55 protein-coding genes, 1 tRNA gene and 1 rRNA gene (1 of these 57 cut by a window edge) are annotated in these 53494 nt (G+C 70.9%); 25 read left to right on the forward strand and 32 right to left on the reverse strand.

What is annotated here, in order from left to right; all coding sequences use genetic code 11:
- Positions 1–18 precede the first annotated feature (18 nt).
- From rrf to BM140_RS20870, 5 genes are all read left to right on the forward strand, one after another.
- Positions 19–134, forward strand: a 5S ribosomal RNA gene (gene rrf / locus BM140_RS20850).
- A gap of 84 nt (positions 135–218) precedes the next feature.
- Positions 219–295, forward strand: a tRNA-Met gene (locus BM140_RS20855).
- A 427-nt stretch (positions 296–722) separates the two neighbouring features.
- Positions 723–1331: a hypothetical protein gene (locus BM140_RS20860; protein WP_091950713.1), complete on the forward strand. Its 609-nt coding sequence runs from the start codon at positions 723–725 to the stop codon at positions 1329–1331.
- A 102-nt stretch (positions 1332–1433) separates the two neighbouring features.
- Positions 1434–1670, forward strand: coding sequence for a hypothetical protein (locus BM140_RS20865; protein WP_091950715.1), 237 nt, complete (start codon positions 1434–1436; stop codon positions 1668–1670).
- 80 nt (positions 1671–1750) lie between these two features.
- Positions 1751–2383: a L,D-transpeptidase gene (locus BM140_RS20870; protein ID WP_091950717.1), complete on the forward strand. Its 633-nt coding sequence runs from the start codon at positions 1751–1753 to the stop codon at positions 2381–2383.
- A gap of 115 nt (positions 2384–2498) precedes the next feature.
- Here the strand turns inward: BM140_RS20870 and BM140_RS20875 are convergent, their stop codons facing one another.
- The gene (locus tag BM140_RS20875; RefSeq protein WP_091950719.1) at positions 2499–3845 is read right to left on the reverse strand and encodes a PQQ-dependent sugar dehydrogenase; all 1347 of its coding nucleotides are present in this window, start codon (positions 3843–3845) and stop codon (positions 2499–2501) included.
- Positions 3846–3852: 7 nt separating this feature from the next.
- Positions 3853–4083 (reverse strand): hypothetical protein, encoded by a 231-nt coding sequence (locus tag BM140_RS20880; RefSeq protein WP_091950721.1) that lies wholly within the window; start codon positions 4081–4083, stop codon positions 3853–3855.
- 227 nt (positions 4084–4310) lie between these two features.
- Between BM140_RS20880 and BM140_RS20885 the strand changes: the two genes are divergently transcribed.
- The 4 genes from BM140_RS20885 (at position 4311) to putA (ending at position 9948) form a co-directional block, all read left to right on the forward strand.
- Complete coding sequence (locus tag BM140_RS20885; protein ID WP_091950723.1) at positions 4311–5033, forward strand: cell wall hydrolase; 723 nt, start codon at positions 4311–4313, stop codon at positions 5031–5033.
- 235 nt (positions 5034–5268) lie between these two features.
- A complete protein-coding gene (lipA, locus tag BM140_RS20890) occupies positions 5269–6267 on the forward strand; it encodes a lipoyl synthase (protein ID WP_091950725.1) in 999 nt (332 codons plus the stop codon).
- Between the two features lie 6 nt (positions 6268–6273).
- Positions 6274–6732, forward strand: coding sequence for a type II toxin-antitoxin system RatA family toxin (locus BM140_RS20895; protein WP_091950728.1), 459 nt, complete (start codon positions 6274–6276; stop codon positions 6730–6732).
- Positions 6733–6870: 138 nt separating this feature from the next.
- Positions 6871–9948 carry a bifunctional proline dehydrogenase/L-glutamate gamma-semialdehyde dehydrogenase PutA gene (gene putA, locus BM140_RS20900; RefSeq protein WP_091950730.1) on the forward strand — a complete coding sequence of 1026 codons (3078 nt, stop codon included), beginning with the start codon at positions 6871–6873 and terminating at the stop codon, positions 9946–9948.
- Positions 9949–9960: 12 nt separating this feature from the next.
- Here putA and BM140_RS20905 read toward each other — a convergent pair whose 3' ends face one another.
- Both BM140_RS20905 and BM140_RS20910 read right to left on the reverse strand, forming a co-directional pair.
- On the reverse strand, positions 9961–10203 hold the full coding sequence (locus BM140_RS20905) for a DUF2188 domain-containing protein (RefSeq protein WP_091950732.1): 243 nt from the start codon (positions 10201–10203) through the stop codon (positions 9961–9963).
- A 103-nt stretch (positions 10204–10306) separates the two neighbouring features.
- Positions 10307–10534 carry a hypothetical protein gene (locus tag BM140_RS20910; RefSeq protein ID WP_091950734.1) on the reverse strand — a complete coding sequence of 76 codons (228 nt, stop codon included), beginning with the start codon at positions 10532–10534 and terminating at the stop codon, positions 10307–10309.
- 165 nt (positions 10535–10699) lie between these two features.
- Between BM140_RS20910 and BM140_RS20915 the strand changes: the two genes are divergently transcribed.
- Entirely contained in the window at positions 10700–10918 is a 219-nt protein-coding gene (locus tag BM140_RS20915) for a hypothetical protein (RefSeq protein ID WP_091950736.1), read from the forward strand.
- Here the strand turns inward: BM140_RS20915 and BM140_RS20920 are convergent, their stop codons facing one another.
- Together BM140_RS20920 and BM140_RS20925 are read right to left on the reverse strand one after the other, a co-directional pair.
- Positions 10919–11470: a glutathione peroxidase gene (locus BM140_RS20920; protein ID WP_091950738.1), complete on the reverse strand. Its 552-nt coding sequence runs from the start codon at positions 11468–11470 to the stop codon at positions 10919–10921.
- 83 nt (positions 11471–11553) lie between these two features.
- Positions 11554–12021: a response regulator gene (locus BM140_RS20925; RefSeq protein WP_244535550.1), complete on the reverse strand. Its 468-nt coding sequence runs from the start codon at positions 12019–12021 to the stop codon at positions 11554–11556.
- Between the two features lie 256 nt (positions 12022–12277).
- Between BM140_RS20925 and argJ the strand changes: the two genes are divergently transcribed.
- From argJ to BM140_RS20945, 4 genes are read left to right on the forward strand one after another with little or no spacing between them, the layout of a single operon-like run.
- Positions 12278–13522 (forward strand): bifunctional glutamate N-acetyltransferase/amino-acid acetyltransferase ArgJ, encoded by a 1245-nt coding sequence (gene argJ, locus BM140_RS20930; RefSeq protein ID WP_091950740.1) that lies wholly within the window; start codon positions 12278–12280, stop codon positions 13520–13522.
- Complete coding sequence (locus BM140_RS20935; RefSeq protein ID WP_091950743.1) at positions 13519–14229, forward strand: SIMPL domain-containing protein; 711 nt, start codon at positions 13519–13521, stop codon at positions 14227–14229. The genes argJ and BM140_RS20935 overlap by 4 nt, the downstream gene beginning before the upstream one ends.
- A complete protein-coding gene (locus tag BM140_RS20940) occupies positions 14226–14645 on the forward strand; it encodes a (deoxy)nucleoside triphosphate pyrophosphohydrolase (RefSeq protein WP_091950747.1) in 420 nt (139 codons plus the stop codon). The genes BM140_RS20935 and BM140_RS20940 overlap by 4 nt, the downstream gene beginning before the upstream one ends.
- A gap of 22 nt (positions 14646–14667) precedes the next feature.
- Positions 14668–16224 (forward strand): DUF6880 family protein, encoded by a 1557-nt coding sequence (locus BM140_RS20945; RefSeq protein ID WP_091950749.1) that lies wholly within the window; start codon positions 14668–14670, stop codon positions 16222–16224.
- 132 nt (positions 16225–16356) lie between these two features.
- Here the strand turns inward: BM140_RS20945 and BM140_RS20950 are convergent, their stop codons facing one another.
- Together BM140_RS20950 and BM140_RS20955 are read right to left on the reverse strand one after the other, a co-directional pair.
- The gene (locus BM140_RS20950) at positions 16357–16701 is read right to left on the reverse strand and encodes a DUF427 domain-containing protein (protein ID WP_091950751.1); all 345 of its coding nucleotides are present in this window, start codon (positions 16699–16701) and stop codon (positions 16357–16359) included.
- Positions 16698–17594 (reverse strand): methyltransferase domain-containing protein, encoded by an 897-nt coding sequence (locus BM140_RS20955; protein WP_091950753.1) that lies wholly within the window; start codon positions 17592–17594, stop codon positions 16698–16700. The genes BM140_RS20950 and BM140_RS20955 overlap by 4 nt, the downstream gene beginning before the upstream one ends.
- Positions 17595–17810: 216 nt before the next feature.
- Here BM140_RS20955 and BM140_RS20960 point away from each other — a divergent pair, with 216 nt between their 5' ends.
- Together BM140_RS20960 and BM140_RS20965 are read left to right on the forward strand one after the other, a co-directional pair.
- On the forward strand, positions 17811–18041 hold the full coding sequence (locus BM140_RS20960) for a hypothetical protein (protein ID WP_091950756.1): 231 nt from the start codon (positions 17811–17813) through the stop codon (positions 18039–18041).
- A 22-nt stretch (positions 18042–18063) separates the two neighbouring features.
- Positions 18064–18828 carry a ComF family protein gene (locus BM140_RS20965; RefSeq protein ID WP_091950757.1) on the forward strand — a complete coding sequence of 255 codons (765 nt, stop codon included), beginning with the start codon at positions 18064–18066 and terminating at the stop codon, positions 18826–18828.
- Positions 18829–18883: 55 nt separating this feature from the next.
- Here BM140_RS20965 and BM140_RS20970 read toward each other — a convergent pair whose 3' ends face one another.
- The 4 genes from BM140_RS20970 to BM140_RS20985 form a co-directional block, all read right to left on the reverse strand.
- Complete coding sequence (locus tag BM140_RS20970; protein WP_091950759.1) at positions 18884–20143, reverse strand: MFS transporter; 1260 nt, start codon at positions 20141–20143, stop codon at positions 18884–18886.
- Positions 20144–20407: 264 nt separating this feature from the next.
- On the reverse strand, positions 20408–24154 hold the full coding sequence (locus tag BM140_RS20975; RefSeq protein ID WP_091950761.1) for an AAA family ATPase: 3747 nt from the start codon (positions 24152–24154) through the stop codon (positions 20408–20410).
- Positions 24155–24163: 9 nt separating this feature from the next.
- Positions 24164–25408 (reverse strand): exonuclease SbcCD subunit D, encoded by a 1245-nt coding sequence (locus BM140_RS20980; protein ID WP_091950763.1) that lies wholly within the window; start codon positions 25406–25408, stop codon positions 24164–24166.
- Between the two features lie 296 nt (positions 25409–25704).
- Entirely contained in the window at positions 25705–25998 is a 294-nt protein-coding gene (locus tag BM140_RS20985; RefSeq protein WP_244535551.1) for a hypothetical protein, read from the reverse strand.
- A gap of 311 nt (positions 25999–26309) precedes the next feature.
- On the opposite strand from BM140_RS20985, the gene BM140_RS20990 reads away from it, so the two are divergent.
- Both BM140_RS20990 and BM140_RS20995 read left to right on the forward strand, forming a co-directional pair.
- A complete protein-coding gene (locus tag BM140_RS20990; RefSeq protein ID WP_091950765.1) occupies positions 26310–27263 on the forward strand; it encodes a L,D-transpeptidase in 954 nt (317 codons plus the stop codon).
- Between the two features lie 50 nt (positions 27264–27313).
- The gene (locus tag BM140_RS20995; RefSeq protein WP_091950768.1) at positions 27314–29194 is read left to right on the forward strand and encodes a S9 family peptidase; all 1881 of its coding nucleotides are present in this window, start codon (positions 27314–27316) and stop codon (positions 29192–29194) included.
- Here the strand turns inward: BM140_RS20995 and moaD are convergent.
- The 4 genes from moaD to BM140_RS21015 all read right to left on the reverse strand — a co-directional run bounded on the left by moaD (position 29191) and on the right by BM140_RS21015 (position 33144).
- Positions 29191–29442, reverse strand: coding sequence for a molybdopterin converting factor subunit 1 (moaD, locus tag BM140_RS21000; RefSeq protein ID WP_091950770.1), 252 nt, complete (start codon positions 29440–29442; stop codon positions 29191–29193). The two genes, BM140_RS20995 and moaD, sit on opposite strands and share 4 nt — an antisense overlap.
- A 59-nt stretch (positions 29443–29501) precedes the next feature.
- Positions 29502–30101: a CDP-diacylglycerol--glycerol-3-phosphate 3-phosphatidyltransferase gene (pgsA, locus tag BM140_RS21005; RefSeq protein WP_244535552.1), complete on the reverse strand. Its 600-nt coding sequence runs from the start codon at positions 30099–30101 to the stop codon at positions 29502–29504.
- An 82-nt stretch (positions 30102–30183) separates the two neighbouring features.
- A complete protein-coding gene (gene uvrC / locus BM140_RS21010; RefSeq protein ID WP_091950843.1) occupies positions 30184–32223 on the reverse strand; it encodes an excinuclease ABC subunit UvrC in 2040 nt (679 codons plus the stop codon).
- Between the two features lie 192 nt (positions 32224–32415).
- Entirely contained in the window at positions 32416–33144 is a 729-nt protein-coding gene (locus BM140_RS21015; protein WP_091950775.1) for a chemotaxis protein, read from the reverse strand.
- Between the two features lie 217 nt (positions 33145–33361).
- On the opposite strand from BM140_RS21015, the gene BM140_RS21020 reads away from it, so the two are divergent.
- On the forward strand, positions 33362–34090 hold the full coding sequence (locus BM140_RS21020) for a L,D-transpeptidase (RefSeq protein ID WP_091950777.1): 729 nt from the start codon (positions 33362–33364) through the stop codon (positions 34088–34090).
- A 128-nt stretch (positions 34091–34218) separates the two neighbouring features.
- Here BM140_RS21020 and BM140_RS21025 read toward each other — a convergent pair whose 3' ends face one another.
- Both BM140_RS21025 and BM140_RS21030 read right to left on the reverse strand, forming a co-directional pair.
- Positions 34219–34989: a DUF2076 domain-containing protein gene (locus BM140_RS21025; protein WP_091950779.1), complete on the reverse strand. Its 771-nt coding sequence runs from the start codon at positions 34987–34989 to the stop codon at positions 34219–34221.
- Between the two features lie 271 nt (positions 34990–35260).
- Complete coding sequence (locus BM140_RS21030) at positions 35261–36157, reverse strand: outer membrane protein (RefSeq protein ID WP_091950781.1); 897 nt, start codon at positions 36155–36157, stop codon at positions 35261–35263.
- A gap of 89 nt (positions 36158–36246) precedes the next feature.
- On the opposite strand from BM140_RS21030, the gene BM140_RS25980 reads away from it, so the two are divergent.
- Positions 36247–36423: a hypothetical protein gene (locus BM140_RS25980; RefSeq protein WP_165616513.1), complete on the forward strand. Its 177-nt coding sequence runs from the start codon at positions 36247–36249 to the stop codon at positions 36421–36423.
- A 432-nt stretch (positions 36424–36855) separates the two neighbouring features.
- Here the strand turns inward: BM140_RS25980 and pgeF are convergent, their stop codons facing one another.
- Genes pgeF through lgt form a run of 3 tightly spaced genes read right to left on the reverse strand, consistent with a single transcriptional unit; the run spans position 36856 to position 39586 of the window.
- Positions 36856–37617 carry a peptidoglycan editing factor PgeF gene (pgeF, locus tag BM140_RS21035; RefSeq protein ID WP_091950783.1) on the reverse strand — a complete coding sequence of 254 codons (762 nt, stop codon included), beginning with the start codon at positions 37615–37617 and terminating at the stop codon, positions 36856–36858.
- 8 nt (positions 37618–37625) lie between these two features.
- Positions 37626–38660: a class I SAM-dependent methyltransferase gene (locus tag BM140_RS21040; protein ID WP_425287077.1), complete on the reverse strand. Its 1035-nt coding sequence runs from the start codon at positions 38658–38660 to the stop codon at positions 37626–37628.
- 35 nt (positions 38661–38695) lie between these two features.
- Positions 38696–39586 carry a prolipoprotein diacylglyceryl transferase gene (gene lgt / locus BM140_RS21045; RefSeq protein WP_091950846.1) on the reverse strand — a complete coding sequence of 297 codons (891 nt, stop codon included), beginning with the start codon at positions 39584–39586 and terminating at the stop codon, positions 38696–38698.
- A 334-nt stretch (positions 39587–39920) separates the two neighbouring features.
- On the opposite strand from lgt, the gene BM140_RS21050 reads away from it, so the two are divergent.
- On the forward strand, positions 39921–40601 hold the full coding sequence (locus BM140_RS21050; RefSeq protein ID WP_091950785.1) for an MgtC/SapB family protein: 681 nt from the start codon (positions 39921–39923) through the stop codon (positions 40599–40601).
- 92 nt (positions 40602–40693) lie between these two features.
- Positions 40694–42325 carry an alpha-D-glucose phosphate-specific phosphoglucomutase gene (locus tag BM140_RS21055; RefSeq protein WP_091950787.1) on the forward strand — a complete coding sequence of 544 codons (1632 nt, stop codon included), beginning with the start codon at positions 40694–40696 and terminating at the stop codon, positions 42323–42325.
- Between the two features lie 56 nt (positions 42326–42381).
- Here BM140_RS21055 and BM140_RS21060 read toward each other — a convergent pair whose 3' ends face one another.
- The 5 genes from BM140_RS21060 to BM140_RS21080 form a co-directional block, all read right to left on the reverse strand.
- Complete coding sequence (locus BM140_RS21060; RefSeq protein ID WP_425287076.1) at positions 42382–43299, reverse strand: cell wall hydrolase; 918 nt, start codon at positions 43297–43299, stop codon at positions 42382–42384.
- 124 nt (positions 43300–43423) lie between these two features.
- On the reverse strand, positions 43424–43681 hold the full coding sequence (locus BM140_RS21065; RefSeq protein ID WP_091950791.1) for a hypothetical protein: 258 nt from the start codon (positions 43679–43681) through the stop codon (positions 43424–43426).
- 231 nt (positions 43682–43912) lie between these two features.
- Positions 43913–46579 (reverse strand): pyruvate, phosphate dikinase, encoded by a 2667-nt coding sequence (ppdK, locus tag BM140_RS21070; RefSeq protein ID WP_091950793.1) that lies wholly within the window; start codon positions 46577–46579, stop codon positions 43913–43915.
- 223 nt (positions 46580–46802) lie between these two features.
- Entirely contained in the window at positions 46803–46955 is a 153-nt protein-coding gene (locus BM140_RS21075) for a DUF3096 domain-containing protein (protein WP_091950851.1), read from the reverse strand.
- A gap of 146 nt (positions 46956–47101) precedes the next feature.
- The gene (locus BM140_RS21080; RefSeq protein WP_091950795.1) at positions 47102–47770 is read right to left on the reverse strand and encodes a L,D-transpeptidase; all 669 of its coding nucleotides are present in this window, start codon (positions 47768–47770) and stop codon (positions 47102–47104) included.
- Positions 47771–47948: 178 nt separating this feature from the next.
- Here BM140_RS21080 and BM140_RS21085 point away from each other — a divergent pair, with 178 nt between their 5' ends.
- Positions 47949–48392: a VOC family protein gene (locus BM140_RS21085; protein ID WP_091950797.1), complete on the forward strand. Its 444-nt coding sequence runs from the start codon at positions 47949–47951 to the stop codon at positions 48390–48392.
- A gap of 98 nt (positions 48393–48490) precedes the next feature.
- On the opposite strand, the gene BM140_RS21090 is transcribed toward BM140_RS21085, so the two are convergent.
- Positions 48491–48937 (reverse strand): Crp/Fnr family transcriptional regulator, encoded by a 447-nt coding sequence (locus BM140_RS21090; RefSeq protein WP_091950799.1) that lies wholly within the window; start codon positions 48935–48937, stop codon positions 48491–48493.
- An 88-nt stretch (positions 48938–49025) separates the two neighbouring features.
- A complete protein-coding gene (locus BM140_RS21095) occupies positions 49026–49235 on the reverse strand; it encodes a hypothetical protein (protein WP_091950800.1) in 210 nt (69 codons plus the stop codon).
- A gap of 193 nt (positions 49236–49428) precedes the next feature.
- On the opposite strand from BM140_RS21095, the gene BM140_RS21100 reads away from it, so the two are divergent.
- Entirely contained in the window at positions 49429–49617 is a 189-nt protein-coding gene (locus tag BM140_RS21100) for a con-10 family general stress protein (protein ID WP_091950803.1), read from the forward strand.
- 66 nt (positions 49618–49683) lie between these two features.
- Here the strand turns inward: BM140_RS21100 and BM140_RS21105 are convergent, their stop codons facing one another.
- Positions 49684–50196 carry a MarR family winged helix-turn-helix transcriptional regulator gene (locus BM140_RS21105; protein WP_091950805.1) on the reverse strand — a complete coding sequence of 171 codons (513 nt, stop codon included), beginning with the start codon at positions 50194–50196 and terminating at the stop codon, positions 49684–49686.
- A gap of 104 nt (positions 50197–50300) precedes the next feature.
- Between BM140_RS21105 and BM140_RS21110 the strand changes: the two genes are divergently transcribed.
- On the forward strand, positions 50301–51080 hold the full coding sequence (locus BM140_RS21110; RefSeq protein ID WP_091950807.1) for a DUF1499 domain-containing protein: 780 nt from the start codon (positions 50301–50303) through the stop codon (positions 51078–51080).
- 1 nt (position 51081) lies between these two features.
- Here BM140_RS21110 and BM140_RS21115 read toward each other — a convergent pair whose 3' ends face one another.
- From BM140_RS21115 to BM140_RS25985, 3 genes are all read right to left on the reverse strand, one after another.
- Positions 51082–51942, reverse strand: a complete 861-nt coding sequence (locus BM140_RS21115) for an MBL fold metallo-hydrolase (RefSeq protein WP_244535558.1) — start codon at positions 51940–51942, stop codon at positions 51082–51084.
- Between the two features lie 174 nt (positions 51943–52116).
- Positions 52117–53112: a DUF2865 domain-containing protein gene (locus tag BM140_RS21120; RefSeq protein ID WP_244535553.1), complete on the reverse strand. Its 996-nt coding sequence runs from the start codon at positions 53110–53112 to the stop codon at positions 52117–52119.
- A gap of 343 nt (positions 53113–53455) precedes the next feature.
- Positions 53456–53494 carry the final stretch of a hypothetical protein gene (locus BM140_RS25985; RefSeq protein WP_165616514.1) on the reverse strand. Its footprint extends 105 nt past the window's final position, so the window shows 39 of its 144 coding nt (coding positions 106–144); the start codon falls outside the window, past its right edge; it ends in the stop codon at positions 53456–53458.

Below are 53494 nucleotides of genomic sequence, written 5' to 3' on the forward strand. Positions count from 1 at the left end.
AAACTTGTGCTGCGCCGGCCTGGTGGCCTGAGCGGTGTGCCCAGGACCCGATCCCATCTCGAACTCGGCCGTCAAACGCACCAGCGCCCATGGTACTGTGTCTCAAGACACGGGAGAGTCGGTCGCCGCCAGGCCTGCCCAGCACAAGATCTCACTGACCTCACCCCATTCCCTCGACACCAGCCGATCCGACCGACCCACACGGTCCCACATCTCGGCGCGGGGTGGAGCAGCCCGGTAGCTCGTCAGGCTCATAACCTGAAGGTCGCTGGTTCAAATCCAGCCCCCGCAACCAAACACAACACACAACACAGCAAACCCCATCACACCGAGCCCCGTGCCCCCGCACGGGGCGTTCCGTCGTTCCCAAACCCAACACCACCCGACAGGCGCGCCTCCGGGAGCGCGCCTGAACCCGAAAGCGGGGGAGGGGAGGGGGCTCGACGCCCGTCTCGCTCGGATCGGTCGGTCGCCTTGAGAATCCGCGCCTCGACCATCGCGGCGTCGGCGTTCATCGTCTCAGCCCGGCCCAGACCGGCCTTCGTCAGCGCACCGAACTGTGCCCAGAAACCGACGGCTCCGGCGTTGACGGCAACGCGCGATGCTCCGCCCGGCTGGATGGGCCTCGCAGGCCTGCTCGCGTCCCTCGGTCGCGACGGCTTGCGAAACCGCCCGCAAGTCCCTCGCGTTGTGCCGCCGAATCTCGAATCAGGGAGGTGGTCATGATCCGCATTCGTGGAACGCTCCGCGGCGCCCTCGTGGTGGCCCTCGGCCTCGCCGCACCATCGATTCAGGCGCAGACGCTGGCGACTTCGGCCGTGCCGAGTCTGCCCTTTCCCGGCACGACAATACCGGCCGGAACCCTCGGCATCGCCGATGCCGGCGGACTGGGCTTCTCCGGCATTCTGCCTCCGGGCGGCATCGCCGCCTTCAGTGGAGCGATCCGGACCGGCGGCCTGACCAATCCGGGTGGGCTCAGCTTCGGTGGGGGAGGGGGCCTGCGCGGGTTCTCCGCGCTTCCCGGCACCGGGCTCACATCCGACATCGGCGCCGGGATAAGCTCCGGCTCCGTCGGCGGCACGGGCGCAGGGATCGGAGCGGGAATATCCGGCGCCGGCCTCGCATCGAGCCTCGATACGGGCTTGACCACCGGCTCCATCGGCGGGGCGGGCACGGGCCTCGGGGCCAGCGCCCGGAGCGGCATCCTCGATCCGAACCGCCTGACGCCGGGTGTCGGCGGGGGCGGCGCGCCGGCCGGCGCCGGTACGGCGGGGGCATCGAGCGCGGTCGATGCCTATACCGACTCATTCGACGGGCGCGGTCTTCCGTGATCGACCGGCGCGTCGTCCACAAGCTTGAGGCATTGCGGTAAGGTCTCGTTAACCGTCCTCGGTTGTTCTATCTTCGTTCTCGTTTCGAGTCGGAGAGAGACCATGCCCCAGCGCCAGCCCGCCGCGCCTCGCCCCATCGATCGCGGCGCCGCCGATCCCGCTTGCCCCGTCGAGGACATCGCTCAGGCCTATCTCGTCACCGCTCACGGCGATGCCGGACTGGCGCTCCGCTGCGCCATCACCGACGCCCTGTCGGATCTGATGGAAGCGGAGCGCCGCGCCCGCGAGAACAGCCGGCTGATCTCCCGCGGCTATGTCCGCAACGCCGCCCGGGGGTGAGATTGCGCAGAGGCGGTTGAAGCGGAGCCGCGTCGACGCATCTAACCGCAAAGCCTTCCGAGTTCGGAGTTTTCCAAGCGATGCGCCTGCGCCCGGCCGTATTTCTGGCAAGTGCCGTCCTGCTGGCCTCCGCCCCCGCGGCGCGGGCCGAACTGCTCATCAGCGTCGACAAGGACGCCCAGCGGATGAGCGTCGCGGTCGATGGCCAGACTCGCTACACGTGGCCGGTTTCGACCGGCGTCGCGGGCCACGACACGCCGAACGGCGGCTACAAGCCGTTCCGGATGGAGGCGACCCACTTCTCGCGGGAATGGGACAACGCGCCGATGCCGCACGCGATCTTCTTCACCCAGGTCGGCCACGCCATCCACGGCACCACCCACACCCGCCGCCTCGGCACTGCGGCTTCTCATGGATGCGTGCGCCTTTCGCAGCGCAACGCCGCGACCCTGTTCGCCTTGGTGAAGCAGCAGAAGATGGCCAACACCCGCGTGGTGATCGAGGGCAGCGTCGGCGACGCCCCGGTCGCCGACGTGCATCGACCCGCACCGGAGCGGACTGCGCGCCGCTATGGCGGCGAGGAGGGCGTAGTCGTGCGCTCCCGCGGCGCGGCGTGGGACGACGACCTCTACGCGCCGGCCCCGCGGCGGGGGCGGGACCCGTTCGACGATCCCTACGCGAGGGCCCCTGTAGGATACGGCGACGTTTACTAGAGGATCGTCCTGGATATCGGATCCAGGACGATCCTCTACGCCCTGGTGCCGCATAGGCTTTTTCTGAAAGCCGGTTCCCATCGTTCGTGCCGATGCTCTCATCGAGCGGCACGCCTCAGTTCGAGGCCGCCGCCCCGCTCACCCGCCACACCGCGTTCCCGACATCGTCCGTCACCAGCAGCGCCCCGGTCTTGTCGAGCGCCACGCCCACCGGACGGCCCTGAGCCTTCTCGTCGACGTCGAGGAAGCCAGTCAGGACATCGACCGGCGCGCCCGCAGGTTTGCCGTCCTTGAATGGAATGTAGATCACCTTGTAGCCGCTCTTCGGCCGGCGGTTCCACGAGCCGTGCTGGGCGACGAACAGGCCGGTTTTCCATGCCTCCGGCAGGCTGGAGCCCGCCGAGAAGGCGATGCCGAGGGAGGCCGTGTGCGTGCCGACGGCGTAGTCGGGCGCGATCGCCTTGGCCACGAGGTCGGGCTGCGGCGGCTGGACCCGTGCGTCGGCGTGCCGGCCCCAATAGCTCCAGGGCCAGCCGTAGAATCCGCCTTCCTGGACGTGGGTGACGTAGTCCGGCACGAGGTCGCTGCCGATCTCGTCGCGCTCGTTGACGGCGGTCCAGAGCGCACCGCTCGTCGGCTCGAAGGCGAGCCCGTTGGGGTTGCGCAGGCCCGTCGCATATTCCCGCATCGCCTTCGTGGCGACCGTGTATTCCCAGATCGCCGCGCGGCCCTTCTCGATGTCGAGGCCGTTCTCGCCGACATTGCTGTTCGAGCCGACGGTGACGAACAGCTTTTGTCCGTCGGGACTCGCGATGACGTTCTTCGTCCAATGGTGATTGATGCCCGAGGGCAAGTCGGCGACCTTTTCCGGGCGCGCCGTGATCTCGGTCTGCCCGTCCGTGTAGGGCACACGCACCAACGCGTCGGCATTGGCGACGTAGAGGTCGGAGCCGACCAGCGCCATGCCGAAGGGCGAGGTGAGATCTTTGAGGAGGACGTGGCGCTCCTCCGCGACGCCGTCGCCGTCCCGGTCGCGGAGGAGTACGATGCGGTCGGGGCTGTCGACGCCCGCGCCCGCGAGGCCCTTCACCTTGTCGGCGACCCAGTCGGCGAGGCCGGTGCTCTTGTCGCCGGATTTCGGGGCGTTGCTCTCGGCCACCAGCACGTCGCCGTTCGGCAGACGATAAGGCCAGCGCGGATGGTTGAGGCCGGTGGCGAAGGCCGCGACCGTGAGTCCCGGCGCGGCCTTCGGCGTCGCGCCCTCCGCCCAGGGGGCGATGCGGGCGATGTTGACGGTGGGCATCAGCGTCGGGTTCGGGGCCGGCAGGGTCGGGTTCGGACCGGTGCCGGCGGCGAAATCGAGCGTCGCGCGCTCCGGATACATCACGAAGCGCGTGAAGGCGGCCCCGCCCGCCAGCGCGAGGACGAGGGCGGCGAGTCCGACTTTGGCGGCTGTGCGCATGGGACCCTCAGAGCGCGGGCGTGGCGGCGGCTTCGTTCGCGCCGGGATGGCGGCGGGTCGAGTAGTAGAGGCCGATGGCGTTCCAGAACGCGTCGCGCTGCTCGGTGGTGAAGCGCTGGAGCGCGGCGTCGAGGGCGGCACGGCCGGCGGTGGCGGCCTCCTCGCGCAGACGCTCGTCGAACGCTTCGAGCGGGGGAGACGCCGTGTCCGAGACGGCCGATCCGGTTGCCGTTGCCATGGCTCATCCTTCCCGCGAGCGAAGTCCAAGACTCCTCAACGCCTAAGCTCGCCGACCGTTCATTGTCGGATGCGATCCTGCCGCGGTCGGGCCCGTGTGCGAAAAGACACACCACCCCGGATTCGGCATCCAGGCTTAACCATACCTTTGCACCTGGCGGGCAATGGGTTCAGCTTAAGCGTACGAGCCGTCCTTCCATGCCCTCTGCCCAGCTCCGGGGAGCCTGAATGCGCAACGACCGTCACCTCCGCCTCGCCTGCCTCGCCGCCCTCGCGGCCGCCGGTTCGAGCCTTGGGGGGTGCGGTGTGTTCCGTCCGCAGCAGGAGCTGACCACCGGCTCGATCGCGGCGAACGCCAAGGTCGTCCAGACGCCGACCGCCGCCGACAAGGAGTGCCTCGCCCGGGCGATGTATTTCGAATCGAACCGCTCCGACGAGGACGGGCTGCTGGCCGTCGGCACGGTGGTGATGAACCGCCTCGACGCGCCGGCCTATCCGGGCCGGATCTGCGAGGTGGTCGGCCAGAAGCGGCAATTCGCCAACGGCGTGCTGACGAAGCCGGTGCGCGAGCAGGATCGGCCGCGGCTCGAGAAGGTCGCCGACCTGCTCCTGTCCGGCAAGCGTCACGATGGCGTCGGTCAGGCGCTGCACTTCCACACCGCCGGCTACAGCTTCCCCTACACCAACATGCACTACGTCGTCGCCGCGGGCGGCAACGTGTTCTACGAGAAGAGCGACCGCGAGGGCTATCTTCCGGCGATCCGTCCCCGCGCCGTGGTGCAGGTCGCCTCCGGCCGCGTGCTGCCGCTCCAGGTCGCCGCCGCGCAATCGGGCATGATCGGCCTGCCGCTGACCGGCCGCGTCCAGCCGACGCTGACCGCCGACTACACCGTGCCGGATCTGCGCCTCGCCGGCCCGGCCCGCTACGCTTCGGTTCCGGGCCGAAACTGAGTCTTGGATCTGCGTCGCCCCCGACCTGCGGTCGGGTTCGATGCGCCCGCCGGACGGCCGAAGCCCCGCCGTCGCGTGGGCGGACGGCGGCTCCGCCACCGTCCGAGGCTAACGCCAGCCGGAGTTACGCATAGGGCAGGTTGTCGCCCCGCCCCTTTGCGACAGGCTCCCCGAGGCCTTAGATCGAGGTGGCGCCCGGGCCGTCCGCCGGGATCACGAGCGCTCGTCCCCCATCATGGCCGTCGTCCTCGATCTCCTCACCAACGACACGCGTCCGAAGCAGGCCGCGCGTCCGCGCCACCCTGAGAAGGCGCATCGGCCCGACACGGCGATCCAGCGCAAGCCCGACTGGATCCGGGTGAAGGCGCCGGGCTCGAAGCTCTGGGCCGAGACCAAGGACATCGTCCGCGCCAACGGCCTCGTCACCGTCTGCGAGGAGGCAGGCTGCCCCAATATCGGCGAGTGCTGGGAGAAGCGCCACGCCACCTTCATGATCATGGGCGACACCTGCACCCGCGCGTGTTCGTTCTGCAACGTGCGCACGGGCCTGCCGGAAGGGCTGGATGCGGCCGAGCCGCAGAAGGTGGCCGATGCCGTGGCCAAGCTCGGGCTGCACCATGTCGTTGTCACCTCGGTCGATCGCGACGACCTCAAGGACGGCGGCGCCGCGCATTTCGCGCAGACCATCGCGGCGATCCGGCAGGCGAGCCCCGGCACCACCATCGAGATCCTGACGCCGGACTTCCTGCGCAAACCCGGTGCGCTCGAAACCGTGGTTGCGGCCCGGCCCGACGTGTTCAACCACAATCTCGAAACCGTGCCCGGCAAGTACGTCACCGTGCGGCCCGGCGCCCGCTACTTCCATTCCGTTCGGCTGCTGCAGCGGGTGAAGGAGTTGGACCCGACCATCTTCACCAAGTCCGGCATCATGGTGGGCCTGGGCGAGGAGCGGAACGAGGTCGTGCAGCTGATGGATGACCTGCGCTCGGCGGACGTCGATTTCCTCACCATCGGCCAGTACCTGCAGCCGACGCGCAAGCATCACGAAGTCGTGCGCTTCGTGCCGCCGGACGAGTTCAAGGCCTATGAAACCACGGCCTATGCCAAGGGTTTCCTGCTCGTCTCGGCCACCCCGCTGACGCGCTCCTCCCACCATGCGGGCGAGGACTTCGCCCGGTTGAAGGCAGCCCGCCTCGCCAAGCTCGGGCCGGTCCCGCACACCGCCACCGCCTGAGCCGCCATGCCGTCTTTCCGTATCACGAGGAACGTGCGCCACACGGCCACGCAGATGTACGACCTCGTGGCCGATATCGAGCGCTATCCCGAGTTTCTGCCGCTGTGCGAATCGCTGCGGGTGCTGCGCGATGCGGAGGGACCGAACGGCACCACCGTGCGCGTCGCCGAGATGGGGGTCGGCTACAAGGCGATCCGCGAGCGCTTCACCACCCGGGTCTCCCTCGACCCGCAGAACCGGAAGATCACGGCCGAGTACATCGACGGTCCGTTCCGCCACCTCGAGAACCGCTGGAGTTTTCGCGACGACGGCCGGGGCGGCTGCGACGTCGATTTCTTCATCACCTACGAGTTCAAGAGCCGCACGCTGGGGCTCCTGATGGGCACGATGTTCGACCGCGCCTTCCGCAAGTTTACCGACGCCTTCGAGAGCCGGGCCCGCACGATCTACGGCGCGCCGGCCTGATTCTTTCTGAGTGAATCGCGGGTGCTCTCCTCCCCACAAGGGGGAGGTGACAGGCCCGCTCGACGCGACGGCGCGTCTCCTGCCTGTGCGGTGAAGTTGCGGTAGGCTCACCCGCCCATCCGTGAAAAGGCTCTGCCGATGGATTCCGCGCCCGGTCCGCGCTTCCAGGCCGCTTACGCCCCGGACGACGCCGCGCTCGCCGAGACGCTGCTGCGCGAGGCGGTGCTGCCGCCGGAAGCCGAGCCGGGCGTCGATGCGCTGGCCGCCGACCTGATCGCCGCGATCCGCAGCGAGGCCGGGCACGGCGCCGTCGAGACGCTGCTGCAGGAATACGCCCTCACCACCCGCGAGGGGCTGGCGTTGATGAGCCTCGCCGAGGCGCTGCTGCGCGTGCCCGACGCGGCCACCGCCGACCGTCTCATCGCCGACAAGCTGCGCGAGGGCGATTTCGCCCATCACGAAGTCCGCTCCGAGACTGGGCTCGCCCACGCCGCCGCCTGGGCACTGGGGCTCGGCGCCCGACTCGTCGGCGTCGGGGACACGCCGGAGGCGACGCTCGCCGGGCTGGTCGGACGCCTCGGCCGTCCGGCGGTGCGGGCCGCGGCGCATCGCGCCATGCGGATCATGGGCGGCCAGTTCGTGCTGGCCGAAGACATCGGCGCGGCGTTGCGCCGGGCCAAGGCCGGACCGACAGACCTCAGATATTCCTTCGACATGCTGGGAGAGGGGGCCCGCACGGCGGACGACGCCGAGGCCTACCGCCTGTCCTACGCCCGTGCGATCGAGCGGATCGGCCGCGAGGCAGGCGACGCCGCGCTACCGGCGCGACCGGGCATCTCCGTGAAGCTCTCGGCGCTCCATCCGCGCTACGCGCCGACGCAGAGGCCGCGGGTGATGGCCGAGCTGGTGCCGGTGGTGCTGGATCTGGCCCGCGCGGCGCGCGCGCACGACCTCAACTTCACCGTGGATGCCGAGGAGGCCGAGCGGCTCGAATTGTCCCTCGACGTGTTCACCGTCGTGCTGGCCGACCCGTCGCTCGCCGGCTGGGACGGGTTCGGGCTGGCGGTGCAGGCCTATTCCAAGCGCTGCCTGCCGGTCATCGAGCATGTCGCGGCCTTGGCCCGGCATCACGACCGGCGGCTGATGGTGCGCCTCGTCAAGGGCGCCTATTGGGACGGCGAGGTGAAGGCGGCGCAAGGCCAGGGCCTGCCCGACTTCCCCGTCTTCACCCGCAAGCCGATGACGGATCTGAGCTATCTCGCCGCCGCCCGGCGGCTGCTGGCACAGAGGCCGCGGCTTTTCCCGCAATTCGCCACCCACAATGCGCTCACCGTGGCGAGCGTGCTGGCGCTGGCCGGCGACGCGGCGGGGTTCGAGTTCCAGCGCCTGCACGGCATGGGCGAGGCCCTTTACGCGCGGCTGGCCGCGGTGAGGCCCGGCCTCGGCTGCCGCGTCTATGCGCCGGTCGGCGGGCATCGCGAGTTGCTGGCCTATCTGGTGCGTCGGCTGTTGGAGAACGGCGCCAACGCCTCCTTCGTCGCCCGCGCCGCGGATCCGACGGTACCGGTCGCGCGCCTGCTCGCCCGCCCGCAGGCGCTGATCGAGACGCCCGCGCTCGCCCGCCACCCGAAGATCCCGCGTCCCCGCGACCTGTTCGGACCGGAGCGGCGCAACAGCGAGGGGCTCGCCTTCGGCGACCGGGCCGCGGTGGAGGCGCTTCGCACCGGGGTCGCCCGCGTCACCGGGCCGTTCGCGGCGGCGCCGATCCTCGATGGCCGGGAGGTGGAGGGCCGGACGCGGACGGTGGCGAGCCCCATCGACGGCGCGAGCCTCGGCACCGTGACGGAGGCCGACGCCGCCATGGCGGCACGCGCGATGGACGCTGCCGCCCACGGATTTTCGGATTGGGCCGCCACCCCCGCCGAGACCCGCGCCGCCTGCCTGGAGCGGGCCGCGAACGCCTTCGAGGCCGACCGCGACACACTCCTCCATCTGCTTCAGGCCGAGGCGGGCAAGACGCTGGACGACGCCATCGCCGAGTGGCGCGAAGCCATCGACTTCCTGCGCTACTACGCGGCGGAAGGCCGAAAGCTGTTTGCCGCGCCTGTCGCCCTGCCGGGGCCGGCGGGTGAAGCGAACACGCTGGCCCTGCACGGACGCGGCGTCTTCGCAGCGATCTCGCCGTGGAATTTTCCGCTCGCGATCTTCTCCGGTCAGATCGCCGCCGCCCTGATGGCCGGCAACGCGGTCGTGGCTAAGCCGGCGCCGCAGACGCCGCTCGTCGCCGACCGCGCGTTGCGCCTGCTGCACGGCGCCGGCATCCCGGCCGGCGCGCTGCACCTCGTCCCCGGCGGTCCCGAAGCGGGGGCGGCGCTGATCGGACATCCGGCGCTTGCCGGCGTGGTCTTCACCGGCTCGACCGCGACGGCGCGGGCGATCAACCGGGCGCTGGCCGAACGCGACGGCGCGATCCTGCCGCTGATCGCCGAAACCGGCGGCATCAACGCGATGATCGTCGACGCCACGGCGCTCCCCGAGCAGGTCGCCGACGATGTCGTCGCCTCCGCCTTCCGCTCCGCCGGGCAGCGCTGCTCGGCCCTGCGCCTGCTCCTCGTCCAGGAGGATGTGGCAGAAGGGATGATCGCGACCCTCGTCGGTGCCGCTCGCGGGTTGCGCTTGGGCGACCCACGCGACCTTGCCACCGATCTCGGCCCCGTCATCGATGGGCAGGCCAAGGCCCGGCTCGACGCGCACATCGCCCGGATGGGCCGGGAGGCTCGCACGCACCTCGCCGGGACCGCGCCGTCGGGCCTCTTCGTCGCGCCCCACATCTTCGAGATCGGATCGGTCGCCGATCTGCGCGAAGAGGTGTTCGGGCCGATCCTCCACATCGTCCGTTATCCCGTCGATGGGCTGGAGCGGGTGATCGAAGAGATTCGTGCCGCCGGCTACGGGCTGACGCTCGGCATCCATTCACGGATCGAGCGCACGTGGACGCGCATCGCGGCGGCGCTGCCCCACGGCAACGTCTACGTGAACCGCAACATGATCGGCGCGGTGGTCGGCAGCCAGCCCTTCGGCGGCACCGGTCTGTCCGGCACCGGCCCGAAGGCCGGCGGCCCGCATTACCTCACCCGCTTCGCCACCGAGCGGACGCTCACGGTCAACATGTCGGCCGCTGGCGGGAGCGTCGGGCTGCTCACCCTGGAGGGATGACGGCCGGCGGCCTCAATCCTCGACGACCTTCGCGACCGGCCGGTCGCTGCCGTCGGCGGTCTCGTCGTGCCATTGGCCGCGACCGTCCTGATAGCGGATGCCCTCGGTCGAGCCCGGCACCTGCTGCTCGGCCGCCGCCGCCTGGGCGGCTTCCAGGGCCTCCTGCCGGCTCGGGAAGGTCTCGGAGAAGACGTCGCCGACCTTGTAGGCGAAGCCGCCATCATGCTCGACGATGTGGTAGGTGACCTCGGTCATCGGTTCGAAATCTCGCTGGATCCGCAAAATGTGTCGGATCGCGAACCGATGGCGGTGGCGGTGGTTCCGCCGCCGCGCGCTCCGGCACCGGGATGGTGAACGGTCAATGCCGGGTCGGCGGACGCTGCGGCAGGCGTTCCACCGCGGCGCGACAGCCGGCGATGAGCGAGCCGCGCACATCCTCCGGGTCGAAGCCTGGCCCCTCGGGAAAGGCCAGGAGGTGGGCTTCCGCTGCCCCCTCGGGTCGGATGCGGGCGAGCCAGCCCTCGGGCGTGCGCTCGAAGCGGACCTCGTAGAGGATGCCGTCGTGCTCGAAGCTGTGCGGGTCCATTCATCGCGCCTTTGCGTCACGCCGACGGCGGCGCCGGCTGTCGCCATGTAGGAAGCCGCCCTATCCTGGCGCGAGAGTTGGCGGCATGTCCGCATCGTCTTTCTCGAAAAAGCCGGCGGTCACCTTTCGGGACGATGCTCCGGCCGTCACGGAACACGGATCGTCATGCGCCCCACGCTTCTCCTGCTCGTGCTCAGTGCCGGCCTGTCCGCCTCGCCCTGCGTCGGCCAGGGCGCGCCGCCCAATCCCTTCGCCTCGAACTACCCGTCGGCGCCGCCCAGCCTGGAACAGGCGGAGCGCGCCCGCGTGCGACAGGCGCGGCCCCGAACGCCGCGGCACGGCGAGCGGGGGCCGATCCCGCCCGCGCCGATCCCCAATCGCTGATCACGCCGAGCCGAGTTCGGCCACGATGGCGCTGACGATGCGGGGGTCGTTCGGCTCGATCTGCGTCGCGAAGGCGGCACGCAGGTCGCCGTCGCGGCCGACCAGATACTTGTGGAAGTTCCATTGCGGGGTCTGGCCCGGCTTCCGCTCCGCCGCCCAGCGGTAGAACGGATGGGCCGTGGGGCCGCGCACATGGGTCTTTTCGACCACCGGGAAGGTCACGCCGTGGTTCTTCTTGGCCGCCTCGGCGATGGCCACGCCGTCGAGGGGTTCCTGATTGCCGAAATCCGGCGAGGGGACCGCGATCACCGTGAGCCCACGGGGCCCGAAGCGGGTCCACAGCCCCTCCAGCCCGGAAAACTGCCCGGCATAGCCGCAGGCGGTGGCGGTGTTGACCACGAGGATCGGTTTGCCGGCATAGTCGGCGAGCGGCAGGGTGCCGCCGCCGGGTTTCTCGAAGGAGAAGGTCTCCGCCTTCACCTCCGAGGCGCGGGCGGCGCCGACCGCGGTGACGGCCAGCATCGCGAGACAATCGCGACGACGAATCAGCATCGAAAGCCTCCGGAACAGGGATTTGTCTCGGAGGCTGCCACAATTCGGGCCGTCCGCCCTACGGTTCGGATCGTCGCGGGGCGTCAGTTCGTCCGGGCCGCCAGAGCCTCGCGCACGGAGCGGGCCAGCGCGGTCTCGTCGCCGCCGACCGGCAGGGCGACGACATGCGGTGGAACCGCATCGAAGCCGTCGAAGGCCGCCGAATCGCCCGAGAACACGATGCCGAGATTGGGGCGCAGCGCCCGAGCCTCTTCGGCGAGGCGGGAGCAGCAGAGCGACCCGCGCAGATCCGCATCGGTGACGAGGACGTCGACGGGCAGGCCGAGCACGAGGACGGTGAGGGCATCGACCGCCGAATCGACCGTGGTGGCGTTGAAGCCGGCGCGGCGGACCTGCGCACCGATCTCGTCCCGCCATTGCTTGCGCCGGCCGGCGACGAGAACCTGGATGCCGTAGCAGCTTCGCTGCGCAGCCGCATCGCCGAGCGGGCGTGCGGCGCCGGCCGCAGCCTGAAAAGTTCCTTTTGCAGCAATGTCCTGATTGCTTCGCATGCCCTCAGATTAACAGATGAACCCCGAGGTTCAAGCGGTTCCAGAGTGCATTGCAAAAACCCATCGACAGGAGAGTTCGTTTCCCGGGCCGCAGCGTGGCGCCGTGTTGACGCCGGGCGCCGGCGGCGCAACAGAACGCGGCCCCCCGACACCGTCTTTCGGGGCTCCACAGCGGGGTTCATGGCGCTGTCGCGTTCGCATGCGACGGCGCCGCCTTTCGTATCCCCGCCGTGGCCAGACCGGAGCCGCTCGAACGATGTCCTCCACGCAAATCTCGCCGCTTGCGCCCGCGACCCAGCCGTCGCTGCCGGAGATCGCGGGCGTGCGCCTCGCCACGGCGCAGGCCGGCATCCGCTACAAGGGCCGCACCGACGTGCTCTACGTCGCGCTCGACGAGGGAACTCAGGTGGCCGGCGTGTTCACCCGCTCGCGCTGCCCCTCGGCGCCGGTGGATTGGTGCCGCGCCGCGCTGGAGGCCAAGGCCGGCGCCCGCGCTCTGGTGGTCAATTCCGGCAACGCCAACGCCTTCACCGGGCTCAAAGGCCGCGAGGCGGTGACGCTGACGGCGCAGATCGCCGGCCGGGCCGCCGATTGCGCACCGGAAGCCGTGATGATCGCCTCGACCGGCGTGATCGGCGAGCCCCTGGACGCCACCAAGTTCGAGGGCGTGCTGGCCGATTGCGCCGCCCGCGCCGTGCCGGGCGCCGCAGCCTGGAGCGAGGCCGCCCAAGCGATCATGACGACGGACACCTTCCCGAAGCTCGCGACCCGCAAAGCCGAGATCGCGGGGCAGACGGTGACGATCAACGGCATCGCCAAGGGGGCGGGCATGATCGCCCCCGACATGGCGACGATGCTGTCCTTCGTCTTCACCGACGCCGCGCTGCCGCAGGCGGTCTTGCAGGAGCTGCTGAGCGCGGGCACCAAGACCTCGTTCAACTGCGTCACCGTCGACGGCGACACCTCGACCTCGGACACGCTGCTGCTGTTCGCCACCGGTGCCGCGGACACCGAGGCGGTCGAGCGCGCCGACGATCCGCGCCTGGAAAACTTCCGGGCGGCGCTCGACGATCTGTTGATCGAGCTGGCCCAGCTCGTCGCCCGCGACGGCGAGGGCGCGCGCAAGCTCGTCACCGTACGGGTCGAGGGCGCGGAGAGCGACGCCTCCGCCCACCGGATCGCGATGTCGATCGCCAACTCGCCGCTGGTGAAGACCGCGGTGGCGGGCGAGGACGCCAATTGGGGCCGCGTCGTCATGGCGGTGGGCAAGGCCGGCGAGCCCGCCGACCGCGACCGCCTCGCGATCTGGTTCGGCGACGTGCGCGTGGCGGTCCAGGGCGCGCGCGATCCGGCCTATAGCGAGGAGGCGGCCAGCGCCGTGATGCGCGAGGCCGAGATCACCGTGCGGGTCGATCTCGGCCTCGGCCAGGGTACGGCGCGGGTCTGGACCTGCGACCTCACCAAGGCCTACGTCGAGATCAACGGAGATTACCGCTCGTGAAATACGCCCTCGCCGCCGCGCTGCTGCTCGTTCTCGCCGTCCCGGCCGCCGCCGACGACGAGGGCCGCATCCGCGTCATCGGCCGGGCCTCCTCCGAGCGGGCGCCGGACTTCGCCTCCATCGAGGTCGGGGTCGAGAGCCGGGGTGCCACCCCGGCCGCGGCGCTCGACGCCGCGAGCCGGGCCGCGAAGGGCGTGATGGCGACCGCCAAGGAAATGGGCGTGCCGGAGGCCGATATCGGCACGACCTCGCTCACGCTCCAGGCCCGCACCAAGCAGGTCGGTCAGCCCGACGGCAATGTGCGCGAGGTGCCCGACGGCTACACCGCAGGCAACCTCGTGCGGGTGCGCCTGGCCGAGATGGGCAAGCTCGGCGAGCTCCTGCGCCAGGCGCTCGATTCGGGCGCCAACCGGATCAACGGCATCGCCTTCGGCCTGCGCGATCCGGCGGCGGCCGAGGCCGACGTGCAGAGCGCGGCGATGAAGGATGCCCGCGCCCAGGCCGAGCGTCTCGCGGAGGCCGCGGGCGTGCGGCTCGGGGCCGCCATCGCCATTACGTCGCCGCCGCGGAGCGAAGGCGCCCGGCCCATGCCCTACGCGATGGCGGCGAGGGCCGCCGCGCCGAAGGGGCGGACCGCGGTGCCGATCGAGGCCGGCAGCATCGAGACGGCGGCGGAAGTCGAAGCCGTGTTCGCGATTGCCCGATGAGCGCCGCCCCGATGAGGCTCGTGCTCGTCGTCGCGGCGGCGCTCGTCGATGCCGACGGGCGCGTGCTGATGGCGCAACGGCCGGAGGGCAAGGCGCTCGCCGGCCTGTGGGAGTTTCCCGGCGGCAAGGTCGAGCCGGGGGAGCGGCCGGAAGAGACGCTGATCCGCGAACTGGCGGAAGAACTCGGCATCGAGGTGCGCGAGCCCTGCCTCGCGCCCCTCACCTTCGCCAGCCATGCCTACCCGGATTTCCACCTCCTGATGCCGCTCTACATCTGTCGGCGCTGGGAAGGGATTCCGCAGTCGCGCGAGGGGCAGGCCCTGCGCTGGCAACGTCCGGGGGCCTTGCGCGACCTGCCGATGCCGCCGGCCGACCTGCCGCTGATCCCCTTCCTGATCGATCTGCTCGGCCCCTGACGGGCCGATAGGGAACGGGATCATGGCGAGACGGGTGAAGGCAGCCGCGGATTCCGAAAAGACGCCCGCCGGCAAGAAGCCGGCTGCCGAGAAATCCGTGGCGAAGCCGCGCAAGTCGCGCAGCACCGTCCCCTCGCCCGAGACGCTTTCGGCCCTGAGTTCCGAGCGGCTGATCGCCCTGATCCTCGAAGAGGTCGGCCAAAGCCCGGCGTTCAAGAAGCGGGTCACCGCAGCGCTCGCCGCCCTGCAGGGGCCGGACACGGTGGCGGCGGTGATCGATCGGCGCCTCGCGGCGCTGGAAAAGGCCCGCGGCTTCATCGACTGGCAGAAGCGCAAGGCTTTTGCGGCCGACCTCGACGCCACGGTCACGACCATGCTGTCCGACCTGAAGCCGCTCGATGCCGGCATGGCGCTCGACCGGCTGATGCGCTTCCTCGGGACCGCCGACACCACCCTGGAGCGGGTCGACGATTCGAGCGGGCAGGTCCACGCCGTCTACGAGACCGCCGCGGAGGCCGCCGTGGGCGTCGCCGTGACGCTGCCGCCGGACACCGTCGAAGCCTTCGCGACGCGTCTCGTCGGCGGGCTTGCCGGGGACGGTTACGGTTTCCTCGGGGGCGTCCTCGACGCCCTCGTGCCGCAATTGCCGAAATCCGCCCTCTCTCGCTTCGATGCGGTGCTGGCCGAGGCCTTGGACGCCCTGCCCAAAACGACGGCGAAAGCCGGACGCGACCCCTTCGGGGGCGGCGAGGCCGAGTGGGAGCGCCGCTATCACCGCCTGCGCCTCGGCAAGCTGCGCCAGGCGGTGGCCGATGCCCGCGGCGACGTCGATGCCTTCATCGCCCTCGAGACCAGGAACGCGCCCGACCGACCGGACGTCGCGGCGGTGGCCGAGCGCCTCCTGGAGGCGGGCCGCCCCGAGGAGGCACTCGACTGGGTGCGCCGCACGCCGAAGCAGGATGCCCGCACCGTCACCATCGAGACGCTGCTCGAAGGCGCGATCGCGCTCGGCGGTCCCGCGCGCGACCGAACCGCGCTGGAAACCCGTATCCTCGACGCCCTCGGACGCAAGGACGAGGCGCAGGCGCTTCGCTGGGCCCGGTTCGAGCAGACCCTCGATCCGCAGAGCTTACGCGACTACCTCGCCAAGCTCCCGGATTTCGAGGACGAGGAGGCTTTGGAGCGCGCCTTCGAACTGGCGGAGCAGCGCAAGGACCCGCATTTCGGACTCTACTTCCTGATCGGCTGGCCGAATCTCGACCGGGCCGCCCGGCTGGTGCTGGCGCGGCGCCGGGAATGGTCGGGCCGCAACTGGGAGGTGCTGGCGCCGGCCGCCGATGCGCTCGCGCCGGATCATCCGCTGGCCGCGAGCCTTCTCTACCGGGCGCTGATCGACGACATCCTGGAGCGCGCCCGCTCCAACGCCTATGGCCATGCCGCCCGCGACCTCGCCAAGCTCGCGACGCTGGCCGAGGAGGTGGAGCCGGGCCGCCTCGATCCGGACCACGCGGCCTACATCGCGGGCCTGCGCAAGCAGCACGGGCGGAAATACGGGTTCTGGCAGCTGGTAGAGAAGTAGGCGGTCGATACCAAGCGGCACGCAACAGGACCGAGGGTCCTGTTGCGGGCGTCCGGCGGACGCCCGCCGCCCCGCAGTCGCGGGGGCAATCGACGATGAGTCGGGATCATCGCCGATCGGTATGAGACGGATCTACGCCTCGATCGCCTCGACCCGATCCGGATAGAACGCCAGATGGCGCCGGATGCGTGCCACCGCCGGAAACGGGTTCTCGTAGGACCACGCCGCCGCCGGGCCGCCCGCGACATCGAAGTAGCTCGCCTCGCCCTTGTAGGGGCAATGCGTGCGCTGCGGGTTGGCCCGGAGCGCATCGGCCGCCACGTCCTCGCGGGGGATGTAGAAGACCGGCGGATAGGTCGCCTCGCGCAGGACCAGGGCTCGCGCGCTCTCGGCGACGACGCGGCCGCCCGCGCGCACCCGCACGGTCCCCTCGTGCGGCGTGATCGTGATCGGATGGGTGGGGCCGGGCTCCTTCATCGCGTTTCTCCGGTGTCGGGCGTCAGCCGATGCTCGGCGGTGCCGAGGGCCTCGGCGAGGCGGGTCTGGGCGCTGCCGGGGCGCAGCGGCTTCTGCTGGCTCTCGTGCGGCACCCAGCCGGAGAACCACAGAACCTCGAAGGTCGCCCGCACCCGCCCGTCCGGATCGGAAAAGCGCTCGGCGTAGATCGCGGCGGCGCGCATCAGGGTGGCGCGGCGAAGCGGGGTGCGGCGGCGGTCGGTCAGCGCGTTGGTCAGCCCCATGGCGCGCAGGTCGCGCATCAGCGCGAACGGGTCGGCATAGCGCACGCGGATCGTGTCGGCATCGACCACCGGCAGCGCGAAACCCGCCCTCTGCAACAGGCCGCCGAGGTCGCGCAGCTCCGCGAACGGCGCCACCCGCGGGCTCACCCCACCCTCGGTCTCGCTCTCGGCCTGGAGGAAGGCGTGGCGCAATTCGGTGAGCGTGGCGCCGCCCAGCAGGCAGCCGAGGAGCAGGCCGTCGGCTTTCAACGCCCGGCGCAGCTGCACCAGCACGCCCGGCAGATCGTTGACGTGATGGAGTGCGAGCGCGGAGACCGCGAGATCGAAGCCCGCGCCCGCCTCGAAGGGCAGGGCCTCGGCATCGCCGACGCAATCGGCCCCCGTCTCCGGCAGGGGGCTCAGCCGCACCAGCCGTCCGACGCGCCCCGAGCCGCGCAGGCGCTCGGCCAGGGCCGGCACCGGGCTGGCGAGATCGAGCGCCAGCGGAAACGGCCGGGTCACCGCCGCGAGCCGATCCTCGACATCGTCGAGGACGCGTTCCATCAGGAAACCGGCATAGCCTCGGGCTCGTGCGCGGGCGAGGCGGCGCCGGATCAGGGCGGTGTCGAACAGGGGCGTCGGATCGCTCATCGCAGGGGCAGATGGGGCTCCGGGCGTCGGCCGGAAAGGTGGGAACCGGCTTTCCGGAATGGCCGATGAAGCCCAAGATCCGCGAGGCTGCGCGGCGGCCCAGCGGAGCCGAAAATGGATATAGAATGAAGATCCGGATGCGGCAAAACGTGTGGGAACCCGGATCGTGCGCAATCGTTTTTGCGCCGTTGATCAAGGTCGATCAAGGAGGTTCTCATGTCACGGATCGTTCTCCGCGCCGCGCTGATCCTGGCTGCGGTCGCTCTGGCCGGCGCGGCCGAGGCGAAGGGCTGCATCAAGGGTGCGGTCGTCGGCGGGATCGCGGGTCACGCGGTCGGCCACGGCATCGCGGGTGCGGCGGCGGGCTGCGCCATCGGACGCCACGAGGCCAACAAGCAGGACAAGGTGAAGTCGCAGAACGACGCCGCCCAGCCGGCCGGCCGCTGACCGGCGGCGCCGCATCTCCTCCATGAGTGCGGCGCTTCCGGTCCTGCGACGGGCCCTGCACCGCGCTGCGGCTTTGGGGCTCGGCTTCGTCTATCCGCCGACCTGCCCCGGTTGCGGCGCGGCCACCGCCGAGCCGCACGCCCTCTGCGCCGGCTGCTGGAGCGGCCTGCGGCTGATCGAGCGGCCCTTCTGCGAGCGGCTCGGCACCCCCTTCGCCCTCGATCTCGGCACCGGCCCGCTGCTCTCGCCCCGCGCCATCGCCGATCCGCCGGTCTATGGCCGCGCCCGCGCCGTCGCCCTCTACGACGGCACCGCCCGCGACCTCGTTCACCGGCTCAAATACGGCGACCGCCTCGATCTCTCGCGCACCATGGCGCGGATGATGGCTTCGTCCGGCCGCGAAGTGCTGGACGAGATCGACGTGATCGTGCCGGTGCCGCTCCACCCGTTCCGCCTGTGGCGGCGCCGCTTCAATCAGGCGGCGCTGCTCGGCCGCGCCGTCGGGCGCCTCTCCGACAAGCCGTGCGATGTCCGGGCGCTCGCCCGCGTGAAGGCGACGCGGCCCCAGGTCGGGCTCACGCGCCATCAGCGGGCTCTGAACCTGCAAGGCGCCTTCCGTGTGCCGGCCGCCGCCCGTCCGCGCCTCGCCGGGCGGCGCGTCCTGCTTGTCGACGATGTCGCCACCACCGGCGCCACCGGCAACGCCGCCGCGCGCGCGTTGCTGCGGGGCGGGGCGGCGAGCGTGGACCTGCTCACCTTCGCGACGGTGACGGGCGAGCCCTTGTGACGAACGGAAGCGGGGGCCGCATCGGCCCCCGCTTCGCCCTTCGCCGACCGCCGCGTCAGACCGCCGCGGGCTCCATCCGCCCGCCCGCCGCGGCCGGCGTCTCGCCCTTGGCATCGAGCACCTTGCCGCGCGGGCCGACCCAGGATCCGACCCACTTGCGCTGCCACAGGAACAGGCAGCCCAGCACCACGCCGGTGAACACGGCGTAGGCGACGAAGCCGGGGGCGAAGCCGCCGGCATATTGCTTCGACAGGCCCATCACGTTCGGCAGGATCGCCCCGCCGAGCGCCCCGACCTCGCCGATCATCGAGCCGGCCACCGCCGTGTTGGTCGGCCAGCGCAGGGGCACGAGCTGGAACAGCGCGCCGTTGCCGGCGCCGAGCGCGGCGAAGCAGAGCATGAACAGGATGGTGGTGACGGCGAGCGAGGGCGTCGCGGTGAGCGCCAGGAACGAGCCGATGGCGGCGAGCAGCACCATCGACAGCACCAGGATGCCGCCCATCCGGTCGGCGAAATAGCCGCCGAGGATGCGGATGCCCGAGCCCATCAACGCGGCCAGCATGGTGAGGCGCCCGGCCTCGACCTTGGTGACGGCGAACTGCTCGTAGAAGAAGGTCGGCAGGAAGTTCGACAGGCCGATGAAGCCGCCGAAGGTGATGACGTAGATCAGCGAGAAGGCCCAGCCGTCCTTGGTGAACAGGCAGGAGACGTGCTCCTTGAAGGTCTGGCCGTGGCAGTCCGGCGGCTCCTTGGCGAGAAAGATCATCACGAGGATCGGGAGGATCATCACGAGGCCGGCAAAGCCGTAGACCGCCTGCCAGCCATAGGCCTGGGCGAGCGGCGGCGCGAACAGCACCGCCAGCACGGTGCCCGAGTTGCCCGCGCCCGCGATTCCCATGGCGAGCCCCTTGTGCTCCGGCGGGAACCAGCCGGACCCGAGTGACAGCGCGACGCCGAACGAAGCGCCGGCGATGCCGAGCAGCACGCCCATGGCGAGCACGTCGTTGTAGGAGGAGACGAAGAAGAAGCCGTAGGCCATCGCCAGGACGATGACGCCCATCTCGGTCAGAGCCGCGTTCTTGCGGCCGATATACTGGGCCAGCACGCCCAGCGGAAAGCGCATGATCGCGCCGGCCAGGATCGGCAGCGAGATCATGAAGCCGGTCTGGGCGGGGGTGAGCCCGTAGGTCTCGGTGATGAACGGGCCCATGGCGCCGTTGAGCACCCAGATCGCGAAGCAGAAATCGAAGTAGAGGAACGCGGCGAACAGGGTCGGGGGGTGACCCGACTTCATCACGGTCTTGAAGGAAGCCATCGGCGTGCTCGTGGTCAGGCGAAGCCGCCGGACCGTTCGGTCGAGGGCGGTCGCACATGCGGAGGAGGTTGCCGGACCAGCGCCGTCCGGACCGCGAGGCGCCGTTGCCCCGCCGCTGCCAAGGGGCAGCCGGGGATGGCTATGCAGCCGGCGTGCCAAGTGCGGGATGAGACGGCCGTCTCGGTCGTGAGGCGCGTGAACGCCTTTCGATGGCGCGCTGCCATGCAGGCGATGCCCAGGATGCAGGCATACCGCCGTGCTGCCTCACATCACGGCAGAGCCGCGATCCACTACCCGGACGACGCTGCGCCCGCTGCCGCGCTTCTCCACCCGGATCTGCACGGCGATGCGCTCCATCATCCCGGCGACGTGGGTGATGACGCCGACCTTGCGCCCGCGACCCTGGAGGGTCTCCAGGGCGTCCACCGCGAGGTCGAGGGTCTCGGCATCGAGCGAGCCGAAGCCTTCGTCGATGAACAGGGTATCGACGAAGGATTGCCGCCCCTCCAGGCCCGAGAGCGCCAGCGCCAGCGCCAGCGAGACCAGGAAGCGCTCGCCCCCGGACAGGCTGCGGGTGGCGCGGCGCTCCTCGCCCATGTCGCGGTCGATGACGTGCAGACCGAGATCGGCGGCCGGGCTGCGGGCGAGGCGGTAGCGCGGGCTCAGGGCGCGCAGCTGCTCGTTGGCGAGGTGGACGAGGTGATCGAGGGTGATGCCCTGGGCAAAGCGCCGGAAGCGGTCGCCGCCGGCCGAGCCGATCGCCTCCTCGACCTGCGCCCAGACCGCGAATTCGGCCTTGGCCGCAGCGGCCTCCGCCTCCAGGCCTTCGGCGCGCAATCGCGCCGCGTCGTCGCGGGCCAGCTCCGCGTCGAGGGCGCCGAGGCGCTGCTGCGCCTGCGTCTCCGCTTCCGCGAGTGCAGCCGCCTCCGCCTGCAGGGCGGCGACGTCGATCTCGGCCGCGTCGGCCAGGGCCTCGAGGTCGGTTCGGCGGGTGGCGTGGGCGTTCGCGGCGTCCGCCGCCTCGCGCAGAAGCCGGTCGAGGGCCGTGCGCAACGTCTCCCTCTCGGCAGCCGGCACCGCGAGGAGCGCGGCGACCGAAGCGCGGCCCCGCTCGCCGCAGGCCTGCGTGAAGGCGGCCTCCGCCGCGTCGCGGCGGGCCAGGGCCCCTTCGCGCGCCGCCGCCGCGCCCGCGGCCTCGGACAGCCGCACCGCCAGCCCGCGAGCCGCCTCCGCCGCCCGCTCCTGCACGCGCTTCAGGGCATCGTGGGCGGCGCGGCGCTCGGCATTGATGCGGGTGCGGTGAGGGCCCGTCGCCTCGCCGCCGAGCAGGGCTTTTCGGATGTCCCGTTCCTCGGCGAGTTTGTCCGCACGGGCGGCGGCCTCGGTCTGGGCGAGACGCGCGGCATCGTCCTTTTCGGCCAGCGCGGTCAAGGCCGCCGCCCGTTGCGGGGCGAGGGCGGCGCGCTCGGCCTCGCGGGCGGCGTGGCGGGCCAGCAGCGTTGCGTAGCTTTGTCCCAAACGTTCGATCCGCCCTGCGGCGGCCTCGGCGTCGCGGTCGAGATCGGCCTCCGCGAGATCACCCGCGGTCAGCGCCGGGCCGAGATCGACGGTGAGCGCGGCGATGCGCTCGATCAACGCCGCGCCGTCGGCCTCCGCGCGGCCGGCGGCGAGGCCCGCCGCCTGCCGTTGCCGGCTGAGGGCCTCGTGGTCTCGGCTCTCGGCGGCGGCCTGCTGCTCGGCCTCGTCGCGGGCGCGAACCAACCCGTCGATCTCGGTGCGCAGGGCGCGGGCGGCGTCGAGGGCTTGCACGATCCGTTCCCGCTCGGCCCGCGCCGCGAGCCCGGCCGCCGCGAGCGATTCGGCATCGGGGGCCTGCGGCAACGCCGCGGCGAGGCCCGCCGCAGCCAGCGCGTCGAGGAGCCGGGGCAGGAGGCCGCGATAGAGCTCGAGGGTTTCGCCCGCGACCGCCTCCGCCGCGGTGATCCGGCGCCCGGCCTCGTCGCGGCGTCCCTCGGCCGCCGCGCTCTCGCTGCGCGCGCGGTCGCCTTCGGTGCCGTGCGTCGCGATCTCCCTATCGAGGGCGGCGCGGCGGCTGCGCAACTCCCCAGCCAACCGGCCGAGGGCGTCGTTCGAGGCATGGGCGTGCGGGTGCTCGCTGCCGCCGCAGACCGGGCAGGGCTCGCCCGGCACGAGCAGGCTGCGCAACCGCGCCGCCTCGCGCGAGACGCTCTCCTCCGCGAGTTCGGCGAGCGGCAGCAACTCGGCGCGGCGTTCCCGTGCCGCCTTCAGACCGGCCTCGGCCGCGTCCCGGCGGGCCGTCGCCGCCGCATGGTCGGCCTGCGCGCTCGCGCCGTCCTGCCGGGCCGCTGCCGCATCCGCGCTCGCCGCGGCGTGGCGGCCGGCGAGCGCATAGGCCTCGCGCAGGGCATCGAGCAGGGCTTCGAGATGGCCCGCCCGCGCCAGCGTCGCCGGCTCGTCGAGGACGGCCAGCGCCGCCGCGCGCTCGGTCCGGCTCACTGCCAGCGCCGACCGCCGGGCATGGATCTCCGCGAGCCGTCCGGTCCCGGCCTCCATCGCCGCCTCGCAGCGGGCGATCTCGGCCCGGTGCTCTTTTTCCGACGCCGCGGCGACCTCCGCCTCCCGCCGCAGCCGGCCGCGCTCGCGGATATGCCGGGCGATCTCCTCGCCGCGCTCGGCCAGGAGCACCTGGGAGGCGTCCGCCTCCAGGCGTCGGGCATCGGCCCCGCTCGCCTCGGCCAGGGCCGCCAGCCGCCGATCCAATTCGGCGAGGCTCGCCCGCGCCGTGTCGGCGGCAGCGGCGGCGGCTTCCGCGCGGGCGACGGCGGCCTGCGCCTCCCGGTCGGCATGGAGGATGGCGGCGTCGAGTTCCGCCGCCCGATCCCAGAGCGGCCCGAAGCTCTTGAACAGGGCCTCCGCGGCCTCGTCCGCCGCGGCGGCGGCGACGCGTTCGGCCTCGGCGGCGTGCGTTTCGGCCTGCGCCGCCTCCACCCGCGCGGCGCTTGCCTGCGCCTGCGCCGCAGCCGCCGCGAGGTCGCGGGCATTCTGGTCCACCGCCTCCGCGCGCCCGCGCAGGGGCTCGACCGCATCGAGTTCGGCGAGCCGGAGCCGGTCGGGCTCCGCCGTCGCGAGGGCGGCGTTCGTCGCCTCCATCCGCGCCTCGGCGGCAGCCAGGCTTTCGCGGGCGGCGGCGAGGCGCTTGGCCGCCTCCAGGCCGTCGCGAAGCGCCGCCTGCCGGGCGTGGCGCGGGAGGGCATCGGTTCGGATCGCCGCCGCCTCGTCGGCGCGGATCTGGCGCGCCTCGGCATCGAGCAGGCCGATCTCGCCCCGGCGGGCTTCCAGCGTTTCGACGGCGCGCTTGTGGGCCTCGTAGCCCGTATGCACCCGCTTCGAGATCGCCGAATAGATCTCGGTGCCGGTGATCTTTTCGAGCAGTTCCGCCCGCTCGCCCTCGGCAGCCAGCAGAAAGGCGTCGAACTCGCCCTGCGCCAGCAGCACCGTGCGGCGGAACTGATCGAAGGTCAGGTCGGTGAGCCGCTCGACCGCCGCCAGCACGCCGGTCTTGCCGGAGGCGACCGCGCTGCCGTCGTCGAGCCGGTGCAGGCGGCGCCGCTCGCCCTGCAGCCGCCCGTCCACCCGGTTGCGGGCGCGGAAAACCTCCCAGCCGACGCGGTAGGGGTGGCCGTCCTGCCCGATGAAATCGACCTCGGCGAAGCCCGCGCCGGCGCCGCGGCGCAGGATCGCCCGGCCGTCGCTGGCACTCAGCGGCTCGCCGCCCGGATCCGGTACGTCCTCGCGGCGGCTCACCGCGACGCGGGGATAGCGGCCGTAGAGGGCGAGGCAGAGCGCGTCGAGGATGGTGGACTTGCCGGCGCCGGTCTCGCCGGTGATGGCGAAGAGGCCGGTGGCGCCGAGCGGCCCGGCGGCAAGATCGATCTCGAACCGCGCGGCGAGGCTGGCGAGGTTCTCGCCGCGGATCGCGAGGATGCGCATGGGGCCGGCTCAGGCGTCGGCGCGGGCGCGGTGGAACACGTCGAGATGGGCCAAGCCCGGCTCCTCGTCCCAGCGGGCGCGGTAGGCGAGGCGAAACAGCTCCTCCGGATCGCGCTCGGACAGGCGCGGCGGCGGGGCCTCCGCTTCCTCGATCGCGATGGCGGCCCGCGGCGGGACGGCGACGCGCACGTCCACGACCCGCACGGGAAAGCCTTCGGCAATGCGGTCGACCTCGGCCCGGTAGCCCGGCAGCAGGCCCTCGCGGGCGAGCCGCACCTGGATGTAGGGGCGCGCCTCCAGCGGTAGGTCGGGATCGAGGGCGAGGGCGTTCAGATGGTCGCCGAGATCGTCCAACGTCATGTCGCCCACGGCCGGCAGGCGCAGGAACGGCACCGGGCGTTCGATCGCGATGTGCTCGATTTCGGCCGGGCCTGAGCCCAGGGTCACGAGCGTCACCCCGTGCCGATAAGGCTGCTCGGCGGCCGAGAGCGGGATCAGCGAGCCGCAATAGCGCACGTGCCCGCGGCCGAGCCCTTGCGCCTTGTGGAGATGGCCGAGCGCCACGTAGCGCGCCTCGTCGGGGAACACGTCGGCCGGGACGGCGTGCTCGCCGCCCACCAGAATGCGCCGCTCGGCGCCTTCCGATTCGAGCCCGCCCGCGACGTGGAGATGGCCGGTGACGAGAAGCGGCAGGCCTCCGAGCCGCGGCCGGGCCGCCTCGAACAGCTGGCCGTAGAGGTCGCGCACGCCGCGCACGATGGGCGAGGGGTCGCCGCGCTCCGTCTTGCCGACCGAGGAGAGCGGCGGCAGGCAGGCGGCGGTGGGGTAGGAGACGGCGAGCACCTGCGCGGCCACCTCGCCCGAGGCGTCGTGGATCGGCACGAGATGATGGCTCGGATCGATGGCGCCGTCGCGGCGACGGACATTGCCGATCACCCGCACGCCGATGGCCTCCAAGAGCGGACGCGGCGCCTCCAACCGCCCGGCGGCGTCGTGGTTGCCGGCGGTGATCACGATGGTCATGGCGGGGCGCGCCGCGTGCAGCCGGGCCATCAGGGCGTAGAAGCGCGCCTGCGATTCGCCCGACGGGTTCTGGCAATCGAACACGTCGCCGGCCACCACCAGCGCGTCGATCTCGCGTTCCGTGACGATGGCCTCGATCCGGGCGAACACGGCTGCGTGCTCGGCCTCGCGCGAGAAGCCGCGCAGGGTCTGCCCGATATGCCAGTCGCCCGTGTGGAGGACGCGTATCACCGGAAAGGTCCGCCGAGCCGTCGCCGCAGGATCGTACGCGGCGGCGGGGTTGTAGCGGGTTGGGCCGCCGGCTTCGAGTCGTCAGGCGTCGCCGGCCGCGATCTCCTGTGACGAACGGGTGAACGGCCGCCCGCAGCGAACGGCAGCACAAGATGGCCGGGCGCGAAGCTCAAGGCCGCGGCCGCTGAAGGCCATCACGTTGTCCGAAGGATCGGGGCGGTGCCCGCCACGCCTCTCCGCTCCACAAGGGCGGAGGAGGCACGCAACCGGAACGAAGCGATCGGCCGAAAGCGGGTTTATCGGCAGACCGTGATGGTCTTCACGATCCAGCCTTCGCCTTCCTGCCACAGCTTGCGCCGGGCGCGAGCGCAGTTGTCGGGCTCGGCGGCGGTCCAAGCGGTGCCGGGCTTTTCCGCCGAGGCGGCAGGGATCGCCGCTTGGATGGGAGGCTTGACCTTCGGCTTGGCCTTGGCGGCCAGGGCCTCGGGCGAAACGCTCAAGGCAAGGCCGAGCGATCCGAGCAGGATGCGGAGGGTCGAGGCGCGCACGATGTGGGGGTCCGTGGTCGGGGCCGAACGGTCACGCTTCATCTAGTTCGTGCCTGCGCCGATGCAATCGTCGCCCACCACGATTCCGCCGTGATCGGCACAATTTTTTCGAAATCGTTAATGTTGGCGGCTTCGGGCGTCCCCGGATCGGACGCGCCCCGCAGGTGTAACCTTTCGGACACAATGTTCGCACAGTCGTCGTGCTAGCCCACCGCTGCCTGGAGCCGGCGGCGTGACGTGCGGCCGGCTCCTTGTTACATCCAAGCGGGGCAGTTCAGCCGGCCCGGACGATCGTGACCGTCATCCGCATTCGGAATCTGGTCCCGGCCCGGCGCACTTCTTTCGAGCGATCCATGTCCATGCCAAACCGCCGTTCCCTTCTCCTCGGGGCCGCGACGAGCCTCGCCTTCATGAGCCTGCCGGGCCTTGCCGTGGCGCAAGGCGCGGGCGGCTTCGACGACGACCGGCTCTATCAGGATGGAGCGGGCCAGCTCTACCGCAAGCGCGGCGGCCAGTACGTGCCCTATAACGGCCGGGTCAGCCACGGCCGTCCGGTGCCGGACGCCGAGCCCGATCTCGACGCCGAGGCCTATGCCCGCCGCCGGGCCCAGCGCTACGGCGAGCCGGCACCCGAGGGCCAAGCCGTCAACCAGACGCCCGCCAACGGCCCGATCCAGACGCCGCGACCGGCCGAGCCGGGGCAGGCCGGCTGGCAGATGCCGCCGCAGCAGCCCGACAACGGCCCGATCGACTACGCCCGCGCCTATGGCCCGGCCACCGGCGAGCCGTTCCCGGTCGCGGCCATCAACTACAAGAAGTTCAACCAGACCTACCTGCGCCAGGAGGTCGATTTCCGCACCAACGAGCCGCCGGGCACCATCGTGGTCGATCCCCGCGCCCGCTTCCTCTACCTCGTCCTGCCGGGCGGGCGCGCCCGCCGCTACGGCGTCGGCGTCGGCAAGCAGGGTTTCGCGTGGTCGGGCACCGCAACGATCAACTCGAAGCAGGCCTGGCCGGATTGGTATCCGCCCAAGGAGATGATCGCCCGCCGGCCCGATCTCGCCAGCCAGGTGGACAAGCTCCAGAGCGGGCTCGGCGTGCCCGGCGGCTCGCGCAACCCGCTCGGCGCGCGCGCCATGTATCTGTGGCAGAACAACAAGGACACGCTGTTCCGCATCCACGGCACGCTGGAGCCGCATTCCATCGGTCAGAGCGTCTCGTCGGGCTGCATCCGCATGATCAACCAGGACGCCATCGACCTGTTCAACCGCGTCGAAGTCGGCACCAAGGTGGTGGTGCTGGGCTGAAGCGGCCTTACCTTCTCCCGCGGGGCGACGATGCCCCGCGAGGAGGCGTTATGGTCGACCTGATTCCGCGCGAGCACCTGTTCGGCAATCCGACGCGGTACGGCCATCAGATCAGCCCGGACGGAAAGCGCCTCGCCTGGGTCGCCCCGTTCGAGGGCGTGCTCAACATCTGGTCGGCGCCGCTCGACCATCTCGACGCGGCGCAGCCCGTGACGCGGGATCGTCGCCGGGCGGTGGACAGCTTCGCCTTCGCCTATGACGGGCGCCACCTGCTCTACGTGCAGGACGCCGACGGCGACGAGAACTTTCACGTCTTCGCCGCCGACCTCGAATCCGGCCGGCACCGCGATCTCACCCCCTATCCCGGCATCGCCGCGGGCATCGTCGGCATGAGCCGGCTGGTGCGCGATCGGGTGCTGCTCGCGCTCAACGACCGCGACGCGCGCTTCCACGACCTGCACAGCGTCGATCTCGCCACCGGCGAACGGACCTTGGTGGTCGAGAATCCGGGTTTCGCGGGCTTCCTGATCGACGAGCATTACGCCGTGCGCTTCGCCGCGCTGAACCGCCGCGACGGTTCGAGCGAGTTGCTGATCCGCTATGGCCAGAGCTGGAAGCCATGGCTGACCTTCCCGGCTGAAGACGCCCGCGCCTCGGGGGCCGAGAATCTGGACGCCTCGGGCGACATCCTGTTCTGCCGCGACAGCCGCGGCCGCGACACCGCCGCACTGACCCGGATCGACATCGCCAGCGGCGAGACCCGCACCCTGGCCGCCCATGACGAGGCCGATATCGGCACCGTGCTCCACGACATCGAGACCCGCGCCCCGATCGCCTACTCGGTGACGCATGCCCGCCGCCGCTGGTACGTGCTGGACGAGCGCTTCCGCGACGATTTCGCTTTCCTCGATGCCCAGGGTCTCGGCGACTGGTACCCGGCGAGCCGCAGCGAGGACGATGCGCTCTGGATCGTCGTCGCTCGCTCGGACACGCGTGTCAGCGAGGCGGCGCTCTACGACCGGCGCAGCAAGACTCTGCGCTCCCTCGGCAGCGCCCGGCCGGAGCTGGAGGGCGCGCCGCTGGCGCCGATGCATCCGGCGGTGATCCACTCCCGCGACGGGCTCGAACTCGTGTCGTACTTGAGCCGCCCGCTCGGTGCGGAGGGGCCGGGGCCGCTGGTGCTCCTCGTCCACGGTGGCCCGTGGGCGCGCGACAGCTTCGGCTTCGATCCGATGCATCAATGGCTGGCGAATCGCGGCTACGCGGCACTGAGCGTCAACTTCCGCTCCTCCACCGGCTTCGGAAAGGCTTTCCTCAACGCGGGCGACGGCGCCTGGGGCCGGGCCATGGACGACGACCTGCTCGACGCCGTCGCCTGGGCGGTGGCCGAAGGCGTGGCCGATCCGGCCCGCATCGCGATCATGGGCGGGAGCTACGGCGGCTATGCCGCACTGATGGCTTTGTGCCGCAACCCCGACACTTATGCCTGCGGCATCGACCTCGTCGGCCCGGCCAATCTCGAGACACTGGTGCGGACCATCCCGCCCTACTGGGAAGCGATGCGGGCGCAGCTTCACCGCGCCATCGGCGATCCCGACACGGAAGAGGGCATGGCGCTGATCCGCGAGCGGTCGCCGGTCTACTTCGCCGACCGCATCCGGGCGCCGCTGATGATCGTGCAGGGCGCCAACGACCCGCGGGTGAAACAGGCCGAATCCGACCAGATGGTCGCGGCGCTCGACGCCAGCGGCGTGCCGGTCACCTACCTGCTCTACCCGGACGAGGGCCACGGCCTCGTGCGCCCGGACAACCGGCTGGCGTTCTTCGCCCGCGCGGAGGCGTTCCTGGCGCGCCACCTCGGCGGGCGCTGCGAACCGATCCGCGAGGGCGAGGCGGCGGGGTCTTCGGTGCAGGTGGTGCGGGAGGGTTAGCCCCCCGTCATCGGCGGAAAGAACGCGATCTCCTGCGCGCCCGCGATCGGGCTCGCGGGCTTGGCGTGCACCCGGTCGATGGCGGTGCGGACCACGCCCTCGGTCTCGAAGGCGTAGGCGTATTCCTCGCCCCGCGTCTTCAGCCAGCCGATCAGGTCGGCGACCGTCGCGACCTCGGGGGGCGGGGTCACGGTCTCTTCCGGCTTGCCGACGCGCTCGCGCACCCAGGCGAAGTAGACGAGTTTCATGGCTCGCACTCCCGAACCCGCGCCGATGCCAGACGGGCGGCCCCAAAATCTCACTAGACTCAGCGCGGATCGTCGATCGCGTGCCGGATGCCGGCTCTCATGTAGTCCCAGCCGGTATAGATCGTCAGGGCGGCGGCGAGCCACAGCAGGATGGTGCCGACCCTCATGCTGCCAGGGATGAGCGCCTCGCCCGCGGGACCGGCCACCAGCACGCCGAGCGCGAGGAGCTGCACCGTCGTCTTCCACTTGGCGATGCGGCTGACCGGCAGGCCGACCTTCAGCTCGGCGAGGTACTCGCGAAGCCCCGAGACCAGCACTTCCCGGCACAGGATCACGATGGCGGCGGCGATCGACGGGCCTTCGATGGTGCCGTCGGCGGCCAGCATGAACAGGCAGGCGGCCACCAGCAGCTTGTCGGCGATGGGGTCGAGCATGCGCCCGAGCGCCGAACTCTGGGCGTAGGCGCGCGCGACGTAGCCGTCGAGATAATCGGTGATCGCGGCGGCGACGAAGACGCCGAAGGCGGCCCAGCGCGCCGCGAACTCACCCGGCCAGAACAGCAGGGCGACCACGACCGGGACCGCGACGAGGCGGCCGTAGGTGAGGCAGTTCGCGAGCGTCCAGGCCTGCGACCGGCGTCGGGGGAGGACGGCGTTCATCGGCGCGGTGAAATCATGGGCGGGGGAGGGCGTCAACCGCGACGAATGCGGCACCGCCTCCCGCGCCGGGTCGGGAACCGGTTCAGGCATTGGCGTGGAAGAAGTCGTAGACCGCCCGCGCGGTCGCCGCATTCACACCCGGCGCCTTGGCGAGGTCTTCCAGCGCGGCGCGCTCGATCGCCTTCACCGTTCCGAAATGGTGCAGGAGCGCCCGTTTACGCGTGGGGCCGATCCCGGCGATCTCGTCGAGCGGGTTCTTGGTCATCTCGCGCTTGCGCCGGGCCCGGTGGGTGCCGATGGCGAAGCGGTGCGCCTCGTCGCGCAGGCGCTGGACGAAGTAGAGCACGGGATCGCGCGGCGGCAGCTTGAAGGGTGGGCGGCCGGGCAGGAAGAAGGTCTCGCGGCCGGCGTCGCGGTCGCGGCCCTTGGCGATACCGACGAGCGGCACGTCGGTGACGCCGATCTCGGCCAGCACCCCGCGCACGGCCTCCAGCTGCCCGGCGCCCCCGTCGATCAGCACGAGGTCGGGCCAGGCCGGAAACGTTTCCGGTTCGTCCGGCGCGGCATCGGGGTCCGTCGCGGGCGCGCCCTCGGCCTCCTTTGCCGCGCGGGGCGCCTCCTTGGCCAGCCGCTTGAAGCGGCGGGTCAGCACCTCGCGCATCATCCCGAAATCGTCGCCCGGCGTCAGCTCCTCGGACTTTATGTTGAAGGTGCGGTAATGCGTCTTCATGAAGCCGGTCGGCCCGGCCACGATCATGCCGCCGACCGCATTCGTGCCGGAGATGTGCGAGTTGTCGTAGACCTCGACCCGGCGCGGCGGCTTCTCCAGGCCGAGCGTCTGACCGAGCGCCGTGAGCAGCTTGCCCTGCGAGGCGGTATCGGCGAGCCTTCGGCCGAGCGCCTCCTTGGCATTGCGCTTCGCGTAATCGACGAGGTTCTTGCGCTCGCCCCGCTGCGGCAGGTGGATCTCGACGCGGTGATCGACCCGGCTCGACAAGGCGGCGGCCACGAGTTCCGCGTCCTCGACGGCGTGGCTGACCAGCACCACCCGCGGCGCCGGCTTGTCGTCGTAGAATTGCGAGATGAACGAGGCCAGCACCTCCTCGGCGCTCATGGAGCGGTCGGCCTTGGGGAAATAGGCGCGGTTGCCCCAATTCTGGAAGTTGCGGAAGAAGAACACCTCGATACAGAACTGCCCCGCCTGCTCATCGAGGGCGAACACGTCGGCCTCCTCGACGCCTTGGGTGTTGACCCCCTGCGTCCCCTGGATCGCCGAGAGCGCACTGATCCGGTCGCGGAAGCGCGCGGCGCGCTCGAATTCGAGGTTTTCGGAAGCCGCCTGCATCTCCTCGCGCATCCGGTCCTTCACGGCATTGGATTTTCCGGACAGGAAGGCCCGCGCGTTGTCGGACAGCGCCACGTAGTCGTCGGAAGAAATCTCCCCGGTGCAGGGGCCGGAGCAGCGCTTGATCTGGAACAGCAGGCAGGGCCGGGTGCGGTTCTCGTAATAGCTGTCCGAGCAGGTGCGCAGCAGGAAGGCGCGCTGGAGCGCGTTCACCGTGCGGTTGACCGCCCAAACGTTGGCGAAGGGCCCGTAATAGTTGCCCTTCCGGCGGCGCGCGCCGCGGTGCTTGACGATCTGCGGGGCCGGGCCGTCGCTGGTGAGCAGGATGTAGGGGAACGACTTGTCGTCCCGCATCAGCACGTTGAAGCGCGGCTTCAGCTGCTTGATGAGGTTGGCCTCCAGCAGCAGCGCCTCGGTCTCGGTCGCGGTGGTGACGAACTCCATCGCCGCCGTCTGCGCGATCATGCGGGCGATGCGGTTGGAATGGGCCTGCCCCCGGGCGTAGGAGCCGACCCGCGCCTTCAGGTTCTTGGCCTTGCCGACGTAGAGGACGTCGCCCTTGTGGTCGAACATCCGGTAGACGCCGGGGGAGGACGGCAGGGTCGACCAGAACCGGCGGATGATCTCGGTGCCGACCTTGACCGCACCGTGGTCGATGTCGAAGTCGATCTCCGGCGCGTCGTCGAGCGCCGGGATCTCGGCCTCCGCCTCGCGCTCGTCCTCGTCGAAGCTCTCGGGCGGGACGTCCTCGAAGCTGGATCGGGTCGCGCGGCTCATGAGGCCCATGTAGGCCGGGCGGATTCCGGTTGGAAGGGTCAGTGCTCGACGGGAATCGACGGGCGAGCAGGAGGCCCGAGCGTATGGTCGGGCGCGAAGAGCGCCCCGCGCAGCGGCCTAGGCGACAGCCGAGGCGTCGAGCGGAGCGAGAAGCCTAAGGCCGCGGACGCAGCCGCCGACGCTTGAGGCCCACTAATCGAAGAGTGCGTCGATGTCCGACTGATCGACGTGGCCCGGATCGTCGTGGAGCTTCGGCCCGTTGAGGAGCGAGCTTTCGTCGTCCGCATCCGGCGCGGCAATGTCGGTGCCCATGAGCTCGCGGAAGCTGTCGAGGCCGCTCCAGGCATCGATGACGCGGTCGAGATGCTCCTCGACGAATTTCAGCACGCCGACGATCTTGCTGATGCGCTGTCCGGTCAGGTCCTGGAAGTTGCAGGCTTCGTAGGCGCCGACGACGCTGTCGAGGATGCCGTCGACGTTCTCCTGCGCCGCCTTGGGAAGGCGCACGCCCCGCAGCATGTTGGCGTTGGTCTCGATCCGCTCGATCGCGCTCAGGATCGTCGAGGTGGCCTGCTCGGTCGATTCGACCACGGCGTCGAGCTCCCCCGCGACGCGGCGCATGCCCTTGCCGGAATTCTCGGAACGGTAGAGGCTTCCGATCTCGGTCTTCGTGCGGGCGATCGCCTCCTTCATCACCTCCAGCTCGTGGCGCATGGCGAAGGCCTCGCCGAGCTCCCGGCGGCAAGCCTCGATGGTCTCGCCCGCGCTCGCCTGGGTGATGCGGCGCAGGTCGTTGATCGCGGTGAGGATCTCGTCGAGGCGCGGGCTCGGCGCGGCCTCCTGCTGCACGGGCGCGACCGGAACCGGCAAGGGGGCGGCCAAACCGAGGCTTTCCTCGATGCGGTAGCGCTTGGTCTTCATCGGTCGTGTCGGCCTTCGGGAGCGTGTCGTCCCGCTACAATCCCGCGCAGTGGTTTCCATTTGCTGAAGGCTTTCGGCCGCAGGGCGCCTTTACCGCCCGTTGACGACACTTCGCCTTTGGCGTGGGGACCGTTTCGATTCACCATCTTCGTTCATCGGCCGCCAGCCGCCGTGCCGGACCCTGGAGGCATCGAGGGGTCAGCCGGGGAGCGGGACGATGCGGTTCGGATGGAGCGGGGCGGCTCTGTGCCTCGCCATGCTGGGGGCGGGGCCCGCCCACGCGCAGGCGCCGGTGCAGCCGGGCCAGTACGGCGGCGGCTTCATCGAGTTCCTGATGACGGGCGGCCCGCAGGGCCCGACGCGCCATCCGGCCGTCGACGGCTACGGCGGGATCGCGCCGCGCCCGGCCTATCAGGCCGCCCCGCGGCCGGAGCCGCGGGCGCGCCTGGCCGCGTTGCCCCTGCAGCCGCCGGCCGAAGAGGCCGGGATCGCCCGCGCGGTCGATCCGCGCTTCGCCCGGCAGGTGGTGGCCTATGACGGTCCGGGCAAACCCGGCAGCATCGTCATCGACACGAACGCCAAGCACCTCTTCCTGATCCAGTCCGGCGGCCAGGCGATCCGCTACGGCATCGGCGTCGGACGCCCCGGTTTCGTCTGGACCGGCGTGAAGACGATCACCAACAAGCGCGAATGGCCGGATTGGATTCCGCCCGCCGAGATGCTGGCCCGACGCCCCGACCTGCCCCGGCACATGGAGGGCGGGCCCGGCAATCCGCTCGGCGCGCGGGCGCTCTACCTCGGCACCTCGCTCTACCGCATCCACGGCACCAACGAGCCGCACACGATCGGCCAGAACGTGTCGTCCGGCTGCATCCGCATGATGAACGAGGACGTGATCGATCTCTACGAGCGCACCCCGGTCGGAACGCGGGTGGAGGTGCTCTGAACGCTTTCCCGCGGCCACGAAGAAGCCCGGCGCCTCGCGGCGCCGGGCTCTTTCATGTCAGGCCAAATCCGGTTGATCCCTTCGGGAGGGCGGATTGGGGCTTCGCTCAGGGGCCGCGCGGGAAGGGATCAGGCCCAGTCGTCGTCGCCGCCGTCGCCGAGGTCGCCCCCGAAATCGCCGCCCGCGTCGCCACCGCCGAAGCCGGCGCTCTGGAAGCCGCCGTCACCGCCGCCCAGCGCCGAGCCGAGGTCCTGGTCGCCACCGCCCTGGCCGCCGAAATAGTTGTTCTCGACGATGGTGTCGCCGCCGCCGGTCAGGCCGGCCGCCGAGGCGCTGCCGAGGCTCGAATGGCCGCCGGCGAAGGCGTTGGAGAGCGCGCTGCCGAGTAGCATGCCGCCCGCCGCGCCCGCCGCCATCGGCAGCGCCGTCGCCAGGAAGCCGCCGCCGCGGGCCGGCTGCTGCTGGGCGTAGCCCGGCTGACCGCCCCAAGGCCCGCCCTGAGGCGGACCGCCGTAGCCGCCCTGCTGGCCGTAGCCCGGCTGCTGCCCGTAGCCGGGCTGTTGCTGGCCGTAGCCCGGAGGCTGCTGGCCCCAACCCTGGCCGGACGAGCGCTGCGGCTCGGGGCGGCTGCCGCCGCCGAAGATGCTCGACAGGAAGCCGCCGCCTCCCGACGATTGCGGCTGCGCCTGCTGCTGGCGGGCCTGTTCGAGTTGCTGGTTGAGGCTCTTGATCGCCTCTTCCTGCACGTAAATCAGCTGCGCCATGGCGTAGGGCGCGTAGGGCTGGCTGCGCAGCTTGTCGGCGATGAAGCGCTCGGCATCGGCATCGCGGGGCTGGCCGGATGCCTGTTCGAGCCGCTGGAAGATGCCGTTGATGATGTCGCGTTCTTCGCTGTTCATGGAGTTGTCCTCCTGGGCGCCGGCGCTGTCGTCCACCGTGCGGTGCCGATGAGATGGGGAGCGGCCGAGCTAATGTAAGAGCCGGACGGGAGGCGGCCTCTCCGGTGGCGCTGGCCTGAAAATCCGCTTCCCTGCGATGAACGAACGAGAGCCCGGTTTCGACCCGTTCAAACGCGCGCGAGCATGAAAAAAGCCCGGCGCTGGGGGCGCCGGGCTTCTTCTGCGATCGGGCGGCAACGGCCCCTGGGGGAGGGCCGTTGTCGGGTTCGGCTTAGTACGAGCCGAACTTGTAGTTGATGCCGGCGCGGACGACGGCGAACTCGGTGCTGCGGTCGCGGGCGGCGCCGCCGGAGGCGAGGACCACGCCCGGGCTGTTGGTGTAGACGAGGCCGCCGGCCGGGGTCGCACCGAAGGCGCCGGTGGTGCGGTTGCCGCGGTCGAGGTTCACGTACAGGCCTTCCACCTTCAGCGTCACGGCCGAGGAGCGGAAGAAGTTCAGGAACGAGTCGGTCGGGAGGGCGTACTCGATACCACCGCCGGCGGCCCAGCCGGTGCGGAAGTCGTCGCTGGAACCGTTCGGCAGGCCGAAGTCGCGGCCGCCGCCGGCGCCGTAGGCGAAGCCGCCGGTGCCGTAGACCAGGGTGCGGTCGAAGGCGTAGCCGAGACGGCCGCGGACGGTGCCGAAGTAGTCGAGGCCGGAGACGCCGTTCGGGTTGAAGATCTGGGTGCCGGCCAGGAACGGCGCGGAGCCCGGGGCGACGGCGAAGCGGTTCCGCTCACGGCCGAAATCGACGTACTGGGCGTCGGCCTCGACACCGATCACGAAGCCCGAGCCCGGCGTGAACTGGTAGTTGTAGCCGATCTGACCGCCGCCGACGAAGCCCTCGTTCGAGTTGCGGCCGTTGCTGAAGGCAATCGCGGCCGTGGTGCCGGGGGCGACGAGGCCCGAGGCGCCGTTCACGCCGAGCACGGTCGGGTCGCGACGGTTGTCGTTGGTGCCGAAACCGTAACCGGCGTTGAAACCGGCGTAGAAGCCCGTCCAGGTGAAGACCGGAACCGGCGTGAAGACCGGCGGCGGGGCGGCGCGGCGCGGAAGGTCGGCGGCGAGCGCCGAACCGGCGACGACGATGCCGGCGAGAGCCGTACCGGCGCGAAGAAGTGCTTGCATCACTCTGGTCCTTTTTGACTGTGCCGGCGCTCACGAGAAGCTCAGCGGCACGGTGCCCCGTATCTATTCCAGCATCTCGGAAGATGCTGTTGCGGCTCGATCACGCCGACCGTCCCGAAGGCGGCCCCTTTGTGGCGAAGATCGTTCGTTGCCGTCCGTTCGATCATGAAACGCCACCAAACGGCCAAGGTTCACTTACGGCCGAGCTTTTTTCGGTGGAGTTCCAGGACAGATTGTCGCGGCTGGTGGGCCGCGGCGATCCGTGACTCGATTGGCTTACGACGATGCGAGTTAAAGACACGTGCGGCACCGCACAAAAGCTCGGCCGCAGCGCATCCCCTCGGGAAGGGTGTGGTTTTCATGCATCGGGCCGGGAAGGGCAGGGCCCGCTGCCGAACAGGCCGGATCGGCGCGCCGATCCGGCGACGTATCCGACCCCATCGCATCGGGCCGGCGGCGCCGAGTTTCTATTGCGCCGTGCAGTCTCGTGAAGCGCCGGGATCCGCTTCGTCCGAATGCGCCCGGCCCCCGCGTCGCAGCGCCTTTGTCCGAGACCCATCGGCAATGATCCTGATGCATCGCCGCTTGCCCCGCGACGGCGGGACGGCGTGCGTCCGCCGGACGCACGGAACGGGGCCATCGGTCCGGTTCCGTGCCGCTTGGTATGAGAACCGGAAACCCCCTCTCGGGACGATGCTTCAGCTCAGGGCGATGGCCGAGATCAGCCGGCCGTAATCCGGCTCGCTCCGGTGGGTGGTGCGGCGGAAGCTGTAGAACCGCGTCGGATCGGCATAGGTGCAGAGTCCGAGCGCCGTCGCCGTCCCGACACCGGCCTCGGCGAGCCGGGCCAGAATGAAGGCCGGTAGATCGAACTGTGCATGGCCCGCGCGGCCCTCCGCGAAAAATCGCTCGGAGCCCGGCACCTCGGCACGGAAGCGGGCGACGAAATCGGCGCCCACCTCGTAGTTGGCCTGTGAGATCGTCGGGCCGAGCACCGCCACGATCTTGCCGCGGGTCGCCCCCAGGCGCTCCATCGCCGCCACCGTCGCCTCGGCCACGCCGCCGAGCGAGCCCTTCCAGCCGGCATGGGCGGCGCCAACGACGCGGTTCTCGGCATCGGCGAACAGGATCGGCCCGCAATCGGCCGTGGCTATGCCGAGCGCCAGCCCCGGCACCCGCGTCACCATCGCGTCGGCCTTCGGGCGCTCAGCGAAGGGGGCCTCGACCGTGACCACGTCGGCCGAGTGCACCTGATACAGGCTGACGAGGTTCTTTTCCGAGGGCAGATCGAGATGCCGGGTCATCCTGGCCCGGTTTTCGGCGACGTTTTCGGGCGCATCGCTCGATCCGAGACCGCCGTTGAGCGAGGCGTAGAGCCCCTCCGACACGCCGCCCTCGCGGGTGAAGAAGGCGTGGCGCAGGCCGGGCAGGGCGGCGAGTTCGGCGGCTTCGATGACCATGAGCGATCCTAGCGTGAGGGGAGGGCGGGCAGCGCCGTGAACGCCGGGTGGCTCACACCGAGCACCTTGAACAGGGCGCCCATGCCGCGCGGGCTCGGATCGGTCAGGCGGGCGACTGCCGCATCGATGACCGCCGCCTGGGTGGCGTCGGCGCGGGCCTTGAGCCGGGCGGCGCGGGCCTCCAGCCCCACCGCAAGGAGGAAGTCGCGCTGCGCCACCGGGCCGTGGATCGTGGCGCCCTCCGCCGCGGCGGCCCGGGCGAGCGCGGAAAAGTCGACGTGGACGGTGAGGTCGGCCTCGCCCGGCCGCGCCAGCAGATCGGCGAAGGCGTGGCCTTCCACCGCCTGCAGCGTGTCGCCGAAGCCCGGATCCGTGTGGCCGTAATCGATGGCGAGCAGCGCGCCGCCGTCGCGCACGAGGCGGCGGGCGAGGTCGCGCATCGCCGACAAGGCCGCGCTCGGCACGGTGAGCACGGCGCCGTCCGGCGCCTCCGCGGTGAGTTGCGGATCGGGCTCCGGATCGAGGCCGAAGGCGAGTGCGCCGTCCTCGCCCAGCCCCACGCGCCGCTCGCACCAACCGCGGGCCGTGCGCACGAACTGGCGGGCCGGGAGTGCGTCGAAGAACTCGTTGGCGATGACGAGGAGCGGCGCCTCGGGCAGGCTCGCCACGCTGTCGTGGAAGGTCGGACCTGCCTCGGCGAGACGCTCGGCCTGGAGCGCCCGCAGCACCGGACTGGTCTCGACGAGGTGGAGGTCGAACACCGCGCCCGCCGCCCGCAGGGCTCGCAAGGCATCGCTCATCAGCGTGCCGCGTCCCGGCCCCAACTCCACGAGGCAGGGCCTGACGGGGCCGGAAAAGCCCGCGAGCAGCGAGGCCGCCCAGGCACCGATCAGCTCGCCGAACATCTGGCTGATCTCGGGCGCGGTGACGAAGTCGCCCCGCGGCCCGAGGGGATCGCGGGTGGCGTAGTAGCCGTGGGCCGGATGGCTCAGGCAGAGCGCCATGTAGCGGTCGAGGCCGATCGGCCCGTCGGTGCGGATCATCCGCGTCAGGACGGAGAGGAGCGGGCTCGCCACGCTCAGATCTGCCCGGCCTCGGCCTGAATCTCCGGACCCTCCCGCCGCGGCCGGGTCACGCCGCGGACGGCCAGCACGATCGCCACGATGCCGACGATCGCCATGGGCACGCAGAGCAGCATCCCCATGGTGATGCCGCCGCCCAGCGCGTTCACATCCTGCCCGAACAGGAAGCCGAGTTGCCGGTCCGGCTCGCGGAAGAACTCGCAGAAGGTCCGGGTCACCGCGTAGCCGAGGACGAAGATCCCGCCGAGGAGCCCCGGCTTGCGGAAGCCGAAGCGGCGCACCGCCAGCGCCATGACGACGAAGAGCAGCAGGCCCTCGGTCGCGGCTTCGAAGAGCTGGCTCGGATAGCGCGGCACCTCCCCCCCCGTCGGGAAGATCACCGCATAGGGGAAGTCGGGCGCGGGCCGGCCCCACAGCTCGCCGTTCACGAAGTTGGCGATGCGGCCGAAGAACAGACCGATCGGCACCACCACCGCGGAGATGTCGAGCAGCGTGAGGCCGCCGAGGCCGCGGGCGCGGGCGAACAACAGCATCGCCAGGACCGCGCCGAGGAAGCCGCCGTGGAACGACATGCCGCCGTTGCGGATCGCCAGGATCTCCAGCGGCCGGTCGAGATAGAGCGGCAGGTTATAGAACAGCACGTAGCCGATGCGCCCGCCGAGCACGACGCCGAGCGCCACCCAGACGACGAGGTCGTCGATGTCGGTCAGGCTCGGGCGCTTCACCCCGCCCCAGAGCGAATCGGCCAGGACCAGCCGGCGCGCGTAGAACCAGCCGCCGATCAGCCCGGCGATGTAGGACAGCGCATACCACTTGATCTCGATCGGCCCGAGCGAGACCGCGACCGGATCGATGGCCGGGAAGGGCAGGGCGAGGAGCGGCGGCATCGGCAGCCCTTGGGCGGTTTTTCCGAACAGGTCGCGCCGCATTGGACCCGCGCGGCTTGGGGCGTCAAGGCGGGCGAGCCATGCGCAGGGGGCCCGAACGGGGCCGCCCGAGGAACGCTGCCGGCCCTTCACGCCACCGCCGTCCTTCCGGGGCGGCGAAGGAGAATCCGGAAACCACGAATGGCTGCAACGGTTCGAGTTCGGTCGGGCATCCCGCATCACGGGTGGATTCGGGTTCCGCTGCACGGCGCCGGAACGGCGGTTGAGGGGCCGGTTGCGCGCGGCCCGCGGACGGGCGCAGAGTTTTCGGCGAACGGGCCTTCGAGGAGACGCCATGCTGGGCAACACGGAGATGGTGGCGCGGCTGCTTCTGGCCGGTGCGATGGGCAGCGTGATCGGGTTCGAGCGGGAGAGGCTGCAATGGGCGGCGGGCCTGCGCACGCACATGCTGGTCTGCGTCGGCGCCTGCCTCTTCATGCTGGTCTCGGCCTTCGGCTTCTCCGATGTGCTCGGCCGCCAGGACGTGGTGCTCGATCCCTCGCGCGTGGCCGCCCAGGTCGTCTCCGGCATCGGCTTCCTCGGCGCCGGCACGATCCTGCTGCGGGGCGAAGTGGTGAAGGGGCTCACCACGGCCGCCAGCCTGTGGGCGGTGGCGGCCATCGGGCTCGCCGTCGGCGGCGGGCTCTACGTCCCGGCCATCGCGGCGACCGGGCTGGTCGTCGGCATTCTGGCCGGCGTGAAGCCGATCGAGGAACGTTGGCGCGACCGGAATCAGGCCTGCGAACTCAAGCTCACCGTCAAGGCCGGCAGCCTCGCCATCGACGCGCTGCCAGAGCTGACCGGCGAGCGCGCCTCGCGCATCCGGCAATTCGTGGTGCGGCCGGGCGAGGAGCCGGGCCTGGAGGAAGTGACCATCACCTTCGCCCGCCTGCCGCGCGCCAGCGTCGAGGCGGTGGCCCGGCGCTTGAGCGACAACCCGGCGGTGATCCGCGTCCGCTCCGGTGACCAAGAATGACGCGATCAGGGCGGGGAAATCGCCACCGCCGGTCTCGTTGCGGCGCGAAACTGCGCTAGGACATCCGCAGCGAAGCTGAGGACTGAGCCGACATGGCTGCCAAGCAGGTCACCACGACCCCCTTTCCGGACCAGAAGCCCGGCACCTCGGGCCTGCGCAAGAAGGTGCCGGTGTTCCGGCAGCCTCATTACGTCGAGAACTTCGTCCAGGCGATCCTCGACTGCATCCCGGATCGCGACGGCGCCACCCTGGTGATCGGCGGGGACGGACGCTTCTTCAACCGCGAGGTGGTGCAGATCGCCATCAAGATGGCGGCGGCCAACGGCATCGGCCGGGTGCTGGTGGGCCGTGACGGCCTGCTCTCGACGCCCGCCGCTTCCTGCGTGATCCGCAAGCATGGAGCGATCGGCGGCATCGTGCTCTCGGCGAGCCACAATCCCGGCGGGCCGGAGGGCGATTTCGGGATCAAGTACAACGGCGCCAACGGCGGGCCGGCGCCCGAAAGCGTCACCGGCGCGATCTTCGAGCGCACCAAGACCCTCACCGAATACCGCATCGCCGATGCGCCCGACCTCGATCTCGGCACGACCGGCACCCACGACATCGACGGCATGAGCGTCGAGATCATCGATCCGGTCGCCGACTACGCCGAACTGATGCACTCCCTGTTCGACTTCGAGGCGCTGCGGCGTCTCTTCGCCTCGGGCTTCCGCATGCGCTTCGACGCGCTCTCGGCGATCACCGGCCCCTACGCCAAGGCGATCCTGGAGGACACCCTGGGGGCCGCGCCCGGCACCGTCGTCAACGGCGAGCCCAAGCCCGATTTCGGCGGTCACCACCCCGATCCGAATCCGGTCCACGCTCACGAACTGTTCGACCTGATGCACGGCCCCGACGCGCCCGATTTCGGTGCGGCCTCGGACGGCGACGGTGATCGCAACATGATCGTGGCGCCGGGCCTGTTCGTTACGCCGAGCGACAGCCTCGCGATCCTGGCCGCCCACGCCCACCGGGCGCCGGGCTACGCGGGTGGGCTTTCGGGCGTCGCCCGCTCCATGCCGACGAGCCGGGCCGCCGACCGGGTGGCGAAAAAGCTCGGAATCGAGGCGTTCGAGACCCCGACCGGCTGGAAGTTCTTCGGCAACCTGCTGGATGCCGGCCGCATCACGCTCTGCGGCGAGGAGAGCGCGGGCACCGGCTCGAACCACGTGCGCGAGAAGGACGGGCTGTGGGCGGTGCTGCTCTGGCTCAACATCCTGGCCGCCACGGGCCAACCGGCGCAGGATCTGGTGCGGGCGCATTGGGCCGAGTTCGGCCGCGACTATTACACCCGCCACGATTACGAGGAGATCGATTCCGACGCCGCCAAGCGGCTGATGGAGGGCTTGCGCGCCCAGGTCGCGAGCCTGCCGGGCACGCAGATCGGCGGGCTGACGGTGAGCGAGGCGGACGACTTCCGCTACGTCGATCCGGTCGACGGCTCGGTCACCGAGGCGCAGGGCGTGCGGATCACCTTCGCGGAGGATGCCCGCATCGTCTACCGCCTGTCCGGCACCGGTACTGCCGGGGCGACGCTGCGGGTCTATATCGAGCGCTACGAGAGCGACCCCGCGCGGCTGGAGCAGCCGGTGGCCGAGGTGCTGGCCCCCGTCGTCGCGGTGGCGCGGGAATTGGCGCAGATCGAGGCGATCACCGGGCGGGCCGAGCCGAGCGTCGTGACGTAGGGCCGGTCTGCTTACCCTCCCCCGCAGAGGGGGGAGGGGTTTTCCGTTGCGACCCGTCAGGTCTGGTTCGGCTTCAGCTGATAGAAGATGTGCCGGCCGATCATGTCCTTGCGCTTGAGCCGGCGGGACCAGCCGGGCTTCACGTAATCGGCGTGGTAGTGCGTCGCGCCGCCGACCTCGCTGAGATAGGTGCGGCCCTCGATCACCGCGCTGGCGATGCGGGTGGCGGTCTGCCACGAGCCGGCGTCGGTGATGCGCAGCGATTTGCCCTCGCAGGCGAAGGAGAACTGGCAGCCCATGAAGCGGTGCCGGTTCTGGTAGACGACGCCGCAGACGCTCTGCGGATAGAGCCCGCTCTTGACCCGGTTCAGCACCACCTGGGCGACCGCGGCCTGACCCTCTTCCGGCTCGCTGCGGGCCTCGAAATAGACGGCTTCGGCGAGGCAGCGCTGCTCCTTGTCCATCGCCTCGGGCCCGATCAGGTCGGCGTAGCGGTGCTTGGCCTCGGGCGAGGCGGCGTCCGCCTCCGGCTCGGTCGGGTGCGGCGCGCGGTCGAGGCGCGGCGAGAAGCCCGGCAGGACGAGGCTCGCCGCGGCGACCTCGATCGGCGTCGCGTCGGCGGGGGCGGGCGTCACCGAGGAGAGGGCGACGGCGCGGGGCACCGCCGGGGTCGCGCCGTCGGACTCGGCGAGCGCGGGAAGGCTGCCGTCGTCGGGCTCGTCGTGCATCGAATCCGGTGTCGCGACGATGCCGGCGGCGATCATGTCGGCGTTCCAGCCCGAGGAAATCGCGCCGGTGGTGGCGACCTCGCGCTCGAACAGGCGCTCCGGCGACAAGGTCGCGTCGGTGCCGGCCGTGGCCGTGAAGGAGATCAGCAGGCCGCTCGCCAGCATCCACGGCACCACCGCCGTGACGATGAAGCGCGGGCCCAGTCCCAGCCCCTTGCCCAGTCCTCGAACGCGACTCGCACGCAACGCCGACATCCCACGCTGAACCATGGCCCGGGGACCGCAGCGTAGCGCACGCGGTGACCCCCGTTCCTCATGGGCGCGAGTTTAAGTGCGAACGTGGTTGCCGGACGGTTAAGTCCGGCGGTGCTCAGTGATGCGGGCGGCCGTGGTGAACGGCGAGCCCGTTGACGACGACGGCGAAGTAACCGGCGCCGCCCTGCGAGGCGATGATCATCCGCCCGGCCTCGCGGTCGCTGTGTTGGGACAGGGCATAGGCCAGCCCCAAGAGCCCGACGGCCGTCGTCAGGCTCGCCAGGATCCAGAGATAGGCGTGCTGCATGGCCCGCGGCCCCGGCGCGACGGCGCCGGCATCGAGAAGGGCGATGGAGGTATCGGGATTGGGCATGTGGCAAGTCCCGCGAGGACCCGGACCATACGACAGGCCGGCGCTCCCGCGCGTGGACTCCCGCTAGCATTGAACGCGCCAACACGACACGGGTTCACCCCGTCATCCGCAAAAATATTGCGCAGCTTGCGCGGGCCCACCGAGGACGACGAAAAAGGGCGGCCGTGCGAAACGGCCGCCCCCGTGGCTCAGGCAACGCTCCGAGGTCGAGGCCTCGGGGTGTCGATCCGGTTACTCGCCCTTGCCGAGCGCCGACTGGGCGGCGGCGAGCCGCGCGATCGGCACGCGGAAGGGGGAGCACGACACGTAGTCGAGGCCGACCTCCTGGCAGAAGCCGATGGAGGCCGGATCGCCGCCGTGCTCGCCGCAGATGCCGAGCTTGATGTTGGCCCGCTGCGCCCGGCCGCGCTCGGTCGCGATCTTGACGAGTTCGCCCACGCCCTCGCGATCGATCGACACGAACGGATCGACGGCCAAAATCCCCTTCTGGGTGTAGGGCCCGAGGAAGGTCGCGGCGTCGTCGCGGGAGATGCCGAGGGCCGTCTGGGTCAGGTCGTTGGTGCCGAAGGAGAAGAACTCCGCCGTCTCGGCGATCTCGCCGGCCTTGAGGGCGGCGCGCGGCAGCTCGATCATGGTGCCGACCTGATATTCGAAGGTCGCACCGGTCTCTTCGGTCACCGCCTTCGCCATGGCGTCGATGCGCGCCTTGACGATGTCGAACTCCATCCGGGTGAAGACCAGCGGCACCATCACCTCCGGGGTCACCGGGGCGCCGGTGTCCTTGGCGGCCTGCACCGCGGCCTCGAAGATCGCGCGCGCCTGCATCTCGGCGATCTCGGGGAAGGCGATGGCGAGGCGACAGCCGCGGAAGCCGAGCATCGGGTTGTGCTCGGACAGCTCGCGGGTGCGGTGGCGGATCTTGTCCTCGCTCACGCCGGTCGCGGCCACGACCTCCTGCACCTCCTCGTCGGTATGGGGCAGGAACTCGTGCAGCGGCGGGTCGAGCAGGCGGATCGTGACGGGCAGGCCCGACATGATCGTGAACAGCTCGACGAAGTCCTGGCGCTGGTAGGGCAGGAGCTTGGCCAGCGCCGCGCGGCGACCCTCGGCATCGTCGGCCAGGATCATCTCGCGCACCGCGACGATGCGGTCGCCTTCGAAGAACATGTGCTCGGTGCGGCACAGGCCGATGCCCTCGGCGCCGAACTTGCGGGCGGCCCGCGCATCGGCGGGGGTGTCGGCGTTGGTCCGGACCTTCATGGTGCGCACCGCGTCGGCCCATTCCATCAGCGCGGCGAAGTCACCCGACAGCTCCGGCTGGAGCATCTTGACCTCGCCCTGGATCACCTGACCGGTCGAGCCGTCGATGGTGATGACGTCGCCCGCCTTCAGGGTGACGCCGCCGACCGTCAGGGTCTGCGCCTTGTAATCGATGCGGATCGAGCCGACGCCGGAGACGCAGGGCTTGCCCATGCCGCGGGCGACCACCGCCGCGTGGGAGGTCATGCCGCCGCGGGTCGTCAGGATGCCCTCGGCGGCGTGCATGCCGTGGATGTCCTCGGGCGAGGTCTCGATGCGCACGAGGATCGACTTGCGCTCGGCCTTGCGGGCGGCCTCCGCGGCTTCCGAGTTGAACACGATCTCGCCGACCGCCGCGCCGGGCGAGGCGGGCAGGCCCGTGGCAATGACCTTGCGCTCGGCGTCCGGATCGATGGTCGGGTGCAGGAGCTGGTCGAGCGCGCCCGGCTCGATCCGCTTGATCGCCTCGTCCTTGGAGATCAGGCCCTCGCCCGCGAGTTCGACGGCGATGCGCAGCGCCGCCTTGGCGGTGCGCTTGCCGTTGCGGGTCTGGAGCATCCAGAGCTTACCCCGCTCGATGGTGAACTCCATGTCCTGCATGTCGCGGTAGTGCTTTTCGAGGATCCCGTAGATCCGCGTCAGCTCGGCGAAGCTCTCCGGCATCGCCTTTTCCATCGACGGCTTGTCGGACTTGGCCTCGATCCGGGCCTTCTCGGTGATGTCCTGCGGGGTGCGGATGCCCGCCACCACGTCCTCGCCCTGGGCGTTGATGAGGAACTCGCCGTAGAGCGCGCTCTCGCCGGTGGAGGGGTTGCGGGTGAAGGCGACGCCGGTGGCCGAGGTGTCGCCCATGTTGCCGAACACCATGGCCTGGACGTTGACGGCCGTGCCCCAGCTCTCGGGGATCTGGTTCAGCTCGCGGTACTTCTTCGCCCGCGGGATCATCCACGAATCGAACACCGCGCCGATGGCGCCCCAGAGCTGGTCCTCGGGCTTCTGCGGGAAGTCCGAACCGTGCTCGTCGCGGACGATCTTCTTGTAGACGCCGATGAGGTGCTTCCAGTCGTCGGCCTTGAGGTCGGTGTCGAGGCTGAAGCCCTTGCCGTCCTTGTAGTGCTCCAGCGCCTCCTCGAAGGCGTGGTGCTCCACGCCGAGCACGACGTTCGAGTACATCGTGATGAAGCGGCGGTAGGAATCGTAGGCGAAGCGCTCGTCGTCGGCGTCCTTGGCCAGCGCCTCGACGGTCTGGTCGTTGAGGCCGAGGTTCAGCACCGTGTCCATCATGCCCGGCATCGAGGCGCGCGCGCCCGAGCGGACCGAGACGAGGAGCGGCTTGTCGGCATCGCCGAAGCGGCGGCCCGTCAGTGCGCCGACCTTCTCCAGCGCAGCCTTCACCTCGTCGGCGAGTTCCGCCGGGTAAGTCTCACCGTGCTGGTAATAGTAGGTGCAGACTTCCGTCGTGATGGTGAAGCCGGGCGGCACCGGCAGGCCGAGGTTCGACATCTCGGCGAGGTTGGCGCCCTTGCCTCCGAGGAGGTTGCGCATCGACGCCTCGCCCTCGGCCTTGCCGTCACCGAAGGAATAGACCCATTTCGTCATCAGGCTCTCCGCTGGCGGATGGCACGAATGTCTCTCGACTTGGGCCCCGCGGCGCCGGCTGCGGGCGGGGTTTCGGGCCCGGGACCGGGGGGGTCGAGAGTCATCCTATCGCATCGTTCCCGCGGGCGTGGCGCATCTCTTCTTGCAGCGCAAGGAGAAGCTTTGCACTGCGCACACGCCACAGTGACGATGCGAACGGACTGTCAGAATCTTCGTCAGGGGATCACGTGAACGGGCGCAGGACGCCCAGTCCGATCAGGCCGACGGCGATCAGGTAGATCGCCACGATGTAGTTCAGGAGTCGCGGCGCGATCAGGATCAGCACGCCGGCGGCGATGGCGATGATCGGCTGGAGATGCGAGATCGTGACGGTCATGAGCATCCTTTCTTGATCGTGGCTGGGGACGTCTTCGCGTCCCGGCCGCATCAAGCCAGGGTCTCTATGAACGGGGCATGGCGCTGCGACTTTCGGCAAAGCGACATCCGCTTCGCCGGAACGCGCGGAGGCTCACCTCCGGTGGCTCACACCCGGTACTTGCCGCCGCGCTTCACCAGCACCCGCGTGCCCACCGGCACCCGCTCGTAGAGGTCGACGATGTCCTCGTTGAGCATGCGCACGCAGCCCGAGGACATCTGCTCGCCGATGCTCCAGGGCTCATTGGTGCCGTGGATGCGGAACAGCGTGTCGCGGCTGCCCTGGTAGAGGTACAGCGCCCGGGCGCCCAGCGGATTGTCGACGCCGCCCTTGCGCGAGCGGTCGATCTCGGGGTGGAGCGAGACCATCGTCGTGGTCGGCGTCCAGTCGGGCCAGACCCCTTTTCGGGCGATGCGGGCCTCGCCCTTCCACGAGAAGCCGAGCTTGCCGACGCCGACGCCGTACTGGATCGCCCGGCCGCCCTCCTGCACTAGGGCGAGCTGACGCTTGTCGATGTCGACCACGATGGTCCCCGGCGCCTCGGGGCCGGCATAGGCGACCTCCTGGCGGCGATACTTCGGATCGAGCCGGGAGGTGTCGACCAGCGGCACGTCGTGCGGCTTGTCCGGCATGGTGCCGATATACCAAGCCGATTCGTCGTCGAGCGCGGCCGTCGGGCCCGGGCCGGAGGATTTGCAGGCCGCGAGCGGCACGAGGCAGAGCGCGGCGAGCAGCGTCCGGCTGACGGAGGAGCGGGCGAACCTGCGGGCGTGCATGGCCACTCCGTTGCGGGCGTCGCGGGACGGGGGTCGATGGAACGTCATGCCCCATGACTAGCCGCAGCCGGGCGGTTCGGGTGTGACCTGCGGGCCGCAGGGGCCCAGGAACGACGCCTCGCCGGGGCGCGGCCTCGCGTTATCTTGAGCGGAGCGCCGCGACCGAGGCCCGAGAGCCATGCCCGAAACCGAGACTCTGACCGTCGAGACCGATCCGCTCGACACCGTGGCGCTGGCCCCCGCGATCCATCTCGACCATTGCGTGATCCACGTCTCCGACTGGGCGCGCGCGACCGCGTTCTACCGCGACGTTCTGGGCGCCGAGGTGATCCCGGTGGGGAAGGGCGTGGCGTTCCGCTTCGGCGGGGTGCAGCTCAACGTCCACGGTCCCGGGCAGATCGGCGAGCCGCGTGCGGCGAAACCCGTGATGCCCGGCGGCAGCGACCTGTGCTTCCGCTGGTCGGGTTTGATCGAGGACGCGGTGGCGCATCTTTCCGCGCACGGGGTGCCGGTCGAACTCGGACCGGTCGAACGCAACGGGGCGGCCGGAGCCGGGATCAGCGTCTATTTCCGCGATCCGGACGGCTCGCTGCTGGAGTTCATCACGTACCCGACGGCTTAGAGCGCATTCCGACGAAGTGGAAACCGGTTCGTCGCAAGAATGCGCGGCAAAGCAAAGAGCGAGAGACGCAGGTCGGATACGGCTCGAGCGCGGCGTCGCTACGCCCCGCCGCGCTCGGCGAGCCGCTGGTTGGTCTGCTCCAGGCGCAGCGCCAGATCGCGCATCACCGCGATGCCGATCTGCGGAAACTGCGCCAGCAATTCGAGGAACACGTCGCGGTCGATTCGAAGCGCCGTCGTCGCGCCCTCGGCGGTCACGGTGGCCGAGCGGGGCTGGTCGGCGAGGATGCCCATTTCGCCGACCAGGGCGTTGGCCCCCAGAAGCGCGAGGCGCACCGGGCCGTACGGACCGTCGATGGCGACCGAGGCGCTGCCCTCCAGGATGAGGTAGGCGGCATCGGCCGCCTCGCCGCGGGCGAAGAACAACTGGCCCTCCTCGAAATGCACCCGCTCGCTGGTGAAGGCGAGAAGCTTGAGGCGCGCGGGCTCGACCTCGCGGAAGAGCGGCACCTGCCGCAGCGAAGTCACCTCGTTGTCGAGGGTCATTTTCGTCTCCGATCCGCCGTCATCGATGGCGCGGGAAAGGGCGGCGCCTAGACCCGGAGACCGACCCTGTCAAAGTCGGGAAGCGCCGTCAGGAGCGGGGCGCGGTCGAAAGCCCGATCTCGCCCGGCACCGGCGCCTCGCGCTTCACGCTGGCATTCGGTTGAGGCGAATCGATCGGCTCCTCCCGCACGGTCGGCGTGCGGCTGTCCTCCGGGGCCGGCATCGGCGGCAGCGGGGTGTCGTTTCGCGCCTGGGGCTTGGCCGCGGCCGCAGGCTTTACCATATGTCGATTGGTCATTTCCGGTACCCTCCGGACGTGACGGGGCCTGTGCACGGCCTGTTCACAAGTCCGCGTAAATCCTTGTCCTTGCATTCGTAACGTCTGGACTGGACAGGGGTTTCGCACTCGACCGTGATCGATACGGCCAAGGAACCATCGATTGCGCTGAAGGTTGAGGAACGTGTGAAAAATCGAGCCTGAGGAGGCGTCAATGGCTACTGGAAACTCGACCTCGAAGCGAGGTTTCGCGTCCATGAACATCGAGCGTCAGCGCGAGATCGCCAGCAAGGGCGGCCGTTCGGTCCCGGCGGAAAAGCGTTCGTTCTCGCAGGACCGCGAGCTGGCCTCGTCGGCGGGCCGCAAGGGCGGGCAATCGACCGGCCGTACCGGCGAAGCCTGATTCCGGACGGGGGCGCACCGCGCGACAGGCGCGTCGTGCCGCCCCGGCCGATAAGAACGATGGACCTCAAACTTTTTCGACAGGCGCCCCCGGCGTCTGTTTTTGTTTGTCCGGCGTCTCCGCGTCCGCCCGTGCGAGCGAGCGCCATTTCAGCACCAGAGCCTCGAAGGTTTCGAGTTCGCCGGCGTCCAGCTGGCCGAGCGTGCGGGCGACATAGGCCGCCTGCGCCTCGATGCCGCGGGTGGCGAGGTCCGCCCCGGTGGAGGTGAGGTGGAGGGCGTGCGAGCGCCGGTCCCCGGGGATCGGCCGCCGCTCGACGAGGCCGGCGTCCACGAGGCGGTCGATCAGGCCCGACACGTTGCCCTTCGTGACGTAGAGCCGCCCGGCCAGCTCCTGCTGGGTCAGCCCCTCGCGCTCCGACAGGGTCGACAGCACGTCGAATTGCGGGATCGACAGACCGGTGCCGCGCAGCTCCGCCGCCACCGCCGCCGTGACGCGACGGCTCAAGCGGATGAAGCGGAACCAGACGCGCAGCGGATCGGGCTCGGCGCTCGTCTCGGAGGGGGGCGGCTGCGACATGCTCTTCAGGCATATACCAGAGCCGCGACGCGCGGGCAGCCGAGTGGCGCCCTTCGCCCCCAGGCGATACAGTCCGGCTCCGATTATCCCATCCCGCCAGGGCGATGCGCCGTCAGATCCTCGACGAACCGGTGACGCGCGCGGGCCGCTACGCCCGCACGCTCGCGATCTTTTCCGCCCTCGTCACCGGGATGGCCGTGCTGCTCGTGCGCAGCGCCTCCGCCGAGGCGATGCCGGCCATGGCGGTGCTCGGCAGCGGCGTCGCCCTGTCGGTCGTCGCCGTCCTGTTCGCCCTGTTCGCCTTCGTGCGGGTCTGGCGCGAGGGGGCCGGCGGCCTCGGGGCGGCGGTCGGCGGGCTGTTTCTCGCAAGTCTCGTGCTGGCCTATCCGGCCTACGCGGCGCTGAAGGGCGTGCGGCTGCCCGCGATCACCGATGTCTCGACCGACACCGAGCGCCCGCCCGCCTTCTCGCGCTCGCGCCTCGCCTTCGCGGCGCGCGAGGGCCGATACCCACCCGATCCCGGCCCCAAGGCCCGGGAGTTGCAGCGGGCGGCCTATCCGCAAATCGCGCCGCTGACCCTCGATGTCGAGGCGGATCAGGCGTTCGAACTCGCCCGCAAGGCGGCGGTGAACCGAAAATGGCAGATCGTCGAGGCGATCCGCCCCGGCGGGCGCATGGGCAACGGAAGGATCGAGGCGGTGGCCCGGTCGCGCCTGCTCAACCTGCCCGCCGACATCACCGTGCGGGTCCATCCCCGTGCCGACGGCGCCCGCATCGACGTGCGCTCGGCCTCGCGCCTCGGCACCCGCGATCTGGGCGACAATGCCGACCGCATCCGCTCCTATCTCGACGAGGTGGCGAATCTCGCCATCGCGCTGAAGTAGCTCACGCCGGCCGGAAGCGCCCGTCGAGCAGCGGCGGCCCGTCGGTGACGACAAGGCCGCGCTCGACCAAGTCCTCGAGATGGGCGAAGACCGAGAGCGCGGCGGCGCCGAGCAGCTTCGGGCTCAAGCCCTGATAGACCGCGCCGACGATGGCGCGGATGTCCTCGTCACCCGCCGTGAGCCGTGCGCGGATCGCCGCCTCGCGCTGGCGGCGATGGGCGGCGAGCCCCCGGACGAAGCGGCGCGGATCGCGCACCGGACCGCCATGGCCGGGCCAATAGAGCGTCTCCCCGCGCTCGCGCAAGCGGTCGAGCGAGGCCATGTAGGCGCGCATCGAACCGTCCGGCGGGGCGACAATCGAGGTCGACCACGCCATCACGTGATCGCCCGAGAACAGCGTGTTCTCCTGCGGCAGGGCGAAGGCGAGGTGGTTCATGGTGTGGCCGGGGGTCGCCACCGCGGTGAGCGTCCATCCTTCGCCGTCGAGGCTCTCGCCGTCGGCGAGTGCGCGGTCGGGGCGGTGCTCGCGGTCGGCGCTGGCATCGAGCACCGGCAGCTCGTTTTCGGCCAACTCGCGGGCGGCGCGATGCGGCCCGCAGCCGACGATCGGCGCACCGGTCAGCGCCTGGAGCAGGCGAGCCCCCGGCGAGTGGTCGCGATGGGTGTGGGTGACGACGACGGCCGTGACGCGCTCGTCCCCGAGATCGGCGAGCAACGCCTCGACATGGCCGGCGTCGGAAGGCCCCGGATCGATCACCGCCACACGGCCCCGCCCGACCACGTAGCTGCAGGTGCCGCTCGCGGTGAACGGTCCGCCGTTGGGGCAGATGCGCCGCCGCACCAGCGGCGTCAGGGCTTCCATCCGCCCGGCGGGCGGCAGGGCGCCGTCCGGATCGGGAGGAGGGGCGGACGCCTCAGGCGCCTCGTCGTGGGGTCGGCTCATGCGGGGCTGAAGGTCGGCGAGGGTCGGGCGAAAAAATACGCGGGAGCGCTCGCCTACGACAGCCGGGGCGGTTCGCCAAATCCCGCGCCCTGCTCAGCGCTCGAAGGGCGAGGGCACGACGACGCGCACCGGGGCGAAGCCGGCGCTCGCGGTCTCGACCGGCGCGAAACCGTAGCCGCCCTCGGCGCCGTCCCTACGCAGACGTGCGACCTGAACCTCGGCGGTGCGGATGCGCTGCGAGCGGTTCTCGGCGAGCCGCAAGACGCGCCGGAAGGCCGCCGCGTCGGCGTCCCGGCGGATCGCACCGACGCGGGCCTCGATGATGCGCCGGCTTCCCTCGCCGATCCGCGCCTCGCGGTAATCGGTCAGGACCGGGCCGTTGCGGGTGAGGGCCGTCACCACCTCGGCGCTGTCCTCGGTGGCGAAGATGTCGCCCGCCCGCAGGGTGCGGTCGTCGGCGGCGCCGAGCCTGGGACCGGTGGCGCCGGGTGGGTTGCAGGCGCATTGGGCGACGCGCGTGCGCCGGTAGAGGTTGGCCCAGGGGGCCGAGAGATAAGGCTGGCCCGCGAGGCTCACGGCTTTTTCGTAGGCGCTCTCACCGGAGGCGAGGGTGAAGAGGTCGGTGCGGGTACCGGGGCAGGCGGCGGCGCAGGCCGCCTGATGCACGGGGAGGTCGCCCGGATTCCTGAGGCGGCCGACCGGGAAGGCGTAGCCGTCGCACAGGCGCACGCAGACGGTCTGCGTGCCCTTGAGCGGGCCGGGAGCGGCCGCCGACGAAGCGGGCCGCACCGTTCGGGCGCGCAGGCGCGGCGTCTGCTGTGCGAGGCGGCGCGCCGGCTCGATCTTTCGGACGTCGGGCAAGGCCGAGTAGCGACGCGGCGTCTTGCGGGGCATCTCGATCGCCGCCGCGACCGGCGCGGCCGCGGGCTTCTGCGGACCGAACAAGGCGTCGAACATGTCGGCGAAGAGGCCGCGCTCGGAGGCACTGACGACCGTGGTGCCGGCGAGGCCGAGCGTGATCCCGATCAGGGCCGCCGCCCAGGCGCGGCGCGGCCGGGTCTGCGGGCGCGGCCGGGCAGGAGCCCGCATCCACGCTCCGGGCGCACGCTTGCCGAAGGCCATCCCGATCCGTCTCCCACGGCGCCTCGCCGGCCCGCTCCGGTTGCGCCTGGGCCAGCTAGGACGGCCCGGGGGAGGCGGGCAATTGCGGCAAACCACCGAGGCCGGCGGGGTCCAAGGCCGCCCGAGCCGGACGAAAGACGTCTTGGCAGGCAAGGCCTTGGCCCGGCATCCGAAATGGAATCGCTATTCGATTCGGGCCCCGTCCCGCGACCGCCACAGACATGGGGATGGCACATCCGGAACGCGAAAGCGCCGCCCGGACGGGGCGGCGCTTTCAAAATTGGCCAGGATGGTGAGGCGGTCGGCGCCCTCAGCGGCGCCGGCCGGACTTCACGCGGACGGGGATCGG

Source organism: Methylorubrum salsuginis (genome assembly GCF_900114375.1).
Lineage (GTDB): Bacteria > Pseudomonadota > Alphaproteobacteria > Rhizobiales > Beijerinckiaceae > Methylobacterium > Methylobacterium salsuginis.

What these genes read in the sequence shown, in the direction of transcription:
- BM140_RS20860 (WP_091950713.1), top strand. Translation starts at nt 723, where the DNA reads ATGATCCGCATTCGTGGAACGCTCCGCGGCGCCCTCGTGGTGGCCCTC.
- BM140_RS20865 (WP_091950715.1), top strand. Translation starts at nt 1,434, where the DNA reads ATGCCCCAGCGCCAGCCCGCCGCGCCTCGCCCCATCGATCGCGGCGCC.
- BM140_RS20870 (WP_091950717.1), top strand. Translation starts at nt 1,751, where the DNA reads ATGCGCCTGCGCCCGGCCGTATTTCTGGCAAGTGCCGTCCTGCTGGCC.
- BM140_RS20875 (WP_091950719.1), bottom strand. Translation starts at nt 3,845, where the DNA reads ATGCGCACAGCCGCCAAAGTCGGACTCGCCGCCCTCGTCCTCGCGCTG.
- BM140_RS20880 (WP_091950721.1), bottom strand. Translation starts at nt 4,083, where the DNA reads ATGGCAACGGCAACCGGATCGGCCGTCTCGGACACGGCGTCTCCCCCG.
- BM140_RS20885 (WP_091950723.1), top strand. Translation starts at nt 4,311, where the DNA reads ATGCGCAACGACCGTCACCTCCGCCTCGCCTGCCTCGCCGCCCTCGCG.
- lipA (WP_091950725.1), top strand. Translation starts at nt 5,269, where the DNA reads ATGGCCGTCGTCCTCGATCTCCTCACCAACGACACGCGTCCGAAGCAG.
- BM140_RS20895 (WP_091950728.1), top strand. Translation starts at nt 6,274, where the DNA reads ATGCCGTCTTTCCGTATCACGAGGAACGTGCGCCACACGGCCACGCAG.
- putA (WP_091950730.1), top strand. Translation starts at nt 6,871, where the DNA reads ATGGATTCCGCGCCCGGTCCGCGCTTCCAGGCCGCTTACGCCCCGGAC.
- BM140_RS20905 (WP_091950732.1), bottom strand. Translation starts at nt 10,203, where the DNA reads ATGACCGAGGTCACCTACCACATCGTCGAGCATGATGGCGGCTTCGCC.
- BM140_RS20910 (WP_091950734.1), bottom strand. Translation starts at nt 10,534, where the DNA reads ATGGACCCGCACAGCTTCGAGCACGACGGCATCCTCTACGAGGTCCGC.
- BM140_RS20915 (WP_091950736.1), top strand. Translation starts at nt 10,700, where the DNA reads ATGCGCCCCACGCTTCTCCTGCTCGTGCTCAGTGCCGGCCTGTCCGCC.
- BM140_RS20920 (WP_091950738.1), bottom strand. Translation starts at nt 11,470, where the DNA reads ATGCTGATTCGTCGTCGCGATTGTCTCGCGATGCTGGCCGTCACCGCG.
- BM140_RS20925 (WP_244535550.1), bottom strand. Translation starts at nt 12,021, where the DNA reads ATGCGAAGCAATCAGGACATTGCTGCAAAAGGAACTTTTCAGGCTGCG.
- argJ (WP_091950740.1), top strand. Translation starts at nt 12,278, where the DNA reads ATGTCCTCCACGCAAATCTCGCCGCTTGCGCCCGCGACCCAGCCGTCG.
- BM140_RS20940 (WP_091950747.1), top strand. Translation starts at nt 14,226, where the DNA reads ATGAGCGCCGCCCCGATGAGGCTCGTGCTCGTCGTCGCGGCGGCGCTC.
- BM140_RS20945 (WP_091950749.1), top strand. Translation starts at nt 14,668, where the DNA reads ATGGCGAGACGGGTGAAGGCAGCCGCGGATTCCGAAAAGACGCCCGCC.
- BM140_RS20950 (WP_091950751.1), bottom strand. Translation starts at nt 16,701, where the DNA reads ATGAAGGAGCCCGGCCCCACCCATCCGATCACGATCACGCCGCACGAG.
- BM140_RS20955 (WP_091950753.1), bottom strand. Translation starts at nt 17,594, where the DNA reads ATGAGCGATCCGACGCCCCTGTTCGACACCGCCCTGATCCGGCGCCGC.
- BM140_RS20960 (WP_091950756.1), top strand. Translation starts at nt 17,811, where the DNA reads ATGTCACGGATCGTTCTCCGCGCCGCGCTGATCCTGGCTGCGGTCGCT.
- BM140_RS20965 (WP_091950757.1), top strand. Translation starts at nt 18,064, where the DNA reads ATGAGTGCGGCGCTTCCGGTCCTGCGACGGGCCCTGCACCGCGCTGCG.
- BM140_RS20970 (WP_091950759.1), bottom strand. Translation starts at nt 20,143, where the DNA reads ATGGCTTCCTTCAAGACCGTGATGAAGTCGGGTCACCCCCCGACCCTG.
- BM140_RS20975 (WP_091950761.1), bottom strand. Translation starts at nt 24,154, where the DNA reads ATGCGCATCCTCGCGATCCGCGGCGAGAACCTCGCCAGCCTCGCCGCG.
- BM140_RS20985 (WP_244535551.1), bottom strand. Translation starts at nt 25,998, where the DNA reads ATGAAGCGTGACCGTTCGGCCCCGACCACGGACCCCCACATCGTGCGC.
- BM140_RS20990 (WP_091950765.1), top strand. Translation starts at nt 26,310, where the DNA reads ATGTCCATGCCAAACCGCCGTTCCCTTCTCCTCGGGGCCGCGACGAGC.
- BM140_RS20995 (WP_091950768.1), top strand. Translation starts at nt 27,314, where the DNA reads ATGGTCGACCTGATTCCGCGCGAGCACCTGTTCGGCAATCCGACGCGG.
- moaD (WP_091950770.1), bottom strand. Translation starts at nt 29,442, where the DNA reads ATGAAACTCGTCTACTTCGCCTGGGTGCGCGAGCGCGTCGGCAAGCCG.
- pgsA (WP_244535552.1), bottom strand. Translation starts at nt 30,101, where the DNA reads ATGAACGCCGTCCTCCCCCGACGCCGGTCGCAGGCCTGGACGCTCGCG.
- uvrC (WP_091950843.1), bottom strand. Translation starts at nt 32,223, where the DNA reads ATGAGCCGCGCGACCCGATCCAGCTTCGAGGACGTCCCGCCCGAGAGC.
- BM140_RS21015 (WP_091950775.1), bottom strand. Translation starts at nt 33,144, where the DNA reads ATGAAGACCAAGCGCTACCGCATCGAGGAAAGCCTCGGTTTGGCCGCC.
- BM140_RS21020 (WP_091950777.1), top strand. Translation starts at nt 33,362, where the DNA reads ATGCGGTTCGGATGGAGCGGGGCGGCTCTGTGCCTCGCCATGCTGGGG.
- BM140_RS21025 (WP_091950779.1), bottom strand. Translation starts at nt 34,989, where the DNA reads ATGAACAGCGAAGAACGCGACATCATCAACGGCATCTTCCAGCGGCTC.
- BM140_RS21030 (WP_091950781.1), bottom strand. Translation starts at nt 36,157, where the DNA reads ATGCAAGCACTTCTTCGCGCCGGTACGGCTCTCGCCGGCATCGTCGTC.
- pgeF (WP_091950783.1), bottom strand. Translation starts at nt 37,617, where the DNA reads ATGGTCATCGAAGCCGCCGAACTCGCCGCCCTGCCCGGCCTGCGCCAC.
- BM140_RS21040 (WP_425287077.1), bottom strand. Translation starts at nt 38,660, where the DNA reads ATGATCCGCACCGACGGGCCGATCGGCCTCGACCGCTACATGGCGCTC.
- lgt (WP_091950846.1), bottom strand. Translation starts at nt 39,586, where the DNA reads ATGCCGCCGCTCCTCGCCCTGCCCTTCCCGGCCATCGATCCGGTCGCG.
- BM140_RS21050 (WP_091950785.1), top strand. Translation starts at nt 39,921, where the DNA reads ATGCTGGGCAACACGGAGATGGTGGCGCGGCTGCTTCTGGCCGGTGCG.
- BM140_RS21055 (WP_091950787.1), top strand. Translation starts at nt 40,694, where the DNA reads ATGGCTGCCAAGCAGGTCACCACGACCCCCTTTCCGGACCAGAAGCCC.
- BM140_RS21065 (WP_091950791.1), bottom strand. Translation starts at nt 43,681, where the DNA reads ATGCCCAATCCCGATACCTCCATCGCCCTTCTCGATGCCGGCGCCGTC.
- ppdK (WP_091950793.1), bottom strand. Translation starts at nt 46,579, where the DNA reads ATGACGAAATGGGTCTATTCCTTCGGTGACGGCAAGGCCGAGGGCGAG.
- BM140_RS21075 (WP_091950851.1), bottom strand. Translation starts at nt 46,955, where the DNA reads ATGACCGTCACGATCTCGCATCTCCAGCCGATCATCGCCATCGCCGCC.
- BM140_RS21080 (WP_091950795.1), bottom strand. Translation starts at nt 47,770, where the DNA reads ATGCACGCCCGCAGGTTCGCCCGCTCCTCCGTCAGCCGGACGCTGCTC.
- BM140_RS21085 (WP_091950797.1), top strand. Translation starts at nt 47,949, where the DNA reads ATGCCCGAAACCGAGACTCTGACCGTCGAGACCGATCCGCTCGACACC.
- BM140_RS21090 (WP_091950799.1), bottom strand. Translation starts at nt 48,937, where the DNA reads ATGACCCTCGACAACGAGGTGACTTCGCTGCGGCAGGTGCCGCTCTTC.
- BM140_RS21095 (WP_091950800.1), bottom strand. Translation starts at nt 49,235, where the DNA reads ATGACCAATCGACATATGGTAAAGCCTGCGGCCGCGGCCAAGCCCCAG.
- BM140_RS21100 (WP_091950803.1), top strand. Translation starts at nt 49,429, where the DNA reads ATGGCTACTGGAAACTCGACCTCGAAGCGAGGTTTCGCGTCCATGAAC.
- BM140_RS21105 (WP_091950805.1), bottom strand. Translation starts at nt 50,196, where the DNA reads ATGTCGCAGCCGCCCCCCTCCGAGACGAGCGCCGAGCCCGATCCGCTG.
- BM140_RS21110 (WP_091950807.1), top strand. Translation starts at nt 50,301, where the DNA reads ATGCGCCGTCAGATCCTCGACGAACCGGTGACGCGCGCGGGCCGCTAC.
- BM140_RS21115 (WP_244535558.1), bottom strand. Translation starts at nt 51,942, where the DNA reads ATGGAAGCCCTGACGCCGCTGGTGCGGCGGCGCATCTGCCCCAACGGC.
- BM140_RS21120 (WP_244535553.1), bottom strand. Translation starts at nt 53,112, where the DNA reads ATGCGGGCTCCTGCCCGGCCGCGCCCGCAGACCCGGCCGCGCCGCGCC.